We start from the raw sequence: 57,671 nt of genomic DNA on the forward strand, positions 1-57,671 counted from the left end.
GGTTAACCCCTCAAAAAGAAGCAGCACAAGCTTCTGTATTAAGGTTGCCCAAAAATAGTAAAAAACGCTCGGGCCTTGACAGTTTTGTTCATATCAGGTCCTCTATGTCCGCTGATTAGCCAACCAAACTAAATCCAGCCAAACCAAACCAAACCCGCCAAGCTTTTATTGTTAGCTACGTAAAAATATTAATTCCGCAAACCGTTTCCCTGTTGTCCAAATTTAATAAACGTTTTTTCATCTTCAATGAGACCGCAAGTACCACATTGGACCCGGTAATCTGGTCCTTTATATGGGATATGAAATGGATCAAGCTGGCCATTGGTGAATTCTTGAATAACCTCCCCTGATACTGGATCCAGTTTTACAGACTGTGGCACTTGTTGGATAAGATTAAATCGACTTCGATTTGTTTTACAATTAGGGCATCGATAAGGGGTGTTCAATTATTTTCCTCCTTCTGCAATAAAAGTCAGTATATTTTTTGCATTTTTCTGCTTGAATATGTAACAATACGTCTAGAGTATTGTTTCTGAGGAAAAATTAACCTCAGAAGAAATAAAATAGTAAAAATCGTTATTCAAAAAGAGTTTATTACTATTTTATAAGGGTATGGGTGTTATAGAAACAAGGGGGAGAAGGAACATGAAAAAACGAGTTTTTTGGTTGGCGATGTTGCTGATGGTTTTATTTTTAACGGCATGCTCGGGAGAAGAGGATGTGCCGGAAGAGGAAGAATTAAAATGGGTAGATGTAAAGGTTGACATTAATCCTGAAAAGCCGCTGCCTAATGAGCCGGTTACTTTTAAAGCAGTCGTGACCTACGGTGACGAGGTAGTAACGGATGCCAATGAGGTCACGTTTGAAATTTGGCGCTCAAAAGATGAGAAGCATGAAGAAATTGAAATAAAAAAGGCAACGGACGGAGCATATCTACTAGAAAAAACCTTTGCGATGGAAGGGACCTATTATGTTATTGCCCATGTCACTGCCGAAAGTATGCATAATATGCCGAAAAAAGAATTTGTTGTGGGTACTCCAAGTGAGCCAGAAGATAAAAATGCAAAGAGTCAATTTATGGAGGACCATGAGTAAAAAGTCTTTAACTTAATATAATCCGCCTAGAACATTTCGGTAATATCAATCTCTGAATATTGTAGTTCGACGCTTTTGGGGATACTGATCTCCAGTATCCCGTCCCGATAGTTTGCCGTTGCTCCTTTTTTCTTAACCATTGCTGGGAGGGTTAAACTGTGCTTATCATCAGGATTAGGGATATTTTCAATCATGATTAGATTAGCGGTGTGGTAGATTTTGATTTTTTTTAACCACTCTTCTGCTTTGATTGTAATTCGTACATAGACATGCTCATGTGTATCGTAGATGGTGTATTGCAATGAGGATTGCGACGAGTCCTGAAAATTTGAATCAGGGAACATATTTTTTAATAACTCCTGGGGATTCATCATTCCGCCTCTATGGTTGGACATCATTTTACCGATTATGTCTTGAGTATATTTTTCAATGTCTTCAGGGCGAAAAGAATTCATCGTTTGTTTCATATTTTGATTAAATGGGAATAAATTCCAAGGAAACATAGGCCTATCTTCCTTTCAGATTATCAATGTTATCTTGAACGGTACTCGCTAGCATTCTATGCAATATGAAGCCCAACCGTTAAAGAAAATAATCATTAACCATCAAATAGCATTAGAAAAGGGACAACAATGATTTGTTGTCCCTTTGTTGTAATAAAATTTAGTTGGGTAAAATACCCATTTTTGCGAGTACAAGTTGATAGGTAAATGACTAAAGAATATGATGAGGTGAGATTAACAAACAAAGGAGCGCGTTTTATGTATCCAAGTCACTTACCGTTATATAATAACTATCCAAATAGTGAAGAAGCTTACTTATATTCAAATCCATTCGAAGAGGAGATTTATTACGATGAAATTTATGGAGGCAGACAATTTGGTGGGTTCCCACCTCCATTTACACCTCCATTTGCACCTCCAGGTCAAGGACCTACGGGAGGCCCTCCAACTTCACCACCGCCATCTTTTGTTCCTCAACAACAAGCAGGAGCATTTGCCGTGGATCCAGGCGGAATTAGAAGATGCTTATACAGATACACCTATGTATGGCTGAGAGGTTTTGCGCAATTTTGGTTCTATCCAACATTTGTTGGCCGAAACTCTGTCTCAGGATATCGTTGGACTGGATTTAATTGGGTTTATTTCGGAATAAGCTTACGGCAAATCCAATCATTTACTTGCATTTAACAGTGTGAAGAATTCTATATTCGTAGGGCAGGAATATGCCAAAATAGCACACAATAATATTATTTTATCTTCCAAGCGATGCTTTTAACTAAGGCATCGTTTTACTTTTAATATAAAAGCCATTAACTTATATTAAAGTTTTCTTTTCTGGTTTTAATAATCGCCTATTTTGAACTGATACCAATCTTACGGAAAGGCAGATGGCGCCAATCGCTAATCCGGAAATTAAGCCGACCCAATACCCGTATGGACCCCAATTCGTAAAATTAGCCAAATAATAGCCTAAAGGGAGCCCAATCAACCAGTAAGAAACGAGTGCCATAATAAAGGTGATGTTGACATCCTTGTAGCCTCGCAATGCACCTTGAATCGGTGCCTGAAGAGCATCGGAAAGTTGGAAAAACAGTGCATAAATGAGAAAATGTGCGGTAAGCTCCTGAACAGCAGGGTCGTCTGTATAAATTCCAGCAATTTCACTGCGAAAAAATAAAAGGATAAGGCCTGAGAAAAATGCCATCAGTACCGCAATCCCTATCCCCAATAAGCTGTAGGTTCGTGCATCATCATTGCGGGAGGCACCTATCTCAAATCCAACGACAATCGTTAAAGCCATCGAGATGCTTAGCGGAATCATGTATAATAACGTGGCAAAATTAATCGCAGCCTGATGGGAAGCAATCGTAATCGTGTTAAAATCACTCATCAATAAGGTGACCGCTGAAAAAATACTCGTTTCAAAAAACATCGCAAAGCCGATAGGGACCCCGATTTTTAAAATTTCCTTCCATATTGTTATCTTTACAGGATAGAGCTGTCTAAATACTTGATAACTTTTAAAGGGTCTTTGCTTATGGATGATCCCAATTGCAATAAATGTAATGAGCCAATATGTGATCGAGGTCGCATATCCAGCCCCAACTCCGCCAAGCTCTGGAACTCCAAATTTACCAAAAATAAATAAATAATTAAAAAATACATTAATAGGCAAGGAAATAAGTGTGATCACCATTGATACTCTTGTCTTCCCTAAGGCATCAATGAATGAACGAAGCACATTAAAAACAAACAAGGGAATCATACCGTAGCTTAATGCAATTAAATAATTCTTTGCCACAATTTGAACCCCTGTATCTAAGTTCATTCCATTTAAAATCGGAGTGAGGAAAAAGGAACCTAAAAGGATTACGATGATGGCAATCACAACTGCAAGGTAGATTCCTTGTATTACAGACAACGAAACCCTTTGTGAATTGCTTGCTCCAAACAGCTGGGCAATAATAGGTGTGATGGCAACCATGATTCCACTGAGTCCTGTGAATATCGGCACCCAAAGGGAGGAGCCAATTGCGACACCTGCTAAATCAGTGGAACTATAATGACCGGACATCATAGTATCAAAAAAATTCATCATAAAAAGTCCGACTTGGGTTATTAAAATTGGAATTAAGATCACTAATAATTGCTGTAATTTCTCAGAAAGCGACAATGTTTTTTTCATAAGAGGTCCTCAGTTTCTATAATAATGATAACGGGAAAATTATATCATACTTTGCTAGAGTTCAATTATTCAGTGAAACGAACATATGAATAATGGAAAAGAATGAAAGAGCTTCTGTCTGTTAATCATAGATAATAAATGATTAAGGAGCGAACAGTATGGATTATAAATTAAATCGAATTAATCCAAACCAAACTCAAATTTTTTTCCCGGATGGAAGGTTTGAAACATTAACCAATGAGGAGCTGAGTCATTTTCTTTCGGAAGTGGGTGAAGATGAGGCAGTTTCAAGTGAAGGGGATACTGGAGAATAGTAATATAAAAAACGCTCCGATTCATTTTCGGAGCGTTACTTGTTATTGTCTAGCCTACGCTTCAAGCAATTGTGACGATTCTTGTTCTTGTGGATTGGTTCTTAGTACATGGAAAGTGTATTGATCCTTTGATATTTCATAAAGGTCATATACATTTTCTTTAGCATTTATTTGATCATACAAGGGTTTTCTGAGTTCGTTTACATTCATGACATAGGGAAGTTTTTCGGCAGCTTTAATGGACCGAATATTAGTTTTTCTAATGCGCATGAATACCCTTTCAATACCGAGCTCATAAAATAGTTCATTAAAAAATGCGTCCTTAGCAGGCTTATTATAACCTTTGCCATGATAAGGCTTGCCGAGCCAGGTTCCTAGAAAACCAGCATGATCCTGAATATCAAACAGATTAATCGTCCCAATCGGAGCGCCCCATTCATCAAGAATCGTACGTGAAATTAATTCACCGCGTTCTTCTGCTTCGATTGTCTGCTTCGTGATAAAAACAAACTCATCATAACAATTTGCCTTATGGCGCACAAAAGGGAAGACTTCTGGGTGCGTCATTAAATCATACAAAGTATGACAATCGTGAAGATCCCGCTTCTTGAGCATGCTAATCCCTCCAATTAAAGGGCAGTCCGAAACCGAACCCATGCGTAAAGAAACATCGGTCCATCCCACCCTCGAAATTTTTTGTGTTGCGAAAAAATTTCGGGGTGGGAATCGAACCCACTAGGACCAGAAAACTGGTGGCGCACCATTTGCCTTCCCTAATAACTTAGTATATTTAATTGTTTTTTGAAAAAAGTATCATACGTTACTTATATTATAAGAAATTATAAAAAAATGATATAGGTATTTTTATGAAATTTTTATGCTAATTATGACATTTGTCACTAATTTTTCACTTTTCTACATAAACAAATTCACCATTGATCATTGTCCATTTTGGTTTTGCGAAATAGCTAAAGGGATGATGACTCCAAAGGACAAGATCTGCGTCTTTTCCTGGTGAAATACTGCCTAATTGCTGGTCAATTTTCAAGTTTCTGGCCGGATTAATCGTGATTCCCTCAAGGGCTTTTTGCTCGGATAGTCCTTCACGAACCGCTAGCGCAGCACAGATGTTTAAATATTGAATCGGCGTATAGGGGTGGTCTGTCGTAATCGAGACTTCTATCCCGTGGTTAGTGAGCTCAAGGTACGTTTTCCATGTTTTATTTTTTAACTCAACTTTCGACCGCCGTGTTAAAGTAGGACCTACAGAAACTTTTAAGTTATATCCTGCTAATTCTGATGCGATCAAATGACCTTCAGTACAATGCTCAATTCGAAGGTCAAGATCAAATTCAGAAGCAAGTCTTACTGCAGACATAATATCATCCGCACGGTGAGCATGGATTCTAACAGGAATTTCACCTTTCAGAGCTTTAATAATGGGTCTCATTCTGAATGAATCTCGATTCTCCACTCTTTGTGCTTCATAAAATGCTTCTCTAAGCTTACCCATAATTCCCATCCGGGTGATGGAGTCAGCGCTGCCATGACTGTGGATTCGTTTCGGATTCTCACCAAAAGCAATTTTTAAACCAGCTGTTTCCTGAACAATCATTTTGTCAATGCTTTTTCCGGCGGTTTTAATGACAGATGTTGTACCGCCAATAATGTTAGCACTTCCAGGCATCACATGGACAGTTGTGATCCCGTACTTAACTGCATCGGAAAAGGCAGGATCGAGCGGATACACACCATCCATTGCGCGAATATGCGGGGTTAGCGGTTCAACCGTCTCGTTTGCATCATTTCCAGCCCAACCCGTTCCTTCATCATACAAACCTAAGTGAGTGTGGACATCGATAAATCCTGGAAACAAAAAATTTCCGAAACAGTCAACCTCTAGCGTGTTCTCAGTTGAGGGTAAATCAGTTCCAACCATCATTATTTTTCCGTTTTCAATTAAAACGTCGCCTTTTGGGATGGGCTGATTGGTGATCGGATAAATATGTGCATTGGTTAATAATAGTCTCATGATGTATCTATCCTTATGTGATTAATGACCTTACTGTATATTACTAATATTATGCACATAGTGAGCTTGTTCTCTTCTAATTTTGAGGTATTTCTAGAAAAATCCCATAAATTGTAATGTAAGGATAACTCCTCCAAGAATCCAAACATATACGGCAAATATTTTCAAAGACCGCTTTTTTAAAAATGAAATCATACCGACTACGGCCAAATAGCCAAAAATAGCGGAAGATAGGGTGGCAATAAATAAACTGCCAAATGAAACAGCTTCAACTGTGTTTGTAGTCATTTTAATGAATTGAAGAACAATCCCCCCAGCGATCGCAGGAATCGAGAGCAAGAATGAAAAATAGGCTGCCGTTTCACGATCAAGCTTTCTAAACAGCCCGGCAGCGATAGTAAGGCCTGAGCGGGATATCGCAGGAAAAATAGCAGCTGCTTGGAAAGTTCCGATAAAAAGGGCGTCACCATAACCAATTTCACTCGTTTTCCTGCTTCCTGATTTCACTCCATCGGCCAACCAGAGAATTCCCCCCGTTATTAAAAACTCCCAGCCAATGGTTACCCCAGTTTTCGAAATCTCATCAAATAGATCATTAAATACAAAACCAACCACTACGGCGGGAATCGTCCCTACTACTAATAATAACGATTGCTTTTGAAATGGATGTTTGATGATATCTATTAATTCCTGTTTATAAACCACTAAAACAGCTAGTAATGTTCCAATATGCAGCATCGTATCAAGAAACAGCCCCGCTTCATCAAGCTGAAAAAGGTGCCTTCCCAAATACAAGTGCCCTGTGCTTGAGATAGGTAAAAATTCAGTCAAGCCTTGAATTATTCCGAGGATAAAAGCCTCAAACATTGACATATGTTCATCATTCCTTATTTTTTACTCGGTGAGATACACCTCTTAGAAAATGTATTCATGTTGTCCTAAACAAGAACATGAATATCGTTCCCGTCTTGGCTCTTTCGGTTGCTTTCGGGCACGATCACGCCTTGATCGTTCCCGTCAAGGCACTTTTCGGGCGCTTCCGGGCACAATCACGCACTGAATGTTCCCGTCATGGCGCTTTTTTGGCGTTTTCGGGCACGATCACGCACTGAATGTTCCCGTCAAGGCGCTTTTTTGGCGTTTTCGGGCACAATCAGGCTCTGAACGTTCCCGTCAAGGCACTTTTCGGGCGCTTACGGGCACAATCATGCACTGAATGTTCCCGTCAAGGCACTTTTCGGGCGCTTACAGGCACAATCAGGCTCTGATCGTTCCCGTCAAGGCACTTTTTTGGCGTTTTGGGGCACGATCACGCACTGAATGTTCCCGTCAAGGCACTTTTCGGGCGCTTACGGGCACGATCACGCACTGAATGTTCCCGTCAAGGCACTTTTCGAGCACTTCCGGGCACGATCACGCACTGACCATTCCCGTCAAGGCACTTCTCGGTCGCTTCCGGGCACACTCACGCACTGAGCGTTCCCGTCAAGGCACTGTTCGGGCACTTCCGGGCACGATCACGCACTGACCATTCCCGTCAAGGCACTTTTCGGTCGCTTCCGGGCACAATCACGCACTGAGCGTTCCCGTCAAGGCACTTTTCGGTCGCTTCCGGGCACAATCACGCACTGAATGTTCCCGTCAAGGCACTTTTTGGTCGCTTCCGGGCACAATCACGCACTGAATGTTCCCGTTAAGGCACTTTTCGGTCGCTTCCGGGCACAATCACGCACTGAACGTTCCCGTCAAGGCACTTTTCGGTCGCTTCCGGGCACAATCACGCACTGAATGTTCCCGTCAAGGCACTTTTTGGTCGCTTCCGGGCACGTTCACAATCTGATAGAGGGGAACAACCGGCAAGAAAATTTGGGTCGGGAGAAAATTGCCTTTTGTAAATTCACACAATGTTGAAACCATTCTGAACTATTTTCGTAGAAAATGCTATAGAATAAATGTGAAAGATAAAAGGGGAGTGATTTTGCATGCCTACGAATGAGGAACGGACATTGGCTGCAGTGATTTATGTGATTAGTTTTTTTACTGTCTTTATCGGTCCCGTGATTATTTGGTTGTTGAAGAAAAATGATTCGGATTTTATTGATTATCATGGCAAGGAATATTTAAATTTCCTGATTTCCTATACAGTATATTCGGTGGTCAGCTTGCTATTAATGCTTGTTTTCATCGGGTTTGTTTTAATATGGGTTGTAGGGGTTTTAGCGTTTATTTTTACGATCGTAGCAGCGATCAAGGCCTATGAGGGTGAAGAGTACAGAATTCCGCTTATCTTTCGAATCATTAGCTAGCTAAAAAGAAGACACAAAGGTGGTGAAACAATGGAAGTCCTCGAAAATTTAAATATTGCAATTATACTACCACTCATCATTCTTCAATTAATTCTTTTAATTGTTGCATTAATTGATTTAGTCAAAAATGAAAATACTAATGGACCAAAATGGGTCTGGGTGTTAGTCATTGTTTTTATCAATATAGTCGGTCCAATTGTTTATTTTGTGATTGGAAGGAGAAATCAATAATGTCGGTTATCTCGGTTAAAGATTTGAAAAAAAAGTTCCAAGATAAAGAAGTGATAAAAGGATTGGATTTTAACCTGGAAACTGGCAAGTGTACTGCGTTAATCGGTCCGAATGGGGCGGGAAAAACAACTATATTAAGGATGCTCTCAGGGTTAATCAGGCCTTCATCGGGGAAGATTGAATTTCAGGATAAGGAAGCCAGAGGCGATATTCGTAAAATCATTGGGTATTTGCCTCAATTTCCTGTTTTTTATGAGTGGATGACGGGCTTCGAATTTCTTCTATACGTGGGTCGTTTAGGTGGATTATCTAAAATAATTGCGAAAGAACGGGCTGAGGAATTATTACAGCTCGTTGGTATTGCTGACGCCAAAAATCGCCGGATTGGAAAATATTCAGGCGGGATGAAGCAACGTTTAGGCATTGCCCAGGCTATTATTCATCAGCCTAAGCTAGTCATGTTAGATGAACCGGTTTCAGCATTAGACCCTTTTGGCAGGAGAGAGGTATTAGACCTGTTAGAGAAGCTGAAACAAAATACTACAATCCTATTTTCAACCCATATTTTAAATGATGCCCAAGAGGTTTGTGATAATATCTTATTTTTACACGACGGGAAACTAGTAGAATCCGGCACGATGGAACAATTGCAATCGCGGTACCGTCAATCGAAAATAGTGGTTGAGTTTATCGAGAACACTGAGGATATCATTAAGTCTCTAACGCTTATTCCGTATATTAGCTCAAGCTCCATAGAAGGAAACGAGGCAACATTGGTTGTAACTGATCTTGAAAGAGCTAAAGTTTCATTATTACGTGAGATAGCAGATAAAAACTTACCGATTACCAGGTTTGAGGTGGGACGGTTAACGTTAGAGGATGTTTTCCTGGAGGTGGTGAAAAAATGAGCCAGTGGCTGATCATCTTAAATAAAGAAATATTGGAAATGGGAAGAAATTTTAAATGGATCTGGTTTCCAATCTCTTTTATTTTACTCGGGGTGTCAGAACCGATAACTACATACTATATGCCTCAGATCCTTGATTCAGTTGGGGATCTCCCTGAGGGTGCTGTTATTAAGTTCCCGACGCCATCTGCTCCAGAGGTACTGTTTCAAAGCATCGCACAGTATAACACAATTGGTTTGCTAATCATTGTTTTGGCATCTATGGGATTAATCGCAGCTGAACGAAAAAGCGGAGTAGCAGAACTAATTCTCGTTAAACCGGTATCATATTTTTCCTATGTAACAGCTAAGTGGGCAGGGGCAATGTTATTATTATGGGTTGCTTATTTTCTTGGATTTCTAGCAAGTTGGTATTATGTTATTATCCTTTTTGAGCACGTATCGTTTACTGTATTTTTCATTTCGTTTGGAGTATATGGGCTATGGCTGTCGTTTGCTTTAACTGTGACGGTCTTCTTTAATACGGTTTTTAAATCACCTGGTGTCGTTGGGTTTGTCTCATTGGCAACCATTATTATTCTTAATTTAGTATCAGGGATGCTTGCTCATGTACTAGAATGGAGTCCAGCTCAAATATCAGATTATACGAGCACCATTTTGACAGGAGGGAATATGCCGGATGAAGCATGGGGTGCTATAGCTGTTACAGCAGGATGTATTGTCGGGCTGTTGGCTCTTTCCGTATCGGTTTTCCGTAAAAAGGAACATACATAATGATAAGTCAAATAAATAAACATTATTTTACAATAGTGATAAAATAACAATAAAAAGAGTCGTATTGACTGCTCATAAAATGAAGGGAAGGAACGTTGTGTTAAATAATGTTGGTTTAGTATTGGAAGGGGGAGGAATGCGCGGGGTTTACACCGCGGGTGTTCTTGAATGCTTTTTAGAAAGTAATCTCAATTTTCCATATGTAATTGGCGTATCTGCGGGTGCCTGTAATGCAGCATCCTATTTATCGAAGCAAAAAGGAAGAAATCACAAGGTTAACATCGACTATGTGACTGACCCGCGCTATCTATCCTGGCGCAATTTTTTAAAAACAAGACAGGTTTTCGGTATGGATTTTATTTTTGGTGAAATCCCTAATAAGCTGGTTCCATATGACTATGATGCATTTTATCGAAGTCCAGCTGAGTTTGTCGTTGGAACAACTGATTGTATTACAGGGAAGCCGGTTTATTTTTCTAAACAAGAATATGGACATGAGATCCTAACGGTATTGAAAGCGTCAAGTTCGTTACCTTTTGTTGCAGAAGAAGTTTCTTTTCAAGATAAAATTTTGCTTGATGGCGGAATCAGTGATCCTATTCCAATTAAAAAAGCACAACAGGACGGGTATAACAAAAATATTGTCGTCCTGACAAGAAATTATGGCTATCAAAAAAAGCCATCGCGCTTTCATTTTTTAGCCAAGGGAAAATACCCGAATTACCCAGGCTTACAAAATGCCTTAAAGCGCCGCTATCAAACATATAATGAAACGATCCGTTATTTAGAAGAAGAAGAGAACAAGGGGAATGTCCTAATCATTCGTCCTAGTGAGCCAATTGAAGTTGGTCGGATGGAACGAAAGCCAGAAAAGCTAGAAAAACTTTATGAATCAGGCTATAAAGATGCCAAAAACTATATTCAAAAAATAACTCAATGGTAGCGAATTAAAATGTATTAAGCTGAGCCCGGAACAAATGAAAACGTTGTTCCGGGTTTGTTATTTAGTTTTTACATAGGAAAAAACAATCATGTTTATTACATGGAAACAATAGAATGGTAAAAAGGTTGATTAGGACAAGGAGAAAAATAGATGAACATTCAACAATACTATCGATCCGCTGCTAATATTGCTCTAAACGAAAGTATCGCTTCATTTGTTCCAGTAATCTTAATTTTGGGTGGTGGCATATATTTCTCTGTAGACTTACCTTTATTTTTGGTCATCCTCCCCTTTATTGTATTTAGTTTTTACTGTTATCAAATATATTTAATCCAGCATCGCCGCAGTCTTGAAGCAATGACCAAAAAGCCATCTGTTGATCTTGGATTAGTCAGGACTGAACACCTTTTAATTACCTTTATGCCTGCCCCATCATTAAGAATGCTGTTGTTTGAACCGAACGGAAACCTAATCGGGGAAGTCCGGGACGAGAGGTTTTGGTGGTGGAGGTGGTTTCTTCCATATTTTATAGACAAGCGCTTCCCAAAGACATATGGGTTATATAGTCCACAAAACAAGCTAAAAGCTTATTATCGTATCAATGCCCGAACAAAAGAAGTAAAAATATATGATTCAGACCAAAATGAAATGGGTGTTTTTAATAAAAAAGCTGTGTTAAAGAACATTTTTGAATTTGACCACTCTGTTGATTGGAGTGGAAGGTGCGAGACTCCTGCGGGAGAAGGTGTCACGGGAGACCCCGCAGGCGCTATGGCGCCGAGGAGGCTCGCGGACTCCCCCGCGGAAAGTGAGCACCTGGAACAGAAATCAACAGCTAAATTTTACAGGAACAATAAAAAAATAGACCCCACATCTCAACAAAAGAGGATGGGGGTCATTCATTCTTTATTGAATAATCAAGACATTTTTGTTGAAGGTTCTTCTGTCTATCAAGCTAAAAAATTTAGAAATCAACAAGGGCATGTTATTGGAAAGTTAATAAAAGGCTGGATGCCCTTGGAGTGGGGGCATCAATTTCGAGACGCGAATACGCCAATATTAATTTTTGATGAGAAACTAAATGAAACAGAGAAAATATTAATGATTGGTGTATTAGTTGACTTTTATCATTATACAAGCCACTAAATAGCTGGGAACTCATTTAGCCAATCGCTCTCGGATTTTCCTTTTTCGATAGAGATACCTACCTGTATCAGCTATATCATGAATGGCCGAACGGTTTGTAAAGGCGCCAAACAATAGTCCGGCAATAGGAATCATTTGAAGCAGCTTCTTCCAGCCGAATTGATCCCGATAAGTGAACACAACCTCTCGCCAACCTTGTATTTCGGCAATTACTTCTCGATCACGACTGGAATTAGGTTGATCAAAGCTTGATAGCTGCTGTAAAATGGCTTTCTTACCTACGATATCAGAGGAAACAAACTGCAAGCATTTTACAATGAAAATGCGTTCCTTTTCTGAATGAGGATCGTATCCATAGCAAATTGCGATATCTTGCAATGTTTTTAACTGAAGTCCTAATAAAAGTGGGATGTCAAGGGAAATAGTAAAGATTCCCCCCACACCTGTACTGGCCCCTTGGACTGTAGCGATTTTTTTTCTGCTATTTGTCAATTTTTCGGCTGCTTGATCCATTTCGATTAACGGTAAATTGGCAGTGTCTTGAAGATTTTCAACATGTTCTAGATGTGAATAATAAGACTTAATTTTATCGGTTGAGCTTAAATAGCGGCCGCCTGTTTGGATATATTGACTTAGTTCATCGATGATTTGGCCCATTTTTTCTTGGAGAAAATTTGGAGTCCATTTATCTAGAAGCTTAAACGGGAGACGGCCTAACTTTTCCCAAAACCACAAGTCGCTCTGGTCCTTTTCCCAGGCTTCACATTTTGCCAACTCTGCTTGTAAAAATTCAACTGTTTCGTTCATGTATTATTTATTTTTCCTTTCTTATTCCTTTTATTTCCTATTAAAATCCTAATCACATTATGTTATACGAAACAGAATTTGGAAAGTTTCGAAATATACAGACTTTTCTTATAGAAAATGAAAAAAGCCTGTGAATAAGCAGGCTTTTTTGTATTATGAATGTTCATGATGTATTGTTTTGGTGATTACGCTTCGATCTGATAACTTTTCGACTGATAGTGTGCAATATATCGATCAAGCCTTTGGCTGATTTCTATTGTTTTTTCACTCGAAAGACCTTCTTTGAGACCGACTTTAATCATTTCTTTCCGAAGAGATTCAATTATCCCTAAAAGCTCAGAATTCCGATCAGCACATACTTTTGCTAGCATGAATCGTCTCCCTTAAACAGTCTATATTTGCCAATTTACCATTATTTTAGGAAATAACGCTGTGACAAAAGACACTTATCGACAAAATATTTATCGACAAATGAAATCATATTTGAATATATTATTATTTTTTAACTAAATGAATTGCAGGAATAGTGTAATTAAGGTAATATGTCAATAAATAATTAAATATGTAAAATCATATCGATTTTGATATGATGCCTTCGGGGTCGGGTGAAATTCCCAACCGGCGGTGATGAGGATTTATCCTCTTAGCCCGTGACCCGGTTTCATCCTTATGGGTGGAAGCGGTGGATTTGGTGAGATTCCAAAGCCGACAGTAAAGTCTGGATGGGAGAGGGCGTTTTAGCGTGAAAAATCTTATTTTTTAACGCTTATTTCAGTATGTATTTAGACCCCGTACATTTATTTGTACGGGGTTTGTTTATATCATTATTTAAGCTAATACTAGAAATGGTAGGAATACATGCAAATGCCCAAACAATTATCTATGAATACAGCTTTACTATTGGTTTAAAGTAAAGGGGGGATAATACATGTTTACGGGGATTATCGAAGAAATAGGAACCATCCAAAAAATACATAAACAAGGTTCCACAATGGTTTTAACCATTCAAGCTCAAAAGATCTTATCAGATGTTCATTTGGGAGATAGTATAGCGGTTAATGGTGTTTGTTTAACTGTAACGGATTTTTCCAAGACAATCTTTTCTGTTGATGTAATGCCGGAAACCTTCCACTCCTCTTCACTCTCTTTATTAAAGACAGGTTCAAAGGTTAATTTAGAAAGGGCTATGGCGGCAAACGGAAGATTTGGTGGTCACTTTGTTTCTGGTCACGTGGATGGAACGGGCACCATTACTTCCATTAAAGCGGAGGAAAATGCGGTTTATTTTGACATCTCGATTCCGGATCAAGGAGTTCCTTTCGTCATGCCGAAGGGTTCAGTCGCCATTGATGGGACATCACTAACAATATTCTTTGTTAAGGATCGGACCATAACGATCTCCTTAATTCCTCATACACGAGGTGAAACCATTTTAGGTCATAAGCGAGTTGGTGAAATCGTTAATATTGAATTTGACATGTTAGGTAAATACGTTCATTCGATGATCGAGAAAAAAGCTGAAACAGCCAACAAAGAAACGAGAATCACTGCTGATTTCCTTAAACAAACCGGTTTTATGTAAAATGGAGGGAGAAAAAACTATGTTTCATTCTGTTGAAGAAGCCTTAGAGGATTTAAGAAAAGGTAAAATGGTAATCGTTTGTGATGATGAGGATAGGGAGAATGAAGGAGACTTCCTAATGCTTGCTGAATTTGCCACTCCTGAAGCGGTAAATTTCATGGCTAAAGAAGGAAGAGGGCTTATCTGTGCTCCTATTACAGAAGAGCTTGCTCAAAAATTAGACTTAAAACCGATGACAGAGGTCAACACTGACACAAATGGGACGGCATTTACGGTAAGTATCGATCATATTAGCACTTCTACTGGAATTAGTGCATTCGAGCGATCTGACACGATTTTAAATATGCTTATTGATTCAGCAAAACCAGAGGATTTTAAACGTCCTGGTCACATTTTCCCGCTCATTGCCAAAACCGGCGGTGTGTTAAGAAGAGCTGGACATACAGAGGCAGCTATTGATCTCGCGCGTCTTGCCGGGGGAAAGCATGCGGGTGTCATTTGTGAAATAATGAATGAAGATGGAACAATGGCAAGAGTACCTCAATTAAAGGAAATTGCTCAGCGTTTCGATTTAAAACTGATCACCATCCAAAACTTAATTGAATATCGACTTACTCATGATTCGCTTGTAAAACGTGAAGCAGATATTCAACTGCCAACCGAGTATGGGAATTTCCGTGCAGTTGGCTATACAAGTATTGCTGATGGAAATGAGCATATCGCACTTGTGAAAGGTGAAATTAACGAGGAGGTTCCTACTCTCGTCCGAGTTCACTCAGAATGTTTGACTGGTGATGTCTTTGGTTCTCACCGCTGTGATTGCGGTCCTCAGCTTGAAGCAGCCTTAAAGCAAATCGAAGAGAATGGCAGTGGAATTCTCCTCTATATGCGCCAGGAGGGAAGAGGGATTGGGCTGATGAACAAGCTCAAGGCCTATAAACTTCAAGAGGAAGGCTATGATACGGTTGAGGCTAACCATAAATTAGGCTTTAAAGATGACTTGAGAGATTATGGTGTTGGGGCCCAGATTTTACGAGATTTAGGGGTTAGAAAGATGAAACTGTTAACCAATAACCCAAGAAAAATTGCCGGTCTCGGAGGCTACGGCCTGGAAATACTTGAAAGAGTTCCAATTCAAATGGCTCCAAAGGAAGAAAATAAACAATATTTGCAAACAAAACAAGAAAAGCTAGGACATTTATTAAAATTATAAATTAAGGGAGAGTTTAAATATGAAAAAAATTATTGAAGGAAATTTAATTGGCACAGGATTGCGTGTAGGGATCGTTGTTTCTCGTTTTAATGAATTTATTACAAACCGCTTATTAAGTGGTGCAGAGGATGCGTTAAATCGTCATGGTGTAAATGAGGAAGATGTTACAGTTGCCTGGGTTCCGGGTGCATTTGAAATTCCAATCACGGCAAAAAGAATGGCTGAGTCTGGTAAATTTGATGCTGTTATTGCACTTGGTACCGTTATTAGAGGTGCAACACCGCACTTTGATTATGTAAATAGTGAAGTAGCGAAAGGTGTTGCAAGTACAGCCCTTCAAAGCGGCATTCCAGTTATTTTTGGTGTATTAACCACTGATACAATCGAACAAGCGATTGAGCGCGCTGGTACAAAAGCTGGAAACAAAGGCTGGGAATCTGCAGTCGGTGCCATTGAAATGGCTAACTTATTTAAGCAATTTTAATGTTATTTTTAAAGAATTCGGTTGAATTCTTTCTGGGGGAATTACAAGTGGATATTGAAATACTAAAATGCCATGGGTCAGGAAATGACTTTTTGCTAATTGATGAAATTTCCAACCCTTATCTATTTTCAGAGAAGCAACGGGCTGATTTAGCCAAAGCTCTATGTAATCGTGAGACAGAGCTGGGTGCTGATGGAATCCTGTTTGTATTAAAAAGTGATGTAGCCGATGCGAGAATGCGTGTTTTTAATGCTGATGGTTCGGAAGCATCAATGTGTGGTAATGGCCTGCGCTGTGTAGCACGTTACGTATGCGAACTACTTGGGAAACCAAATGCGTTAATTGAAACGATGAAGGTAAACCTCCTCGTTGAAAAAGAGGAGGACTTGTTTCCGGAGATTCCAACCTACAAGGTCGAGATATCACCAGTATCGTTTCAATTAAAAGATTTACCATTAACATTACCAACCGATACATTAATTGCTGAAAAGATCCCATCCTTATCGGAGGATTTAACCTTTACTGCATTAGCAGTCCCTAATCCTCATCTTGTTGCAATTGTTGAAGCTGAACAACTCGAGTCAAATCTTCAATTACAGCTAAGTGGGTACGTGAATGGTCCGAATCCGTTGTTTCCGGACGGGGTTAATGTTAGTTTCGTTAAACCGTTAGGAAAAAGTGCTATTTTTGTCCGTACCTTTGAACGAGGGGTAGGATTTACCAATGCCTGCGGTACAGCGATGTCAGCCTCAACCTTAGTTACTTGTTTAGATGGGCTTAATCAGAAAGAAGAAGCGATTGAAGTATATAATCCTGGTGGTAAGGTTCGTTGTGTTGTCCATGAAACAAATGGTCAATACAAAATTGATTTAATTGGAAACGGCACGTATGTTTACAAGGCAGATGTCCAAGTAAATGAAGCAGATTATAATCAATTTACCGTGAATCAAACAAAAGTATTCACGGCCGAAACCGAACAATATGCTAAGCTTGAGGCTCACGCCAAGGAGTATATTGCACAATATATGTAACATCACTTTTTGAAAACCTGAGATAACCTAATGGCCCATTGCGTCCATTGGTTATCTCTTTTTTGTATGGTTGGTCAAAAAATCAAATATAGGTCCCATATCCTGCCTTGTCTTAGCAGCAAAATAATCTTGAAAAGGATCCCCAACCTTTTTAAGTCGTGCGATCATATTTTTTATCGTAAAATTTTCCATCGCTAGTTTTTCATTTACCTCATGCCAGTAAAGGGGGGTGGCAACCGTTGCAAGCGGGTTTCCTCTCAACGAATATGGAGCTATGATCGTCTTTCCCTCTCCATGCTGAACATAATCGACATATAATCGATTGCCACGATTTTTTTTCATTCTTTCAATCGTAAACGAATCAGGATCCTTTGAAATTAAATAGTGTGCGATAAATGAAGTAAAGGAGCGCGTCTCTTCATAACTTATTTGGTTTTCTGGAAGGGGCAAGTAAATTTGCAACCCTTTATTTCCTGATGTTTTGATAAAACTAATGAGATTTAACTGATCAAGCACCTCTTTAATGAGGAGCGCCGCCTTTATAGCCAAATGAAAATCATGTTTGGAGGGTGGATCCAGATCAAAAACTATTTCACTTGGTCCATTGCTATAGATTGTCTGAAATGGCAGATGAAATTCAATTGCTAGTTGATTGCCAAGCCACATTAATGTTTTAAGATGATTGCACACAATGTAATTAATACCATCTACTAAATGAGTATGAATAAACTCCGGTGCATAATCCGGACAATTTTTTTGATAAAAAGGTTCCCCAAACATACCATGGGGGTAGCGGATTACCGTTAAAGCACGATTTTTCAAAAAAGGCAGGATATAAGGCGATACATCCCGGAGATAGTGAAGATAATCTATTTTCGTAACATCTGGCTTTTCCCAGACTGGTTTTTCTGGATGGGTGATTTCAATCCCGGTCGGCAAGCTTTTTTGCCCTTCAGTAAACTTTTCAAATGTACAGTTTTCCGCTTTTAAATCAAAGCGGAATTGGTGAAAATGAGGCTCGCGTAATTGTTCCTCATAAACCTCTAAATATTTTATTTCAACGCAAATGGCAGGAGAAACATACACAAATTGCGAATCCTCCTTCATTTGATTTTGTTTTATGATCGAGGAAAGTGCCTGCTTTTCTTCAGGTTTAAGTCCAAACACAAACAAACCGATTGGATAAATTTTGGTTCCCTTAAAAACAGCTATATGAAAATAACCATTTTGTTTTTCGTATGCTGTAATAAAGCAAGAAACATACTTCCAATTCTTATACTTCAACCATGTCGACGAACGTTTTCCTTCCTCCCATAGACTCGTTTCTTTTTTTACGACGATTCCTTCTCCGTCATGAAGAACTACTTGATCCCAAATGGTTTGAAAGTCATGAAGGGCTGGTATCAATTGCAGTAACATGGGATTTTTTTCGTCAGGTTTAAGTGGCATTCTAAGCGAGGTAAACAGCTTCAATAATTCCTGTTTCCTTTTTGCGTACAGTTCCTTTGTAAGGGTACTTCCGTTTATCGCTAAAATATCAAATATTAATAAGTGGCATGGCTTTGACGCTGCTTTTTCGAGTATCTTATCATGTGAACGCATTCTTCCGCGCACCTGCAATGAACCGAAGTCCGCTTTAAATGGGTTTTCGAGGGAGACAAGTTCTCCGTCAAGCGTTAGCGGCAAGTATGGTTCAAATTGCTGTTTATGTTTTAAAAGAAAGCTTTCTATTTCAGGAAATAGTTCAAGCAAAGATTTCCCATTTCTACTCGTTAACGAAAGGGTATCTCCCCATTCCAAAATGGCCCGAAACCCATCATATTTTACCTCGTAAAACCAAACAGGCCCTTCAGGCACCTCAAAAGTAAGTGTCGGTAACATCGGTTTCATATAAAATCATCCTTCTTTACACATTTACCACTAACATTATTGTCCCAATAAATCCTTTCCCTCATCCATTACCAATTGTTTTATCGTATCGACGACCAGAAAAACTCACACAGTAAAAATAAACTGATTAGAATGGAGAAGTCTAAAATGCATACAATTTGGAAAGGTAGCATCAGCTTTGGTCTTGTCAATATTCCGATAAAATTGCATACCGCAACAGAAGATAAAGACATCAAACTAAGAACACTCCATAAAGAATGCCATTCACCGATTAAATATGAGAAAATTTGCCCGGTATGTGAAGTGGAGGTAAAACCAGAGGAAATCGTTAGGGCTTATGAATATACAAAAGGGAAATATGTCGTTCTGGAGGAAGACGAATTAGAAAAGTTAAAAAAAGAAAATGAAGAACGTGCTGTGGAAATTATCGATTTTGTCAAAATGGAGCAGATTGATCCAATATATTTTGATAAAACCTATTTTATGTCCCCAAATGAAGGTGCTACAAAGGCATATTCCTTGTTAAGAAAGGCCCTTTCGGAATCTTCAAAGGTTGGACTGGCCAAAATCTCGATCCGCTCAAAGGAACAAATGGCTTTGATTCGTGTTTATGAGAACACACTTGTCATGGAGACGATTCATTTTCCGGATGAGGTGCGAAAAGCGGGTGATGTTCCGAATGTACCAGAAGAAAGTAATGTATCAGAAAAAGAACTTGAAACCGCCATTTTACTAATCGACCAATTAACAACCGATTTCCAACCGGAAAAATACACGGATGAGTATCGCAGTGCTTTAATGGAGTTAATTGAGTCGAAACGAACCGGAAAAGAAATGGTTACCCCTCAAGCTAAGGAAACCGTTTCAAATGTTACCGACTTAATGGCCGCTCTACAGGCTTCTATTGATCGGACCAAGCCCCCAAAAGCTCCAGAAAAGAAAAAACGTACCTTAACCAAAGTAAAAAAGGAAGCATAAAGATCAGAATGACATTGTAGTACCATCTAAATTAGAATATGAATATGTCTTTAGAGGAAATTTGTGGTGCTAATAAGTGAAAACTGTTGACATATTAACCAATATCACATACGATGATATAGACGCTGTTAAGTTCGTTATATAATTTATATGGATATAAGTGGTCGTAGCTGCAATGAAATGTAGGCGATTTGTTTATCCCTACGTTAAATGTGAGCTACGATTTTTTTGAATTGATTATATGAAAAACTAATGGTGAATGAATTTTTTGGAGGTCATTACATGACTACAGGTAAAGTAAAATGGTTTAATGCAGAAAAAGGATTTGGATTTATTGAAGCAGCTAATGGTAACGATGTATTCGTTCACTTCTCTGCAATCCAAACAGAAGGTTTCAAAACGTTAGAAGAAGGTCAAGACGTAACGTTTGAAATCGTTGAAGGTAACCGTGGACCACAAGCAGCTAACGTTCAAAAAGCTTAATTGAACTTAAACCTGAGGTGATGCATATTCAAACCGCATCACCTCTTTTGTTGCAAAAGACATTTTATAAATTCTTCGTGTTCCTCATAGATAAGGCTCCTCATAAACGTCTATCATTATGATCCGAAAATCCCTTCCAGGAATTATTCCGAACAGAACCTGACTTTTTACTGTGGAGAATGCGCTGAATCCACATTATTTTTTTAGTGTTATTTGAAAAACCTGATTCACACTGGAGCGGCTAAGGAGCCGTAAGGATGAAAGAGAGGCAGGGCTTTCGTTGTTTTAGGAAATAAACGAAAATCGTGACTAAATTTTGTGCGGGAAAGTTTAGTAAAAAGATGAATCATTGCAAAAAATACAGTAGAAGAAATTAATTTTAGTAATCATTCTTTTTTTTGAAAAAAGAATTCTGTTTTTGATAATAATGAACATATGGAATTTTGTAAGGAGGAAATATATTTGACAACTTTTTCTGATTTTAATCTGAGCTCAGCGCTCGAGAAGGCTTTATCACAAATGGGATTTGAGGAGCCAAGTCCAATTCAGGCACAGGCTATTCCAGTCGCCTTAACGGGGAAGGACATTATTGGACAGGCACAAACTGGTACGGGTAAAACTACAGCCTTTGGTGTTCCGTTAATTGAACGGGCAAGGCTGGAGGAAACGGCTATCCAAGGTCTCGTTCTGGCACCTACACGCGAATTAGCGGTTCAGGTAGCTGAAGAATTGAATCGAATCGGACATGTTAAAGGGATTCGTACTTTACCGATATATGGCGGACAAGATATCAACCGCCAAATCAGAAGTCTAAAAAATAAGCCTCATATTATCGCGGCGACTCCTGGTCGTTTAATTGATCATATTGAAAGAAAAACAATTCGTCTGCAAAATATTCATACTGTAATTCTGGATGAAGCGGATGAAATGCTAAATATGGGATTTATCGAAGACATTGAAAAAATCCTTTCCGGTATTCCTAATGAGCGTCAAACACTGTTGTTTTCAGCAACCATGCCAAAACGAATCAAAGCACTTGCTGAGAAGTTTATGGACAATCCAGAGCATGTACAAGTAAAAGCAAAAGAAATGACGGTCAAAAATATTGACCAGCATTACTTGGAAGTTCAAGAAAAGCAAAAATTTGATGTGCTATGTAGTTTACTCGATATTCAATCACCAGAACTTGCCATTGTATTTGGCCGCACAAAGAAACGGGTCGATGAACTCGTTGAAGGTCTTATTAAACGTGGTTATGCAGCAGAAGGAATTCACGGTGACATTCCGCAAGCAAAACGGGATCAAGTTATTCGCCGTTTTAAAGAATCGACAATTGACATAATGGTAGCAACCGATGTGGCGGCCCGTGGCTTAGATATTAGCGGTGTTTCACATGTTTATAACTTTGATATCCCACAAGATCCTGAGAGCTATGTGCACCGGATCGGTCGAACAGGACGGGCCGGAAATAAGGGCTTGGCTGTTACATTTGTAACTCCAAGGGAGATTGATCATTTAAGAGTCATTGAAGATATTACTAAAAAGAAAATTGATAAAAAGCCTATCCCTAGTTTTAGAGATGTATTAGCAGGGAACCAGCAAGCGTCGATTAATAAAATTATGAATGTGGTGGATTCAGGGGATTTTGGTGAGTATAAACGTACTGCGGAAAATCTCTTGGAAGACACAGATTCGGTTACTTTACTAGCAGCTGCGTTAAAACTGTTAACAAAAGAACCTGATGCGACTCCAGTCACATTAACTGCTGTTGAGCCGCTTCGATCCAAAAAACCTAAATTTGATCGTGATCGAAATAGACGACACGATCGACCAAGAGGGAATGATCGTCCAAAAAATAATAATGACAGATGGTCTAGAAACGAAAAAGGAAAAAGACGTTCAAGACCTCGTCCGTAATTTATTTCATTTTTTGGTATTATTTTTGGGTGTTTGTCCCATATTATATAATGTTTAGTGGAAATTTTGCTATATGTTAACTAGGAGGATTTTTAATGGAAACTGGTAAGGTAAAATGGTTTAACAGCGAAAAAGGTTTTGGTTTTATTGAGCGTGAAAATGGGGACGATGTATTTGTTCACTTTTCTGCAATTCAAGGTGATGGCTATAAGACGTTAGAGGAAGGTCAGACCGTTTCCTTTGAAGTTGAGCAAGGAAATCGTGGACCTCAAGCCGTTAACGTTCACAAGCAATAAATTTTCGTTTTGCAAATGGAAATATATTTCCAAATTCGATTATTTGAAAAATGCCGCTAAAGGCGGTATGATAAAAGTAACTTTTGATTAATGTTTAGATGAAATTCACTGATTATAAAGAGTAACATTTGTTGTGCACTTTTTATATTCAGTGAATTTTTCATTTTGTTTATAAATAAAACATAATCGCGAAAATGACTCTGTTTAAGTACGAAATTGTTTTTGATCACTCTGTTGGAGCGGAGGGTGCGAGACTCCTGCGGGAGAAGGTGTCACGGGAGACCCCACAGGCGCTATGGCGCCGAGGAGGCTCCCGGACTCCCCCTAAGGTGCGCGAGCACCTGAAGCGGAAATCAACAGCCAAATTAAACAAAAATAATTACTGGAGGTAGATAGGATGGCTTTCGGGAGAAGAATTGTCGAAGAAATCATTACAGTTGAAACAAAGGTTTGGGAATGTGAATCAGAGAACTGCAATTGCTGGGTTCGCGATAATTTTAAAAGCTCAACTGTTCCAAAATGTCCTATCTGTAACAGTGATATGGTATCAACTACAAAGTTACTTCAATCCGTTGATAATCATAATAAGTGTTTTTAAATCTTATCTTAAAGTAATAATGTGGAAGCGCCCGTTTAACAAAAACGGGCGCTTCTCTTTTCTTATTAAGCTGTTGGAAGATGTTCTTTGCAAAAAGCAAAAACCATTTCTAATTCATCATCTTCTAATGCTAAATCAATATATTTTTCTGTTGAGTTTTCGAGAAGGCTGTAACTCATAATTTTTTCCTGTTCTTTGTCAATGACATACAATGCCTTTAACAAAAGACCATTTTCATTAAAAAGCTCATCATCCTCATCCACTTCAATATCTAAGAAAAATTCAAAGCGGTCACCACTTAAAATTCCAAACGGATCTTCCAACTTTTCAACCGCATATCCTGTAATCTTCATTTTGTTCATCCCTTATTCATTAATTAAAATTATTTCTTCCTTGTTTATTATATACATAATATAACCATAGAAAAAAGTGCTCTATTCCTAATCTGGTTAACAACTTGCGAATAATCTGTCATAAAACCCTTCGCGTGAAGATATGTTGTTATGAATATAGGGGAGGGAAGACAGCTGAAATGAGAAATTATCAACAATCTGCCAGGTTTGAACATGGGTTTTGGTTGCAAATTCTCGGTGATCATGGTCGTTTTATACATGATTCCTTAGCTCCGACAGAAATTGAAAGCATAGAGACAGCAAATGATTTCATCCGAACCTTTGATCAGCTGCTAAGTGAAGTGGAAGCAGGTGATTTAGTTCAACTCAGTATCCGTGCCTTAGCGGAAGCAAAAAGAATTCGTTTATTTAAACTTGAAATCCTCTCAAAATTGCTTCAAGGAACCATTAAAATTCATCTTCCTCCGACCTTTGTTAATCATATGGTAAATGAAGTAGAAGAGTATATTCGTGTCTTGGATTACTTACAAAGAGAGGAGGTCCCCCCTATCTTCCACGAGCTTCACCACCATAATGTTTGGCTGTTAGATGGAGCGGGTCATGCTGCTGCGATAGCGAGTAAACTGGATCCGGTTGAAAAGCATTTAAAAGAAAAGAGTGAACGATACACCAAACATTTCGAGGACTTTTATTTAAAAGCAGTGGAACTGACCGGCTACTTACGAACGAATTTAACTGAATTTCCGGCTTTGCGGAAGTTTAACTCAGACGTTTCTCTCCATATGACCCTTTTTATGAATTTTCTCAACGAATTAGAAGAGCTGGAACTAACGAATCAAGCGCTTGGAACCTTTTCAGCTTTGATGGCTGATCATATGGCGAGGGAGGAATGCTATTACTTAACAAAGGTAGCTCAATCTGCACAGAACCCAATGCCAAACTGTGACCCCACTAAGCCTAGGCAAACAAAATGATCGTATAAAATTGATAAGTTTTTTTATTGAATTGCACATTAATTGGTTGATTATTGGAAATGCTATCAGAGAAAAGATAAGAAAAATTTTGGAAAGAGGATTGACAATTTATCAGAAAGTTTATAATATTAGTTTTAACAATTAACAAATAATCTGGCGTTGACAAAGAGTAGTAACTTAAATGGATTCTTTAGAGAGCTGATGGTTGGTGTAAATCAGTGCTGAAATTTAAGTGAATGGACTTTCGAGCCTCCAAACCGAAATGATCAAGAAAAGTAGGCTTTGGCGAAGGGTCTCATCGTTACAAGAGACGGGTATTCAAGCATACGCTTTGATACTTTTTAAGTGAGCTAATATTTTTTAGCTAATGAAGGTGGCACCACGGGTCTCTCGTCCTTTTTATTGACGAGAGGCCCTTTTTGTTTTTATAAATAAATAATTGAATTCGATGATTAAGAATAGTACACAGAATTTCTTTTGTAACAGAGAGCCGGGAATGGTGGAAACCGGTACGAAGATAATGTGGAATGGACTTATGAGTGATTTCCTGAACGATAGTAGGGTTATCCGGTTTTCACCGTTATATGATGGGGAGTGAAGGTATTCCTTACTCCGAAAGTGGGTACAACAATTTCGCTTGTACCAATCGAGGTGGCACCGCGGTCAATTATCGTCCTCTATATACACATCCACTGTGTATATAGAGGATTTTTTTATTGGTGAATATTGATTTTGAATAGATTTTTGCGAAATTTGCGAGACTCCTGCGGGAACGTGAGACAGGTGAGACCCCGCAGGGAGGAACGACCGAGGAGGCTCACGGGCGAACCCGCGGAAAGGGAGCGGATTTCGCAAAAATAAAACGAAACAAGGGGGTAATGGAATTGGAAAAATTATTAAACCCATCCAATGGTTTAATTGAGCAAATTGAAGGGGATACGTTAACACCGATTTCAATCTTTCAAAAAATAAGCGGAAAGAAAAAATTCTTATTAGAGAGTTCATTGAAATACGAAAACTCAGGCAGATACTCTATCATAGGCTCCGACCCGGTTTTGGAAGTAAAAGGATTTGGGGAAGAAAATCAAATCATAACCGACGGAGGCATCCAAACCATTAAAGGGAAAACGTTAGATATTGTCAAAACGATTCTCCCGCACTACCAAATGCTTGAGGTCGGGTTTCCGTTCGTAGGCGGCGCGGTTGGGTATGTTGGGTATGATGCCATTCGTCAATACGAAAAGATTGGCGAGCAGCCATTAGACGAATTAGAAATGCCAGACATTCATTTAATGTTTTATGAACAGGTTATTATTTATGATCACCTTGAGCAAAAGGTATATTTAGCCGCTTCTCCCATTCTAGAAGAAACGAATGAAGTTAAGCTATCCGTGTTAAATCAAAAGCGAAAAGATGAACTTCAGGCAGAGTTTCATATTGAGGAGCCGGAAAAAGTATCGTTGTCTTCATTTCAAGCAACGATCAGTAAAGAAAAATTTATGCGAAATGTTGAAATTGCAAAAGAATATATATCACAGGGGGATATTTTCCAGGTAGTATTATCGCAAAGAATGCAAGCTAGCATTGAAGGCGATCCGTTTTCTTTTTACCGAAAACTTAGAATTTCGAATCCATCTCCATATATGTACTACTTGGATTTTGAAGATTATGTTGTAGCTGGATCTTCTCCGGAGAGTTTAGTAAAAGCTAATCAATCATTGGTGATCACCAATCCAATTGCAGGTACAAGACCAAGGGGTAAAAACTCAGAAGAAGATATACAGCTAGAGAAAGACTTGGTTGCTGATGAAAAGGAATTAGCTGAGCATCGGATGCTCGTTGACCTTGGCAGAAATGACCTTGGGAAGATCTGTAAGTTTGGCTCCGTCGATGTTCATAAATATATGGCAGTAGAAAAGTATAAGCATGTTATGCATCTAGTTTCCGAAGTAAGCGGACACTTAGCTGATCAACATAAGAGTGCAGATGCCCTAATATCATGTCTTCCGGCAGGAACTGTATCTGGCGCACCAAAGATTAGAGCGATGGAGATTATCAACGAACTTGAGCAAGTAAAAAGAGGAGTTTACTCGGGGGCTGTAGGATACTTTTCAGTCAACGGAAACATGGATTTTGCCTTGGCGATTCGCACGATGGTCATTAAAGATAACAAAGCATATATTCAAGCCGGTGCTGGAATTGTCTATGATTCTGTTCCGGAGAAAGAATATGAAGAAACCATTCATAAACTAAAAACATTTTTGGAGGATCCTGATGATTTTATTAATCGATAATTATGATTCTTTTACTTATAACTTATTCCAATATTTTGGGGAACTTGGTGAGGAGATTAAGGTAATTAGGAATGATCAATTAACTATTGAAGACATACAAAAATTAAATCCTGAGGCGATTATTTTGTCACCAGGTCCTGGGCGACCTGAAAATGCAGGGATTTGTGTAGAGGTTATTCGATCTTATTATCAATCAATTCCAATCTTAGGAATTTGTCTTGGCCATCAAGCAATAGGCTATGCGTTTGGTGCAACAATCGAAAGAGCAGGAAATATCATGCACGGGAAGACCTCAACGGTTGAACATTCCTGCACTGAGTTATTTGCAGAGCTGCCGCAGCATCTTGAGGTAATGAGATATCACTCTTTAGTGATCAATCCTCAAACTCTTCCAGAGGAATTAATCGTTACCGGGGTTGCTACGAGTGATGATGAGGTCATGGCGATTAAGCATAAACAATATCCGGTTTTTGGACTTCAATTTCATCCGGAATCAGTGGGTACGATTGATGGTAAACAAATGTTAGCGAATTTCCTTAAAGAAATTAGAAAGGAGACAAACTGATGAAATCATTTCTTGAACAATTATCTGAGCAACGCTCATTGACGGAAGCGGAAATGGAAAATGCAGTTAAGCACTTATTTTCAGATGAAATTTCCGATAGCGAAATGGCCGCTTTTTTAATCGGTTTAAAAATAAAGGGAGAAACAGTCGATGAAATTATCGGATTGGTCAATGTAATGCGTCAGTACGCACTGCCTTTTTCAAACCAAATCCCAAATGTAATCGATAATTGCGGAACAGGCGGAGACGGATCGAAAAGCTTTAACATCAGCACCACTTCGGCCTTTGTCATGGCCGGTGCCGGTATCACCGTTGCGAAGCACGGTAATCGCAGCATCTCCAGTAAAACGGGAAGTGCAGATGTGCTGGAGCATTTAGGGGTCAATTTAAATATCCCTTCTGAAAGCTCTGAGCAAATTTTAAATGAGGCAGGAATTACCTTTTTGTTTGCGCCATTCGTTCACCCTAAGGTAAAAAGAATTATGAAGGTGCGACGGGACCTGCGGATTCCGACGATCTTTAATTTAATCGGACCATTAACGAATCCTGTAAACTTAGATTATCAGTTACTAGGAATCTACCGTCGTGATTTACTGGAAATGTTTGCGGAAGTATTGTTAAGACTTGGTCGGAAGCGTGCTGTTGTTTTAAATGGCGCAGGATATATGGACGAAGCCTCTTTACAGGGGGAAAATCACTTGGTGATTATCGATCAAGGCACGATAACGAAGAAAATTCTTGTTCCAGAAGAAGTGGGATTACCGAATTATACGAATCAAGATATTGTCGGCGGTGATGCGAAAGTAAATGCAGAAATCCTTCGCGGGATTTTAAATGGTGAAAAAGGCGCCCGCCGTGATACGGTTTTACTTAATGCTGGTATTGGAATTTATTCGGCCCAGAAGGCTGATTCGATTGAGGAAGGAATCGCTATAGCGAAAGAAAGTATTGATTCTGGTGCAGCAAAAGGAAAATTAGAGCAATTGATTGAATTAAGTCAAAGGTATCAACAAGAGGTGATATAAATGGGAACTATTTTGGATCGGATTATTGAAGTTAAAAAAACCGAATTGGATTACTTACGAGGTTTGGAATTAGCGAATGGCGTTCCTCGTTCAAAACGATCATTTATTGAAAAATTAGCACATGCAAACGAAATGAAAATTATCGCGGAATTTAAGCGGGCTTCTCCCTCAAAAGGGGATATTAACCCTCATTTAAACCCACAAGACCAAGCGCAATTATATGCTCAATATGGTGCTGACGCAATGTCTGTATTAACGGATACATCGTTTTTTAAAGGCTCGTTTGCTGACCTGCAGGCAGTTCGGAAAGTGATTGATTTGCCGATTTTATGTAAAGATTTTATGATTGATCCAATTCAAATTGACGTCGCTTATGAGGCGGGTGCTGACCTCATTCTGTTAATCGCCGCTGCGCTCGAACAGTCCCAGCTTGTTGAGCTTTATCAATACGCTGAAGCGAAAGACTTAGAGGTTCTTGTGGAAATACACGATGAAGATGACCTAAAGAAAGCCTCTGCTGCTAAACCAAAGTTAATTGGAATTAATAATCGTAATTTAAAAACGTTTGAGGTGAATCTTTCTTGCACAGAAAATCTGGCTCCTTTAGTAAAAGAAACGGGAGCACACTTAATCAGTGAAAGCGGATTGAAATCAGTTGCCGATGTGGATCGGGTTAAAGATGCAGGGGCTCAAGGGATTTTAGTTGGCGAGACGTTCATGACAGCCCCTAATCTAAAAGAGACTTTCCGACAATTAAAACGGCCGCTGCGGACGGTGCAATAACATGAAAGTGAAAATCTGTGGAATTACCGATATTGATACAGCCGTAACGGCCGTTTCCTGTGGAGCGGATGCGATCGGTTTCGTTTTTGCAGAAAGTAAGCGAAAAATAGACCCGGCTGAAGCAAGAAAAATTGTTGACCAGCTCCCTGCTCATATCGAAAAAGTTGGCGTGTTTGTTAATGAAACAAAAGAGCGAATAGCTGAAATTATTTCTGAAGCAAAATTAACGATGGTTCAGTTACATGGCGATGAATCACCAGCATTTTGTGAATCTATTTCTGTTCCGGTAATTAAAGCGTTTAGTATAGGTTCGGAACAAGACCTCAGCAAAATAACTGGATACAAGAGCCAATGGATTTTACTCGATAGTCCTTCGGGTAAGTATCGAGGGGGAAATGGAACCTCTTTTAATTGGGAAATCTTAAGCGGATCAAAATTCCCTGACAAAAAGGTGATCCTTGCCGGTGGTTTAAACGAAGAAAATGTCGAAAGAGCCATTCGAATTGCCCGGCCGTTCATGATTGATGTTAGTTCCGGAGTGGAAACGGACGGAAAAAAAGATAAACAAAAAATAAAGAGCTTCATAGATAAAGCAAAGAGTTTAAGTTAGAGGAGGAAATAAAAAATGACAACCTATACTTTACCAGATGCAAAAGGGCATTTTGGACAATATGGTGGCAAGTATATTCCTGAAACGTTAATGAAGGCCGTTTCGGAATTAGAATCTGAATATGACAAGGCACTAAAGGATGAAGCTTTCCTTCAGGAATTTAAAGAACTGTTAACTGACTATGTTGGTCGGGAAACGCCGCTTTATTTTGCAAAAAACTTAACAAACTATGCAAATGGCGCCAAAATTTACTTAAAACGAGAAGATCTCAACCATACGGGGGCCCATAAAATTAACAATGCGATCGGGCAGGCCTTATTGGCTGTTCGAATGGGCAAGCGCAAAATTGTTGCGGAAACTGGAGCGGGTCAACATGGTGTTGCTACCGCAACTGCCTGTGCGTTATTAGATTTAGAATGTGTTATTTTCATGGGTGAAGAGGATATAAGACGACAAAAACTCAACGTGTTTCGAATGGAGCTTCTTGGAGCGAAAGTTGTAAGCGTAACGTCTGGAAGCGCAACGCTTAAGGACGCCGTAAATGAAGCGTTACGTTACTGGGTTTCTCATGTGGAAGATACACACTATATTTTAGGGTCCGTGACGGGTCCACATCCATTCCCAAGGATTGTCCGTGATTTTCAAAGTGTAATCGGAAACGAAACTAGACAGCAGCATCTTGAAAAGGAAGGGAAACTGCCGGATGCTGTAGTTGCTTGTATCGGTGGAGGCAGCAATTCAATGGGGATGTTCTATCCATTTATTAATGATGATGGTGTGAAATTATACGGAGTGGAGGCAGCTGGTCATGGAATCAATACGGACCGCCATGCCGCTTCTCTAACCAAGGGAAAACCAGGGGTTTTACACGGAGCCTGTATGTATTTGCTCCAAGACGAACACGGTCAGGTTCAAGAAGCTCATTCCATTTCGGCAGGGTTAGATTATCCTGGTGTCGGTCCAGAGCATAGCTATTTAAAAGATATTGGCCGGGTCTTCTATGATTCTATTTCCGATGATGAAGCACTCGAAGCGTTACAATTGTTATCAAAATTAGAGGGGATTATCCCAGCTTTAGAAAGTTCGCACGCGGTTGCGTATGCTCTTAAATTAGCACCAACAATGGATAAGGACGAAAGCCTTGTCATTTGCTTATCTGGTCGGGGAGATAAGGACGTTCATACTGTTAAGGCAAGATTAGGGGGAGAGGAATAATGGTCAATCGAATTGAACAGTCATTTGGTACGTTAAAGGAGAAAAAAGAAAAAGCATTTGTTCCTTATATCATGGCTGGGGATGGCGGCCTTGATGTTTTAGCAGATCGTCTAAAATTCCTTGAAAAATGCGGGGCAAGTGCTGTTGAGGTGGGCATTCCATTTTCGGATCCTGTCGCCGATGGTCCTACGATCCAACGTGCTGGACTTAGAGCGTTGGAACATGGAACAACCTTAAAGAATGTCTTGGACACCATTGCGGCTGTTCGAAGTCAGCTTCAAATCCCAATTATTATCATGACATATATGAATCCGATCATTGCCTTTGGAATTCAAAATTTTGCAGAGCAAGCTCAACAATCAGGAATTGACGGCTGTATCATCCCGGATTTACCGATTGAAGAGGAGGAAATCATCGAACCGCAGCTTGAAAAATTGGGAATTGAACTGATTCGACTCGTAACGTTAACAAGTTCGGTTGAACGTCTTGAAGCTATTTCTGCCAAAGGAAAAGGATATGTGTATGCTGTTACGGTTACTGGGATTACCGGTGCTAGAAATGGATTCGATGAAAATCTTGGTGAATTTCTGCAAAAGGTAAAATCAATCAGCTCCATCCCTGTTTTAGCAGGGTTTGGCATTTCAACTCCTGAGCATGTTAAAGAGGTAAGCCAGTATTGTGATGGGGTTATTGTAGGAAGTAAAATCGTGGACTTATTTGAACAAAACAAATTGGATGAAATTGAAGCACTAATTAAATCAGCAAAAACGGTCATTGCTTAGTATAAAGAAAAAGGGACTCCTTGAGTCTCTTTTTTTCAGAGAAAGTACATAAATGATCACAAATGTCTATTGACAAATTTTAAAATTATTTCTCGGGAAAGCGCAAAATTAGACATTTTTTTTCGAATTTGTGTCGAAAATAGTAAAATTTTATGTTTGTTGAATGGGTGATAGAACAAGTAATACCTTTATTCGATAAAATCAGGAATTTTATCTATACCAATGAAATAAATTGATACCATTCGTGCTATTTGTTACAGCGCGGTGTTGGAAAAACCGATATACTTTATTACATCAATGAATCCTTTGCTTTTTTAGTCAGCCCGATGTGACCGGAATGCTGGTATAGGGAAGGGTTAATCGTAATCACCAGAGCCGTTCTATTTGATGAATAAATTGGGGGAAATGAAGCAAATGTATATTTACGAAATGATCTTGGACATCTTAGAAAAAAAGGGCCCTACGTCAATTCCGTCCATTTGCCAGGAAATGAATCAACTAACCTGGAATGACCAGGATGAGGATAGATTGGTTCAACTCTCACAAATAAAAACTGCAATTAGAAGAAAAAAAGACTTGTTTAAAGTAGAAGATAATGTTGTGTTTATTGATCCAGAAAAGGACATTCAACTTTTAACCATAAATATCGGAGACGCTTTTGAACCGTCTATAACGGTTAAAGTTGATTTTATAAGAAATCGTTTTTCCTTCTTCGTATGGCATTTCGATTCAAAGCTAAGCTCGAAAAACAGTCTTCAGCCAGTTCAGCCTTGTGGCAATTTGGAAGATTTTAAAAAGGAACTGTATCGAATCAAACCGTGGGAATGGAGGGCTGATTATCAGCCTGAAGGTATGGTTCTTGATGGGATATTTTGGTCGATGAAACTTGTAACGAAGGGCAAAGTTTATGAAAGTGAAGGTATTCAATGTTTTCCGAAAGAATGGACTAAACTTTGCAAAAGTCTTTCAAAATTAACTGGTTTCAATTTCTATTAACAGCTACTGGGATAACCCGGTGCTGTTTTTTTCTGTAGGTATCCTTTCAAAAAAATTGAATCTTCTCCTCAACTGCGAAATAATGGAAGAAAAACAATTTGTGGATGCAAAGGAGAGACGTTCTAATATGAAATTTCAACAATTAGATACGCATGCTGATCGGCTTAAACTAATGGATCAATTGAAGTCCAAATTTTTCGAGCGTGCCGGTCAAATCGATGTGGAAGGTCTTTTTCCTTTCGAAAATATAACTGAGCTTCAGCAGAGTGGTTACACTTCATTAACTGTCCCGCATCAATATGGCGGAATGGGTATTTCCTTAGCTGAAATGCTCATGCTTCAGGAGAAGATCGCTGAAGGTGATGGAGCCACTGCTTTATCAATCGGTTGGCATATGGGAATAATCAAGAACTTAACTGAAAAAAGAACGTGGTCTGAACCTATTTTTAAAAAAATATGCGAAGATGTTTTAAACGGTTCTTTAATAAATGCAGCAGCTACTGAACCACAAACCGGCAGTCCAACGCGCGGGGGGAGACCGTTTACATCTGCGGTTGAACAAAATGGGGGCTGGACAATAACTGGTCGAAAAAGTTTTACGACAATGGCCCCAGTCCTTAACTATTTTATTGTAAGTGCCTCATTGGAAGACGGTGGGGTTGGTAATTTTCTTATTCCTAGGGAGGTCCCGGGATTATCGATTGAGGAAACATGGGATAGCATTGGGTTAAGGGGAACTGGAAGCCATGATTTAGTGTTGGAGAATGTTCGAATCGATAAAGAGTTTATGGTCGAAAAGATTCAGCCTGGTCAAAAACAAGCAAACGGATGGCTCCTTCACATTCCTGCTTGTTATTTGGGAATTGCCCAAGCAGCACGCACCTATGCGATCAATTTTGCTGCTGAATATTCGCCATCGAGTATTACGGGATCGATTGTCGAACTCCCAAATGTTCAACAAAAAATTGGTGAGATGGAATTATTGTTATTACAATCTCGTCATTTCCTCTATTCTGTTGCTAATTTATGGGATGAGAGAAGTGATTCTGAAAGAAGGGATATGCAACCAGAGCTAAGTGCGGTAAAGCATTCGGTTACAAATTCTGCACTTGCAATAGTAGATTTAGCGATGCGAATTGTCGGTGCTAAAAGCTTGTCACTAAAGTGTCCTTTGCAACGATATTATCGGGACGTACGGGCAGGACTGCATAATCCGCCAATGGATGATATGACAATAAGCTTGCTTGCTAGGAGTGCCATACAATCCATTACCAAACCGTAACTGAGGAATGAAAGATACTCGTAAATGGAAATAATAGAAAAATGGGATATTAATCCAACATTATTTCAAATGGAGTGTTTTTTATGAAAAAAAATGAACCAACTTTTTCAAAAGATCAAAAGGATCAATTTCATCATTATTTAGAAGAAGAAATCACTCGAATTAGCGTTGAAGAGGAAGAGGAGCGAACAAAGCAGGAACTAAAGTCCGATCATCAGAGCTTGGAATAAAGGCAATATTTTTAACAAATCCGTAATTGACCCGAAGTTTATAATGGTTACCTCTATAATATTTAAATTTTTTGGGATAAAATAGGGATATTGATTTTTTTGGATTATGTGGGGGTAATGACCTTGATTGATATATCAATTGAAGAATTTTTTAAAAAGAAAAATGCAGTCCCGGTAGATGTTCGCTCACCTGAGGAATTTTCAGAGGGAACGATACCGGGAGCCATAAATATCCCGTTGTTTAATGATGTGCAACGGAAGGAAGTCGGGACCATTTACAAACAGGTTGGTCAAGAGCAAGCAAAGTGGCGTGCCATGGAATTGGTTTCACCTTCGCTCCCTTCTATGCTGGCAAAAATAAAAGATCTTGCAGCAGACGGTTCAGACCCGGTTTTGTTTTGCTGGAGAGGTGGAATGCGCAGTAAATCAGTGGCAACCTTTCTTGAATTTTCGGGATATCCTGTTTATCGGATAGAAGGAGGATATAAGGCATATCGCCAAAATATTTTAGAGAAACTCCCTTCGATGGTTCCCGATAAAATGGTGGTATTGCACGGAATGACGGGAGTAGGAAAGACGGAAATTTTAGCTCAGTTATCCGAAAAGGGATATCCTGTTCTGGACTTAGAGGGGCTTGCAGCGCATAAGGGCTCGATTTTCGGTTCAATCAATCCGTCACACTTTGATGGGAATAATCAAAAAACATTTGATGGATTACTATATTCAAGATTGTCTGAGCTAAACAATGCTTCTTATCTTATCGTTGAAGCAGAAAGTAAAAGAATTGGGAAGGTAACCCAGCCCCCAGAATTGCTTGACAAAAAATATGCCGGTTTACATTTTTATCTTTATTCTTCTATACCAAACCGAGTTGAACGAATCTATCGTGAATATGTTGAACCGTTTTATAGAGAGGATTGGTTTCACCCTCAAGTGAAGGAAAAATTATCGGTAATCATTAAACGCGTAAAGAATATAACAGTTAAAGAAGCACTTGAAACAGAACTGGAGAATCAACATTATCGACCTTTCATCTCCTTGCTTCTTGAACATTACTACGATCCCCGCTATCAGCATAAGCTTGACGAGTATGGCGGAGAATTTATAAAAATTGATGCAGATCATCAAGACGAAGCAGTTTATGAAATTGCTGAAAAAATAGAAGCTGAATTTTCAAAGCAGCCGTCATAATTTTTAGCGCAAAAACCTATGAAGCCAACGGGCCCATAGGTTTTTGTGTGAGAAGCTTTATTCTTTTTCTGCAGTGTTTAAGTGAAGGGGAGGAGGAATCAACCAGCCCTTTTCTTTGTTTAAGCGCAAAAATTTGCCGCCTAACTGCATTTTTGCAGTATGAAATAGACCAAACATCATCGGAATATCCTCGCGAATGGCCTGTCCAATAATTTGACTGCAGGCAATTAAGCCTTGGGCGATATCTTTTGAAATAGAAGCGGCAATTTCAGGGTCATTAAATCTTGCACCCACCGGAATAGCTTCCAAATCAGCCACAGGGCGTTCAGGAGGAGAAGGCGGAAGTCCCACCCCATTTATTTTTAGCAATTCTTCTGTCTGATGAATTTCTTGTTTCAGCCCCTCCATAGCTTCTTCAATTAACCTTTTTAGGTCCTTATCACCTGTATGATTTGAATAGGTTTGATAGCCAGCAAGCATTCCTTTAGCAGCTAATAAATACCCCCATACGCCAAATACCTCACCATAGTGAAGCGGTTCATCCTGCGGATTCCCACTTAAAATACCCATAACGACACCCCTAAAGTTTAGTTTAGTCAATTTACTACTCCTTTGTGGATCTTCAAATCCTTTTTTACTTTTTGAAAAACCGATAAAAAATATTCTTATAATTAAATCGTGTTACACTATTTTTTTCTACTTCTTCCAGTTGCACCAATTGCTTTATCCGTATTTTCTTGACTGTTATAGTCTGAAGAATTAAAGCCACCTTTATTATCAACCTTTTCATTGCTTATATAAGCGGATTGATGTTTTTTCTGGATTTCATTAAATTTATTAAAGTTTTCATTTACCATGAATTTCACTCCTTAAAAAATGTACTCCTACATTATCATCAGATTTGAATGATGTTTTTATTCAGAACGATAAACAATCATGAAGAATGAAAGAGGAGTACTTTGGAAAACTAAGCTTATAAAAAGGCTGTGTTAAAGAACAATGTTGATCTTGAGCATTCTGTTGAATGGAGCGGAAGGTGCGAGACTCCTGCGGGAGAAGGTGTCACGGGAGACCCCACAGGCGCTTTGCGCCGAGGAGGCTCCCGGACTCCCCCTAAGGTTCGGGAGCACCTGGAGCGGAAATCAACAGCCCAATTTAAAAAGCGAATGATAAGAAAGATGACTCAAAGCATTATTTTTCCCATTTACGTTTTTGAAAGGAGTTCGAATATGCTTACATCACAGCAATTATCCAATTTCCAAACGCAATTAAATAATGAGAAAAAGGAATTATTGGAAAGGTTTGATCAAAACGACCATTTTGGGTTACAAAGAGGTCACTACCATGAGGCGATGGGAGAGTTATCGAGCTACGATAATCATCCAGCTGATGAAGGAACGGACCTTTATGAAAGAGAAAAGGACATTGCGTTAAATGAGCATGAAGAGCTCCATTTAAAAAATATAGATAAAGCACTACAAGCAATTGAACAAGGAACCTATGGGAAGTGCGAGGTGTGTGGGACTGAAATACCACTTGAACGACTTGAAGTACTTCCTACTACTACTTATTGTGTAAAACATACTCCTGATGAGGATATTTCTTATAAACGTCCACTTGAGGAAGGTGTATTGCTTCCGCCGTTTGGAAAATTTGATTTAGATGAAGAAGATGAATCTGTTGTCTATGATGCCGAGGATTCATGGCAAGAAGTAGCAGAGTGGGGCACTTCTGAAACCCCTTCAGACTTTGCGTTTCCAAATGACCGCTATGAAAACAGTTATAATGAGGCCGATGAAAACATCGGGTATGTAGAGGATTTTGAGAATTTCGTTGGAAATGATATGTATGGAAAAAATGTAACGGTTTATCCAAACGAACAGCATGATCATTATGAAGAAGCTCTCGATGAGGAAGGAATTATGACAGCCTTTGGAGATTTACCTCCCGTTGAACATGACCCTTACACAGAGGATGAAAAATAAAGAAAACTCGCCAGGGGGCGAGTTTTCTTTATTTCTTATATCCTTCGCGAGGAATTAAAATGTCCTAATAAACAAGTTGGTTAGTCATTTTTTAATACGGTAAAATATCTTGCATCTGGATGAGCAAATACCATACCTGAAACGGATGCTTCAGGTTCCATCATAAAGCCTTCAGTTAAACGTACCCCAATTTCTTCAGGCTGCAAAAGCGAGAAGAGCTTTGTTTGGTCCTCTAGCTCAGGACATGCCGGGTATCCAAAAGAGTAACGCTGACCTTGGTATTTGGCTGAAAAGCGATCCTTCATTGTAAACTCAACAGGATCCGGGAATCCCCAACGATCGCGCATCTGTCTGTGGATAAGTTCTGCGAGTCCTTCTGCACTTTCTAAAGCTAAAGCCTGAAGGGCGTGGCATTCCAAGAATCTTCCTTCTGCCTTTAATTGCTCGGCAACTTCACGAATTCCAGGACCAGCTGTAACAGTAAAGAATCCAACATAATCCATTTGGCCGCTCTCAACGGACCTAATATAATCACTCAAGCAAAGATGTGGTTCTGTGCTTTGGCGAGGGAAATCAAACTCTTGCAGCACTTTTTGCTGATCTTGCGGATCATAGATAAAGATCTTGTTCCCTGAACTTTGTGCAGGAAAGAAGTGATAGACAGCAGCTGGCTGAATCCAGTTATTCTTTTTTGCATCCTCGATCAATTGAGTAACCATTTCATTAATTTTGACGGCTTTTTCATCGCCTGATGCAAGCAGCTTTTCGATATTACCCTTAACACCTAAATGATGTCCTAAAAGCATCTGTTTATTAATATAGGGTTCAATATGGGCTAAGGTATAGCTTTTGACAACATGACGGTCAGTATCCTTTGGCAAATATACCGGAACGTCTGTCCGAACATTAGATCCTACTCTAACTGCAGTTGCAACACTGCTCGTCTTTACAACCTCAGCTTGTTGATCTAACAATGATCTCTTTGTTTCTTTTTCTAGAACTAATTTCTCAAGATCAGCAGGATTTTGCAGCTGATTGGCTAAGTCTAATCCATTCATAGCATCTTTGGCATACAAAACAATCCCGTCATATTCCTTTGAAATCTTTGTATCGGTGAATTTTCGAGATAAAGCAGCTCCACCAACTAAAATAGGAACATTAATTCCTGATTGCTTCATATCATGGGCGGTAATCACCATTTGTTGAGCTGATTTAACTAATAGTCCTGACAAGCCTACGATATCTGGTTCTTCCTTCTTAATCGCAGCAACAAGGTCAGCAGGGGTTACTTTAATTCCCAGATCAATTACATCGTAGCCATTGTTGCTTAAAATAATGTCGACAAGATTTTTACCAATGTCGTGAACATCACCTTTAACAGTAGCTAATATAATTTTCCCTTTCGAAGCGGTTGAACTGTCTTTTTCCATATGTGGTTCAAGGAACGCAACAGCCGCCTTCATAACTTCCGCACTTTGCAGGACCTCGGCAACAATTAATTGATTATCATTAAAGAGCCGCCCAACTTCCTTCATCCCAACCATTAACGGGCCGTTGATAATGTCAAGCGGGGCAGGGTACTTTGATAATGCTTCGTCTAAGTCTGGAATTAACCCTTCTTTTGTTCCCTCTACGATATAGTAGCTTAATCGTTCCTCTAATGTCATATTTGGTACGGTCTGTTTTGCTTCCTTCTTTTTGTCACGATAAAAATCGGTAAAGGTTGCGAGCGTTTCATCGGTTGTTTCAAATAAAAGCTTTTCAGCTAGTGCAACCTCCTCTTTAGAAATCGAGGCAAATCTTTCAAGCTTTTCTGTGTTTACAATCGCATAATCCAAGCCTGCCTGAGTACAGTGGTATAAGAAAACAGAGTTTAAAATTTCTCTGCCTACCCCAGGTAAACCGAAGGAAACATTACTGATACCAAGAACCGTTTGTGTTTTTGGGAATGCTTCTTTTATCATTCGAATCCCATCAACCGTTGCTTTCGCTGAGCCAATGTATTGTTCATCACCCGTTCCAACAGGGAAGACTAACGGGTCAAAAATAATATCCTGGGGCTGAATTTTATATTTGTTGACGAGTAAGTCATAAGAACGTTTGGCAATTTCCAGCTTACGCTCTGCCGTAACGCCCATGCCCTTTTCATCAATCGTTCCAACGACCACGGCAGCTCCGTAGCGGTGGATTAATGGTGTAATCGCCGCAAAGCGTTCTTCACCGTCTTCAAGGTTAATTGAGTTAATAATCGCTTTTCCTTGCGAATAGGTGAGGGCTTTTTCGATAACTGCTTCATCAGTGGAATCAATAACAAGAGGTACCTTGACTTTTTTGACCACTTCTTTAATAAAGCCCTCCATATCCTGTAATTCATCGCGGTCTGGATCGGCAAGACATAGGTCAATGACATGGGCACCGCCTTTGACTTGAGCTCTGGCAATTTCAGCAGCTTCCTCAAATTTTCCTTCGCCAATCAAACGCTTGAACTTGCGGGAACCAATGACATTTGTGCGTTCACCGACCATGATTGGACGTAGGGTAGGATCATCATAAATAAATGGCTCAATCCCGGAAACCATATGAGTTGAATTTTCTTCTGGAGTGTGGGGTTGATAATTTTTCATAACGTCAGAAATAGCCTTAATATGTGCCGGGGTTGTCCCACAGCAGCCTCCGACAATGTTTAACCAACCTTCCTTTGCAAAATCGGACAGCTTTTTAGCTAATATATCAGGTGTTTCATGATAATGACCTTCCTCATCCGGTAAACCGGCATTAGGATAGCAAATGACAGAGGTAGAAGCGAGATTGGCCAATGAGCGAATATGGTCCTGCATAAATTCAGGACCGGTTGCACAATTCAATCCAACCGCGACAGGGTTCATGTGCTGAACCGAGATGTAGAAAGCATCGATCGATTGACCGGCAAGGGTAGTACCCATTGGTTCGATTGTTCCGGATATAATTAAAGGCAATTTTTTTCCTGTTTTTTCGAAGGCGCGTTCAATTCCAGTAAAGCCAGCTTTAACATTCAGTAGGTCTTGGCTTGTTTCCAGCAAAAGCAAATCAACATCACCGTCAATTAAGCCAATTGCTTGTTCCTCATAAGTGTCAGCCAAGGCGGCAAAAGTAGTTCCACCTGTAACACTTAATGTTTTTGTGGTTGGCCCCATTGACCCAGCGACAAAGCGAGGGTGATCGGGAGTCGATACAAGATCAGCGGCCTTTCTAGCAATCAGCGCTGCTTTTTTATTTATTTCATAGGCTTTATGCCCAAGCTGGTACTCATCAAGGACAATGCTTGTAGCCCCAAAGGTATTGGTTTCAATAATGTCAGCTCCTGCAATCAGGTACTCTAAGTGAATAGCTTCGATGACATCAGGACGGGTAAGGTTTAAATTTTCATTGCAACCATCGAATTGCTCGCCACCAAAATCATCAGCCGTCAAATTAGCCTGTTGCAGCATCGTCCCCATTGCACCGTCCATTATTAGGATCCTTTTATTTAATTGATCAGTGAATGATGCTTTGGACATTGTTCTTCCCCCTTGAATTTAAAGCGATCCTCTTGTTCGTATAGTCTGCCAACTCGACGGTGAGTTCGTAGCGAAGAAATGGAGTAATCAAATAGATTCCATTAAACAGCTCTAAAGCTGCATCTATTAAAGATTTGGTGATGACTAAACCTTCCTGAGTTGCTCTCTCAGGATCATCCTTAAATTTTGTCATTTGTGCACGGATGGAGTCGGAAATCTTTATTCCCGGTACTTCATTGTGTAAAAATTCCATGTTTCTGTAGCTAGTTAATGGCATTAAACCAATATAGATTGGCGCAGTTATATGCTTGGTTGCCTCGTAAACCTCATACAGCTTTTCTTCTGAAAAAACCGGTTGAGTAATAAAGTAATCTGCTCCATGGGCAATTTTCTTTTCCATTCTGATAACAGCTTTTTCTAAAGAACGAACATTAGGATTAAATGCGGAAGCTACTGAAAAGGTTGATTTTTGACCAAGTTCCTTTCCAGAAACTGAAAGACCGTCATTTAATTTTTTAACCATTGATATTAATTCAAATGATGAAACATCATATACGGAAGAAGCACCCGGAAAATCACCGACACGGGCTGGATCGCCAGTGATGACAAGAACATCATGTAAACCAAGCGTGTGCAAGCCCATTAAATGTGATTGTAACCCAATAATATTTCGATCACGACAAGTAATATGGATTAATGGTCTTAGTCCGATCTGTGTTTTGACTAGATGTCCTATCGCTGAGTTGGATATGCGTGGTGAGGCAAGTGAATTGTCGGCAAGCGTGATCGCATCAATTCCAACTTCCTTTAACGCTTTTGCACCCTCAAAGAAACGAGTCGTATCCAATTTTCTTGGCGGGTCTAGTTCGACAAGAATCGAAGGACGCTCCTTCACAATTTCATGCAAGGGTGGGATATCCCGTTTTGCGGGCTTAGGTTCAATGACAATTTTTTCTTGTTTAGGCTTGTTTGTTTTTTCAGTAATAGGTGGAACATTGCGAAGCTCTTCAGCAAATGCGCGAATATGGTCCGGCGTCGTTCCGCAGCAGCCACCTAATAATCGAACCCCCTGGTCCCTAAATGCATGAGCCGACTTGCGAAAATATTCCGCATCCCCTTCATAATGAAATACTCCGTCTGTATAAGCCGGTAAACTTGCATTTGGGTAGGCTGATAAATAAGAATGTTTTGGAAGAGGGACATCCTCTAAAGCTTTTAACATATGGTGTGGGCCAAGGCGACAATTTAAGCCGACGACATCTGCCCCTAAATTTTCTAGCCTGTGAAGTGCGTCTGCAATCGGAGTATGATCCTGCATGAATCCAACCTCTTGCATAGAAAGTTGGGCCACAATCGGCAGTTCCGTTTCTCTTCTGGCAATTGAGAGTACGGATTCCATTTCCTCAAGATCATAATACGTTTCAAGCAAGATTCCATCAACACCCTCAACAAGTAAGGCGTATAACTGTTCATGGAAACTTGTTCTAATATCGTCCAGCTGGATGCTGTTAGGCTTTATTCCGCGATTTCCACCAATTGTTCCAAGGACATATGTTTTTCCGTTTGCTGCTTTTTTGGCAATCTGTACAGCCGAACTGTTTATTGCTTTAACGGAATCTTCCAGACCATATCGAGCTAGTTTCAAGTAATTAGCTGCGTACGTATTCGTTTGGATAATATCGGCACCAGCGTTGATATAGGCCGTATGAATCGACAGAATTTGCTCTGGGCGGGACAGGTTCAACTCTTCTAAACAGCTGTCCTTTCCATATGAATAGAGAAGGGTGCCCATTGCACCGTCCCCAATAAGAATTTGTTTTTCTAGTTTAGTAAGGAAACTCATTTTTACACCTCTACTGGGTTTTTAGCATGATCCTGTAAAGCGGATTTAAAATCAGCAATGAGATCATCAGTATTTTCTAGTCCAACAGAGAGACGAAGCAAAGTATTGCTAATTCCTCGTTGTAAACGTTCAGACTCTGGCATAGATGCATGCGACATCTTAGCTGGATAAGAAAGGATGGATTCAACCGCTCCCAAGCTAACCGCAAAAACTGGTATTTTTACCTTTGCGATAAACGACCGGAGCAGGGCTTCATCTTGTAATTCAAACGATAATACTGCTCCTGGACTTTGGGCCTGTTTATGCTGTAAATCGTACTGCGGGTGGTCGGTTAAGCCTGGGTAATACACGTTTTTAACCAATGGTTGTGTTTGTAAAAATTCTGCAATTTTCTGAGCAGATTTAACAGAATGCTCAAGCCGCACATGTAATGTTTTTAATCCTCTAAGGACGAGCCAAGCATCTTGGACACCTAATATCGCCCCAAAAGCATTTTGCAGATACCCTAGTCTTTTTCCTAATGCTTCATCTTTAACAACCGCAAGGCCTGCAACAACATCGCTATGTCCAGACAGGAATTTGGTTGCGCTATGAAGTACAACATCAGCACCTAGTTCCAGCGGCCTTTGGTGTGCTGGGGTAAGAAAGGTATTGTCGACAAAAGTTAGTGCTCCGCATTGTTTTGCTAATTGACAAATAGCGCTTATATCAGTAACCTTCAGCAATGGATTAGACGGTGTTTCAACATAAAAGAGCTTTGTGTTGGGCTTAATGGCTTGTTTCACTTTTTCAAGGTTTGTCATATCAACAAATGTATGTTCAATTCCGTACCGGGTTAGTACCTCCGTAACCATCCGGAAGGTACCACCATATACATCTTCTGTAATAATAACATGATCGTTTTGAGAAAGAAGGAGAAAGGCTGTAGAGATAGCTGCCATTCCCGATGAAAAAGCAAACCCTTTTGTACCGCCTTCTAAATCAGCAATGACTTCCTCCAATGCTTCCCGGGTAGGGTTTAAACTGCGGCTATAATCATATTTTCCAAATTGATCGATGTCAAACTGATGGAAGGTTGAGGCGTGCTGAATCGGTACACTAACAGCACCTGTTGCCGGGTCAATCTTGTGACGATTGTGAAGTAATTTTGTTTCAAATGAGAAATCGTTTTCCATTACACAGCTACCTCCTTTTTAGCATTGGTTAAAGCATGGTTTAAATCATTAATAATATCTTCTGCGTCCTCTAAGCCGACAGAAAAGCGTAACAACCGGTTACAGACACCCGTTTCTAGTCTTATCTGTTCAGGAATGTCGGCATGTGTTTGGGTTGATGGATAGGTAATAAAGCTCTCGACCCCACCTAAGCTTTCCGCGAATGATATGAGCTTCATATTTTGTAAAAATGGATTCACCCAAGTTTCGTCTTTAATCCGGAATGAAACCATTCCGCCTCTTCCCGGGTATAGAACATCGATCACATCATCATGAGCAGATAAGTACTCAACAACAGCCTTAGCATTTTTCTCATGCCGTTCCATCCGCAATGATAAGGTCTTCATACCGCGGATTAACAACCATGAATCAAACGGGCTTAATACGGCTCCGGCAGCATTATGATAAAGAGCGAGACTTTCACAAAGCTCTTTTCCTTTTGCGACGATTAATCCTGCGAGTACATCATTATGTCCGCCTAAGTATTTCGTTGCACTGTGAATCACAATATCTGCACCAAGATTAATCGGCTTTTGCAGAAGAGGAGTATAAAAGGTGTTGTCAACGATTAAAAGAACCCCGTGTTCCTTGGCAATCGCTGCAACAGCACTAATATCGGTTTGCTCCATTAACGGATTCGTAGGTGTTTCGATAAAGATTGCTTTCGTTTTTGGAGATATGTATTTGATAATCTCCTCCGGATGTGTTGTGTTCACATAATGGCTGGTTAAGCCCCATTTTTTAAAACCTTGCTCTAATATGCGGTAAGTGCCGCCATACAAATCCTTTGAAACAATCCACTCATCCCCCGATTGGAAAATAGAAAGGATGGTAAGGATGGCGGCCATACCTGAACTGCAAGCATACCCCTGGTCGCCGTTTTCTAGTTCTGCTATGGCTTGCTCAAGAATTTTTCTAGTGGGGTTTCCTGTACGGATATAATCAAAACCTGTTGATTGCCCAATCCCTTCATGCCGATATGCGGTCGAAAAGTAGACTGGAGGATTTACTGTTCCTGTTGTTGTTTCGCTTCGGTTTCCAATTTGTGCTAGTACTGTGTCAATTTTATACAAAGCCGCCACTCCTCTAGTTAAGATAATAAAAAAAGCCTTCTTATAAGAAGAAGACTTTAGTAGGTTAGGACATTTAGCCATTCTTCTTATCTTTCAAGTTTTAAAAACTTGCTGGACTTAGCACCTTATCAATGAACAAGCCACTGATGGTTGCTGAGGTGTCATAGGGCCATACCCTCGACCTCTCTGGATAAGAACTCAATAATATTCGATTTTTTTAAACTTTACTATATTACCTATTAACATGTCAATTACTTTATTAAAATATTCGGTAAATATAATAATTACTATTTTACATTAAAGCTATGTTAAAATTCGTGATTGTTTTTGATCACGATGTTGATTGGAGCGGAAGGCGTGAGACTCCTGCGGGAGAAGCGGATCACGGGAGACCCCGCAGGCGCGACAGCGCCGAGGAGGCTCCCGGATCGCCCGCGGAAAGCGAGCGCCTGTAGCGGAAATCAACATCCAGATTTAACAGAGCAATTTAAAAGAAGGGAAGGTGAAGGTTTTTTATTTGACGCGTGTTGTTTACTATTTTATGCTCAGAACATACAAAATGAGTATACAGAAATAGGAGAATAAAATATGTTAACAATTGATATAAAAAATAGATTAAAAGAGAAAATGAAAATCGTTCAGAATCAGGACCAGTCCAGTGTTTGTTTAGTTGGCCCGGTGACATTGCCAATACAATTAGAAAATAAAGTAGTTACATTTAAATGGTATACTTGGTTAAAATTAAAAGAGGATACAATAGATAAAGATTCTGTACTTGATTCAATTACAACAGCATCATTGGCGGATCTTCAACAATCATCTATCTTGGTTTATGGAGACTTCGAGAATAGCGACCATCCTTTAGTCCGCTTCCATAGTATCTGTCACACCGGCGATATTTTTGGGAGTAAACGCTGTGATTGTGGGTATCAACTGCACCAGTCCCTAAAGATGATAGTTGAAAATGGCCATGGGGCCCTATTTTACTTAGCCAACCACGAAGGTAGAGGAATCGGTCTTTTTTCCAAGTCGCTCGCTTATCTGCTTCAAGAGGAAGGGTACGATACCGTTGAAGCAAACCATGCGCTTGGCTTTGAAGATGACCTCCGTACTTACGAAGAACCTTTAATGATTTTACAAGAATTGCGATCTAAGCCCGTTATTCTAATTACAAACAATCCTAAAAAACTTTTCGCTTTAAAGGAAAAAGGTTTATCTGCTGATTCTCATCAACCGTTATGGGGAGATAGCAACCTTTATAATAAGAAGTACTTAGAAACAAAAGTAATGAAATCCGGGCACATACCAGAGCAGAAGGAAATAACTATATAAGGAGTAATCCGTATGAAAACTGACCAATATTATATGAATCTTGCTTTAGAATTAGCGGCTTCCGCAAGGGGAAAGACAAACCCTAACCCATTAGTAGGTGCTGTCATTGTAAAAAACGGGATGATTGTCGGCTCGGGTCTGCATCGCAAGGCTGGTGAACCTCATGCAGAGGTGCACGCCTTTAGAATGGCGGGGGACCATGCTAAAGATGCAACATTATATGTGACCTTAGAGCCATGTTCACACTATGGAAAGACCCCGCCATGTGCTGAATTAGTTAAAAATTCAGGTGTTAAAAAGGTTGTGATCGCCATGCAGGACCCTAACCCGCTGGTGGCAGGGCGAGGGATAAACATTCTTCAAGAAGCAGGCATTGATGTAATTGTTGGAGTAATGGAGCAGGAAGCGCATCGCTTAAATGAAAGATTTATTCATAATATGTTAACCAATACTCCTTTTGTTGTTTCAAAAGTTGCGATGACGCTTGATGGGAAAATTGCTGCCGCAAACGGGCATTCTCAATGGATCACGAGTAGTGAGGCAAGAGAATCCGTTCACCATTTACGGAACGAAGTCGATGCCATTATGGTTGGGATTGGTACAGTCCTAGCGGACAATCCCCAGCTGACGACACGACTGCCGGAGGGTGGGAAAAACCCGGTTCGAGTCATCCTTGATACCCATTTACGGCTGCCGTTAGATGCACAGGTAACAGAGACTTCAGAAGCCCAAACTTGGATCATAACCGGTGATGGGGTTGATCAAAATAAACTTGCTCTATTTAAAGAGAAGGGGGTAGAGGTCATTACTGTCCCTGTGACGAATGCTGGACTTGATTTACAGCATGCCTTAAAAATACTGTTTGAAAAAGGGATAACCGATATTTTGCTTGAAGGCGGCAGTGAGTTAAACGGAGCCTTTTTAAAGAAAAGCTTAATCAATAAATATTTAATTTATATCGCTCCAAAACTGTTAGGTGGCCGGAATTCATTAACACCATTTGCAGGAAAGGATGCAGAAAGCATGAATGAGGCATTAAATGTTGAAATACATGCTATTGAGCATTATGGTAGGGACCTTTGTATTACAGCATATCCACTTAAGGAATAGGAAAAAAACTTTGACAATTAAAGTTGGTTTCCATATACTTACCTAAGTAACTATTTCATTCACTGAAATAGTTACTTTTTTTAATAATAAATAGTTACCTAGGTAATGAATATGAGGGGATGCCATGCACGAGAATCACCAATTGTTACATCAGATCCATCAGTTGTCTAGAAAATTAACGAAAAAATTAAACGAAGTATTACAGCCATTTGGGTTATATAGTGCGCAATGGTCGGTTTTGTTTGTTCTTAAACAGAAAGGGACCTTAACACAAAGGGAGCTTTGTGACTATTTATCTGTAGAAGCACCACCAATGGCCCGGACGATTAAACGATTAACAGAACAAGGATATGTCCTACATGATTTCGGTGCTGATAAGCGCAAGAAGTATATTAAATTAACAGACAAAGCGATGATGGATTTTCCTAAATGGGAAAAAGCCGTTTTAGATTTGAATCAATCACTATTACTGTCCTTGCCTGAGGCAAAAAGACAAGAACTTTCTACCTTAATTTCGGGGTGGCTGTTCAAACTTTAGAAAAAGAGGTTTTAAAAAAATGAACAATTCTGCATTATGGACAAAGAACTTTTTACTCGTTGCGATAGGCAACTTTTTTGTTTTTTTCGCATTTTACATCCTTCTCGTTTCCCTGCCAATCTATGCGATCAATCATTTGCATTCACAAAATGCAGAAGCCGGTTTGCTGACAACCGTTTTTTTAGTTGCGGCGATAGTTATTCGTCCATTTGCTGGTTATTGGTTGGAACGGTACGGTAAAAAACGTACATTATTGAGTGCTCTCATCTTGTTTAGTTTTGCTACACTTTTTTATTTTGTACCTGATTCGATTTCTAGTCTATTAATCCTTCGCTTTATTCATGGATTAGGGTTTGGCATGAGTACGACAGCCATGGGTGCTATCGTCGCTGATATCCTCCCAGATTCAAGGAGAGGGGAAGGGATGGGATACTTTGTATTATCAACTACAATAGCAATGGTAGTGGGCCCATTCATTGGCCTAACCGCAATCAATCAATGGAATATCTCCGTACTATTTGTAGTCTGCATTTTCAGCACGCTCCTATCGCTAATTTGTGGTTTTGGAATTAAGCTGCCAAGTCAACTGAGGACAGCGGTCCCAACACAATTTAAATGGGGCGATCTTTTTGAAGGCACAGCTGTTCCTATTGCTTTGTTGGGTGGACTATTAGGCTTTGTCTATGCATCGATTCTTTCTTTTGTTTCAGTCTTTGCCAATGAAGTAGGGCTAATGAGTATTTCAAGCTGGTTCTTTGTAATTTATGCAATCGTATTATTGCTTTCAAGACCGTTTACAGGAAAATGGTTTGATTTATATGGAGAAAATTGGATTATCTATCCTTCTCTAATTTGCTTCGCCGTTGGGATGTATGTCCTCGGTATCGTGAATTCTTCAATATTATTTATTATTGCTGCGGCCTTAATCGGACTTGGATGGGGAACAGCTTCTCCTAGCTTCCAAACCATTGCTGTTCAATATGCAGCTCCAAAACGGAGAGGGATGGCGACTGCGACCTATCTTTCTATTTTTGATTTAGGAATTGGAATAGGATCCTTTGTTGTGGGATTGGTCATGAGTAAAGTGGGCTTGGACGTAATTTATCAATTAAGTTCTGTCATTATATTACTTGGAATTTTAGTATATTACCTGATTCATGGTCGAAAGGTGACGAAAATCAAGGTCGAACATTGTTTGGAAAATGGACATAACTAAAGACAGAAAATTTGGTATATAATGAATATAAAGAAGAGTTGATAAATGGAGGGAAGCAATATAATGCATGAACATAAGCACAGTTCACATCGGTTTTCAAATTACGAGGTAAATGTAGAATTTCCAAATGAGGATGGAATAGATGTTTTTCTAACTGGAGCTAGGTTTCAGCATTGCTTGTCATGCACAGAATCAGACCTTCATGTGGAAGCCAAAGAAATCATTGGTGCATACCTTTCAGAGAAACGGAAGCATCCCCAATCATTAAAGGACTTTTCCTTCATGGACTTTCCATAAACCGATTAAGTTCGGTTTTTTTTATTTGATTTATAAAAAAGAAACACCGCTGTTATATAAACAGCGGTGTTGTTAATTTAGCCTTTTTTAAATGGTCTTAAACCACGTCTTTGAATTTCATCCTTAAGAAGCTTAATCCAATCTTGATCCTTATCCGACTTTAGTGCATCACGATACGAGACGATTAACTGCTCATTACTCATAATTTTCATTTGCATGCCTCCTCGGTATTAAGGAAATATTTATTAAGTTTGAATTTATTGTAAAGGTTTTTGATGATTTTGAAAACCCTTATTTTTATTTCATTTGCGTTAAAATTGTGACAAAATTCCTAATTTTTAAAAATTTATATTTTGCTCCTTTTTGTTAAGTCCTGGTTTATATGGTTGCGGTTTAGACTTTATATTTTTATAATTGAAAAGGAATAATTTTTTAAGTACAGGAGTGGCTAAGTTGATTAATAAAACATGGCATGACAGTGAGTCTGTAAAAAAAGTAACCTGTGTTCATACAAATGCAAAGAAATATGTCGTTAACCAAGTATTAACTCCAGGGAAGACCTATGAAGTAAAAAATGAAACAGAAGAGTTTTACTTCATTATCGATAACTCTGGAAAAGTTGGCGGCTATTATAAAGAGTATTTTCAAGAAGCATAGGAAAGAGGGCTGTTAGAAGGGATTTCTAGCAGTCTTTTTTTTATGGTTTTTTTTGTTATTATTAGGGTATCTTGAGAGAGCAGGCATAAAACCTCAAAGTGGTCGTTTAGCGAGTTGATGTGACCTGAACGAAGGCTAAAATTCGCTGAAGTGGTCACATGATGGTCTCATGTGACCAAAACAGAGGTGGAAAATCACGAAAGTGGCCACATGACGGGTTCATGTGACCAAAACAGAGTGGGAAAATCACGAAAGTGGTCACATGGCTGGTTCATGTGACCAAAACAGAGGTGGGAAATCGCTGAAATGGTCACATAGCAGGTTCATGTGACCAAAACAGAGGTGGAAAATCACGAAAGTGGCCACATGACGGTTTCATGTGACCGAAACGAAGGCACGAAATCGCGAAAGTGGCCACATGACGGGTTCATGTGACCAAAACAGTGATACAAAAACACCAAAATGGTCACATAAGTCAGTTTGCCTTCAATTCACATACCTACCTTGCGAAGGGATAGCAATCTCCACAAACTGCTCACTCAACTTCTTCAAATTGACACTTAATTCTTCTCCTACCATTGGGAAGCCGTGTCCAGTGATTGCGATGCTTGGCTTAAGCTCTTCCAGCCGTTTGACGGAATCCCATGCAGCGGTCCAATCGGTTGTAAAATAGCGCGGAGGACCGCTTATCTCTTGCTCCTGAACGAGGACTCGATAAAGCGACTCTTGCTTAACGGTTACAAATGCATCGCCCACAATTAAGGTGCGGTCCGATTCGCGAAACAATGAAATATGCCCCGGTGTATGACCTGGGGTGTGGATCCATTTCCAGCCTGGCATTTCAGGGACGCTTCCATCTGTCGGCAATGGGTGGACGTGTTCGCCCAAATCAATTCCTTCATTCGGAAAAAGTGGTGATATTTTTGCAAGTAAACCACCATCGACAGTAGGGTCGGGCTCAGGGTAATCTTTCGTTCCGGTCAAAAAATCAAGCTCTAATTTATGTGCATAAACCGGGACATTCCATTCTTCTAAAAGATCAATAATTGCGCCAACATGATCAAAATGACCATGGGTAAGAATAATCGCTTGTGGCTTATGATTCTCCCCAAAACGTTCTTCGGCGGCTTCAAAAATTTTCGGGGCAGATTTAGGCATGCCGGCATCAATCAAAACCCATTTATTGGTTTCTTTTGGATTCCCAATAAAACATGTATTAACAACTTGGATGGGAAGACAAAAAACATCCGGTAATATTTCTTGGGATAAGCCGCTTGATATAGTTGTCATCGGAATAAATGTTTCAGTTGATGGGCTTCTTTCCATAAAAAAACCTCCCATGTTTTTCTCTTCTTAGCTTCACCGCCTCGTCATGAAATATTACAACAACTTCTTTGAACAAAATAAAAAGCGCCTGCCGATAAAATGGCAAGCGCTAAATGATGATTATTTTTCTAATGTAAGGCTAGTACTTGGACTTGTCTTATACATTTTTCGAGCTAGCAGGGTTTGGATTACTAAAAACAATCCACCTACTGTCCAGTATAAAGGAAGGGCAGCTGGTGCATTAAGAGACATGAACACAATCATGATAGGCGATATAAGACCCATCAGTTTCATTTGCTGCTGTTGTTCTACGGTCATGTTTGATTGCGATACTTTAAACTGAAAATAGTAGATCAGACCGGCAACGAGGGTAATCCATATATCTGAGTGACCGAGATTAAACCAAAGGAAGGAGTGACTGGCAATTTCCTTCGAACTACTAATAGCGTAATAAAGCCCCATCAGAATAGGCATTTGAATTAACACTGGCAAGCAGCCCATCCCTAATGGATTAACGCCGTGCTTTTTGTATAATCCAAACATTTCTTGCTGAAGCTTTGCTTGCTCCTGCTGGTCTTTTGTTTTCTTAATTTTTTCCTGAATTTCAGTTAATTCAGGCTTAAGAGCATCCATTTTTTCTTTCATCGCTTGTTGGCTTTTATATTGTCTTAGCATTAATGGCATTAACACTAAACGAATAATGATCGTGATGAAAATGATCGCTAATCCAAAACTGCCTTGAAAAAGATTAGCCAACCCTTGTATGGCAATCGTAAATGGTTCAACTAAAAATTGATGAAACAAACTATCATTATTTTGGGTAGTAGCTTGTGAACACCCAGTTAATAAAAGGGTTAGAACCCCAATGGTAAATAGAACAAGCGTTGATTTATTAAATTTCATGATTTCCTCCTGAAAAAATATTTTTTCTATGGGTGAAGGATAATCATACTCGCTTCTTTGTCATCACCTGTGCCTGTTTTGTTACGGATAAACTTTATGATCCAAACAAGAATATGGTTAGGTACAATTCGGCTTTTCTTTTGAATTTGAAAATCGTTTATAGTTAATGAAAATTCTATTTTTTTGGTAATTAATTCAAAATTTGCTTCCTTAAGAGACCATACGATAAACAGCTTTAATAAGAGACCGAGAACGAAGCCCGCATATATTGAATAAACAGCATATAAATCGGTAAAATCTAGGATGTATTCGAGCATTCTTCTCACCTCTTTAAAACACTAATGATATGAGTATATAGAAAGATATTCATAAGAGCAATGGTAAATAGCAGAATTTCATTTAGCATATATACGAAAAAGGGGAGCAGATAGTTTCATTTTATTTTGAATTACATATTGGGATACATGATTAGTGGTTTCCGATTTCGAGATTTGGTGTTAATCAGCGCTATTGGAAATAGTTTTGTATGAGAACACTCTGATTTTTAACACCAATCAGGGCTATTGGTTATAGTTTTATTCGAGAACACTCCAGTTTTTAATACCAATACCGGCTATTGGTTATAGTTTTGTTGGAGAACACACCGGTTTTTAACACCAATCAAGGCTATTGGTTATAATTTTATACCCAAGCACTTCAGTCTTTAACACCAATCAAGGTTATTGATTATAGTTTAATACCCGAACACACCGGTTTTTAACATCAATAACGGAAGATAGTTTTAGATTTCAAAATCTCGCGTTATTGGTAAGGCGAAAGAAAAAACCGAATTCAACCATGTTGAATCCGGTTCTAGCAATAACCTATTAAGCTTGTTTTGGTTCATTTGAGTTAGTGGTAAATAACAAACGAGCAGATACTAAACGGTTGCGTACGAGAACGCCCAACCAAGAGGCTAAAGCTGCTTTAATAAACCCTACGATAACAAACGGGACAAAGCCGCCAGAAAAGGCTGCAGTCCAGGAGAGGTTTGCGGCGAATTTTAACCATACTGTTCCGAATAATAACGTAATGATCATCCCGATTGAGTTGGCAATCACAGCTTGTGTAAAGCGGAAAGAGGTTTTCTCTAAATACCAGCCAATCAAGAATGCTGCAGGGATAAATCCTACTATATATCCGCCAGTAGGACCAAATAAAACAGAGATGCCTGCTTTCATTTCAGCAAAAACAGGAACACCGGCTGCTCCCATGAAAATATACAACAGGACGGACACAGTTCCCAATCTGGAACCGAGGATAGTTGCTGCTAAACCAATCGCCAATGTTTGTCCGGTAATAGGGACTAGTGGCAGTGGAATGGTGATTTGTGCTAAAACGCCAATAATTGCAGCGAAAAGAGCGGTTATAATCATTTTTCTCAATTTAAGTTGTTGTGGATTCACAAAAAAACTCTCCTTTTTAGGTAAACTGTTATATTTATATAGTTGACATTTAAACTTTAATATATAATGAAAATTTCGTCAACAAAAAAATATATAGGAGAAATAATAAAGGTGCTTCCCAAAAGGAAAGCACCTTGTAATTTATGTTAACTTAACAGGTTGTTCAGTTAATAATTTATATGCCTCAGCCACTTTTTCATCGCTCGGAGGATTTACATCCTTAAGCGGATATTCCAATCCAAGCGCTTCCCACTTATAAACGCCAAGCTTATGATAAGGGAGAATCTCAACCTTCTGCACATTTTTAAGGGTACTTATGAATTCACCCATTTGTCTAAGGTCTTCCTGATCATCGGTCACACCTGGAACTAAGACATGGCGAATCCAAACCGGGATTTGGTGTTTAGATAAATGTTTGGCAAAGTCTAAAATATGATCGTTCGGTAAACCTGTTAATTTCATATGTTTTTTACGATTAATGTGTTTTAAGTCTAACAACACTAGGTCGGTATAATGAAGTAGCTCTTTTAGCTGCTGTTGGAAAAGAGGTGCCGTTGAATAACAACCGCCGGAAGAATCAATCGTTGTATGAATTCCTTCCTTCTTACACTCTTTAAACAGTTCAATTAGGAACGGCAGTTGCAATAATGGTTCACCGCCACTAACTGTAATTCCACCGCCAGAGGCCTCAATAAATGGTAAATAGGAACGGAGATCATTCATGATTTCAGAAACAGACATTTGTTTACCTGTACCTATTTCCCACGTATCCGCATTGTGACAAAATTGACAGCGCAATAAACAGCCTTGCGTGAAGATAACGTATCGTATTCCTGGGCCATCGACAGTTCCAAATGTTTCAATTGAATGAATGTTTCCGAGCATAATGAGCTCTCCTTCCGTTATAAGGAAACCTTCCTCTCCATATGGAAGGGGAAGGCTTCAATCTTAGTTTGCAAATAATAAATTACATTGTTTCATGGAATGTTCTGTTAATAACGTCTAATTGTTGTTCTTTAGTTAATTTAATGAAGTTTACAGCATATCCAGATACACGAATTGTTAATTGTGGATATAACTCTGGGTGCTCCATTGCATCCATTAATGTTTCACGGTTAAATACGTTAACATTTAGGTGGTGTCCAGTCTTTAATCCATAACCATCAAGGATAGAAACTAAGTTTTGAATACGGCTTTCATCGTCCTTACCAAGAGCTTTAGGAACAATTGAGAACGTATTTGAAATTCCATCCATTGCGTAGCTATAAGGAAGCTTCGCAACTGAAGCAAGAGAAGCTAATGTACCTTTTGTATCACGACCATGCATTGGGTTTGCACCAGGTGCAAATGGTTCACCAGCACGACGGCCATCCGGTGTATTACCAGTTTTCTTACCGTAAACTACGTTTGAAGTAATCGTTAAGATGGACATTGTATGCAATGAATTACGGTATGTTGTATGCTTGCGTAATTTTTTCATGAAGCTTTCAACGATTTCAACAGCAATGCTGTCAACACGATCATCATTATTACCGTATTTAGGGAAGTCGCCTTCTGTTTCAAAATCTACTGCGATGCCATTTTCGTCACGAATGACTTTAACTTTTGCGTGTTTAATTGCACTTAGAGAATCAGCTACAACACTTAGGCCGGCAATTCCAGTCGCCATAGTACGAAGGATCTCTGTGTCATGAAGCGCCATTTCAATGCGCTCATAGCTGTATTTATCATGCATATAATGGATAATGTTAAGCGTGTTAATATATAGACCTGCTAACCATTCCATCATTTGGTCGAAGCTTTCCATTACTTCGTTGTAATCAAGATATTCTGAAGTAATTGGACGATATTTTGGAGCAGCTTGAATTTTAAGCTTTTCGTCAACGCCGCCGTTAATAGCGTAAAGAAGTGCTTTCGCTAAGTTTGCACGTGCACCGAAGAATTGCATTTGCTTTCCAATTTCCATTGCGGATACGCAGCAAGCAATACCGTAATCGTCACCATATTCTGGGCTCATGATATCATCGTTTTCATATTGAATTGAGCTTGTTTTAATAGACATGTTTGCACAGTATTTCTTAAAGTTTTCCGGTAAATTCACTGACCAAAGAACCGTTAAGTTTGGTTCTGGAGCTGGACCTAGGTTATCTAGTGTGTGAAGGAAACGGAAAGAGTTCTTTGTAACTAATGGACGACCGTCAAGAGCCATACCACCGATTGATTCTGTTACCCATGTAGGGTCACCACTAAATAAATCGTTATAATCAGGAGTTCTTGCAAATTTAACAAGACGAAGCTTCATAACAAAGTGGTCAACGATTTCTTGAGCTTCTTCTTCAGTTAATACACCATTTGCAAGGTCTCTTTCGATATAAATATCAAGGAATGTTGATACGCGTCCAAGACTCATTGCAGCACCGTTTTGTTCTTTAATCGCTGCTAAATATCCAAAGTATAACCATTGGAATGCTTCTACAGCATTTTGAGCTGGAACTGAAATATCAAAACCATAAGCTGCAGCTAATTGCTTTAATTCATTTAATGCTCTGATTTGTTCAGAGATTTCTTCACGAAGGCGAATTACCTCTTCGCTCATTACAGGTGTAGTTCCCGCTAAATCTTTTTTCTTCTCTTTAATAAGGAAGTCTACTCCGTATAAAGCAACACGGCGATAGTCACCGATGATACGACCACGACCGTAAGCATCTGGAAGACCTGTAATGATTGCTGTCTTACGAGCAAGCTTCATTTCATCAGTATATGCATCGAATACACCCGCATTATGTGTTTTACGGTAATCTGTGAAAAACTTTTCTACATCTTTATTTAATTCGTAGCCATAGCTTTGACAAGCTTGAGCTGCCATACGAATACCACCAAATGGCTGCATTGAACGTTTAAACGGTGCGTCTGTTTGAACGCCGACTACTTTTTCAACTTCTTTATTTAAATACCCTGGACCGTGAGAAGTGATCGTCGAGATAATCTCTGTGTCCATATCTAATACGCCGCCATTTTCACGCTCTTGCTTCGTTAATTCCATTACTTGATTCCATAGTCCAGTTGTTGCTTCTGTTGGACCTGCTAAGAAAGAATCGTCCCCTTGGTAAGGCTTGAAGTTCTTTAAGATAAAGTCGCGAACATTAACTTCTCTTGACCAAGTACCAGTTGTAAAACTTTT

At 39.4% G+C, this 57,671-nt stretch carries 60 protein-coding genes, 2 riboswitches and 2 other annotated features (1 of these 64 running past the window's edge); of the genes, 37 read left to right on the forward strand and 23 right to left on the reverse strand.

The window, feature by feature from the left end:
- Positions 1-188: 188 nt before the first annotated feature.
- Positions 189-446, reverse strand: a complete 258-nt coding sequence (locus tag ACI48O_RS13085) for a DNA alkylation repair protein (RefSeq protein ID WP_435562264.1) — start codon at positions 444-446, stop codon at positions 189-191.
- A gap of 199 nt (positions 447-645) precedes the next feature.
- On the opposite strand from ACI48O_RS13085, the gene ACI48O_RS13090 reads away from it, so the two are divergent.
- Complete coding sequence (locus tag ACI48O_RS13090; protein WP_435562265.1) at positions 646-1,095, forward strand: FixH family protein; 450 nt, start codon at positions 646-648, stop codon at positions 1,093-1,095.
- A gap of 26 nt (positions 1,096-1,121) precedes the next feature.
- Here the strand turns inward: ACI48O_RS13090 and ACI48O_RS13095 are convergent, their stop codons facing one another.
- A complete protein-coding gene (locus ACI48O_RS13095) occupies positions 1,122-1,598 on the reverse strand; it encodes an Hsp20/alpha crystallin family protein (protein WP_435562266.1) in 477 nt (158 codons plus the stop codon).
- Between the two features lie 258 nt (positions 1,599-1,856).
- On the opposite strand from ACI48O_RS13095, the gene ACI48O_RS13100 reads away from it, so the two are divergent.
- A complete protein-coding gene (locus ACI48O_RS13100; RefSeq protein ID WP_435562267.1) occupies positions 1,857-2,285 on the forward strand; it encodes a hypothetical protein in 429 nt (142 codons plus the stop codon).
- A 127-nt stretch (positions 2,286-2,412) separates the two neighbouring features.
- Here the strand turns inward: ACI48O_RS13100 and ACI48O_RS13105 are convergent, their stop codons facing one another.
- Positions 2,413-3,783 carry an MATE family efflux transporter gene (locus tag ACI48O_RS13105; protein ID WP_435562268.1) on the reverse strand — a complete coding sequence of 457 codons (1,371 nt, stop codon included), beginning with the start codon at positions 3,781-3,783 and terminating at the stop codon, positions 2,413-2,415.
- A gap of 158 nt (positions 3,784-3,941) precedes the next feature.
- On the opposite strand from ACI48O_RS13105, the gene ACI48O_RS13110 reads away from it, so the two are divergent.
- The gene (locus ACI48O_RS13110; protein ID WP_435562269.1) at positions 3,942-4,097 is read left to right on the forward strand and encodes a hypothetical protein; all 156 of its coding nucleotides are present in this window, start codon (positions 3,942-3,944) and stop codon (positions 4,095-4,097) included.
- A gap of 54 nt (positions 4,098-4,151) precedes the next feature.
- On the opposite strand, the gene ACI48O_RS13115 is transcribed toward ACI48O_RS13110, so the two are convergent.
- The 3 genes from ACI48O_RS13115 to ACI48O_RS13125 form a co-directional block, all read right to left on the reverse strand.
- Positions 4,152-4,712, reverse strand: a complete 561-nt coding sequence (locus ACI48O_RS13115; RefSeq protein WP_435562270.1) for a GNAT family N-acetyltransferase — start codon at positions 4,710-4,712, stop codon at positions 4,152-4,154.
- Between the two features lie 292 nt (positions 4,713-5,004).
- Positions 5,005-6,132 carry an amidohydrolase gene (locus ACI48O_RS13120; protein ID WP_435562433.1) on the reverse strand — a complete coding sequence of 376 codons (1,128 nt, stop codon included), beginning with the start codon at positions 6,130-6,132 and terminating at the stop codon, positions 5,005-5,007.
- A 90-nt stretch (positions 6,133-6,222) separates the two neighbouring features.
- Entirely contained in the window at positions 6,223-7,002 is a 780-nt protein-coding gene (locus tag ACI48O_RS13125; RefSeq protein WP_435562271.1) for an undecaprenyl-diphosphate phosphatase, read from the reverse strand.
- Between the two features lie 1,109 nt (positions 7,003-8,111).
- On the opposite strand from ACI48O_RS13125, the gene ACI48O_RS13130 reads away from it, so the two are divergent.
- The 6 genes from ACI48O_RS13130 to ACI48O_RS13155 all read left to right on the forward strand — a co-directional run bounded on the left by ACI48O_RS13130 (position 8,112) and on the right by ACI48O_RS13155 (position 12,436).
- Positions 8,112-8,435 (forward strand): DUF4870 domain-containing protein, encoded by a 324-nt coding sequence (locus ACI48O_RS13130; RefSeq protein WP_435562272.1) that lies wholly within the window; start codon positions 8,112-8,114, stop codon positions 8,433-8,435.
- Between the two features lie 30 nt (positions 8,436-8,465).
- Entirely contained in the window at positions 8,466-8,666 is a 201-nt protein-coding gene (locus ACI48O_RS13135) for a PLD nuclease N-terminal domain-containing protein (protein ID WP_435562273.1), read from the forward strand.
- Positions 8,666-9,574 (forward strand): ABC transporter ATP-binding protein, encoded by a 909-nt coding sequence (locus ACI48O_RS13140; protein ID WP_435562274.1) that lies wholly within the window; start codon positions 8,666-8,668, stop codon positions 9,572-9,574. The genes ACI48O_RS13135 and ACI48O_RS13140 overlap by 1 nt, the downstream gene beginning before the upstream one ends.
- The gene (locus tag ACI48O_RS13145; protein WP_435562275.1) at positions 9,571-10,347 is read left to right on the forward strand and encodes an ABC transporter permease subunit; all 777 of its coding nucleotides are present in this window, start codon (positions 9,571-9,573) and stop codon (positions 10,345-10,347) included. Before ACI48O_RS13140 ends, ACI48O_RS13145 begins: the two co-directional genes overlap by 4 nt.
- A gap of 97 nt (positions 10,348-10,444) precedes the next feature.
- Entirely contained in the window at positions 10,445-11,290 is an 846-nt protein-coding gene (locus tag ACI48O_RS13150; RefSeq protein ID WP_435562276.1) for a patatin-like phospholipase family protein, read from the forward strand.
- A gap of 150 nt (positions 11,291-11,440) precedes the next feature.
- Complete coding sequence (locus ACI48O_RS13155) at positions 11,441-12,436, forward strand: hypothetical protein (RefSeq protein WP_435562277.1); 996 nt, start codon at positions 11,441-11,443, stop codon at positions 12,434-12,436.
- A gap of 12 nt (positions 12,437-12,448) precedes the next feature.
- Here ACI48O_RS13155 and ACI48O_RS13160 read toward each other — a convergent pair whose 3' ends face one another.
- Both ACI48O_RS13160 and ACI48O_RS13165 read right to left on the reverse strand, forming a co-directional pair.
- Positions 12,449-13,243: an EcsC family protein gene (locus ACI48O_RS13160; RefSeq protein ID WP_435562278.1), complete on the reverse strand. Its 795-nt coding sequence runs from the start codon at positions 13,241-13,243 to the stop codon at positions 12,449-12,451.
- A gap of 185 nt (positions 13,244-13,428) precedes the next feature.
- On the reverse strand, positions 13,429-13,614 hold the full coding sequence (locus ACI48O_RS13165) for an aspartyl-phosphate phosphatase Spo0E family protein (protein ID WP_435562279.1): 186 nt from the start codon (positions 13,612-13,614) through the stop codon (positions 13,429-13,431).
- 216 nt (positions 13,615-13,830) lie between these two features.
- Positions 13,831-13,981, forward strand: a riboswitch (FMN riboswitch).
- Positions 13,982-14,171: 190 nt separating this feature from the next.
- On the opposite strand from ACI48O_RS13165, the gene ribE reads away from it, so the two are divergent.
- Genes ribE through dapF form a run of 4 tightly spaced genes read left to right on the forward strand, consistent with a single transcriptional unit; the run spans position 14,172 to position 17,553 of the window.
- Positions 14,172-14,825 (forward strand): riboflavin synthase, encoded by a 654-nt coding sequence (gene ribE, locus ACI48O_RS13170; RefSeq protein WP_435562280.1) that lies wholly within the window; start codon positions 14,172-14,174, stop codon positions 14,823-14,825.
- 19 nt (positions 14,826-14,844) lie between these two features.
- Positions 14,845-16,038 (forward strand): bifunctional 3,4-dihydroxy-2-butanone-4-phosphate synthase/GTP cyclohydrolase II, encoded by a 1,194-nt coding sequence (locus ACI48O_RS13175; RefSeq protein ID WP_435562281.1) that lies wholly within the window; start codon positions 14,845-14,847, stop codon positions 16,036-16,038.
- A gap of 19 nt (positions 16,039-16,057) precedes the next feature.
- On the forward strand, positions 16,058-16,522 hold the full coding sequence (gene ribH, locus ACI48O_RS13180; protein ID WP_435562282.1) for a 6,7-dimethyl-8-ribityllumazine synthase: 465 nt from the start codon (positions 16,058-16,060) through the stop codon (positions 16,520-16,522).
- 47 nt (positions 16,523-16,569) lie between these two features.
- Positions 16,570-17,553: a diaminopimelate epimerase gene (gene dapF, locus ACI48O_RS13185; protein ID WP_435562283.1), complete on the forward strand. Its 984-nt coding sequence runs from the start codon at positions 16,570-16,572 to the stop codon at positions 17,551-17,553.
- A gap of 51 nt (positions 17,554-17,604) precedes the next feature.
- On the opposite strand, the gene ACI48O_RS13190 is transcribed toward dapF, so the two are convergent.
- On the reverse strand, positions 17,605-19,443 hold the full coding sequence (locus ACI48O_RS13190; RefSeq protein WP_435562284.1) for a DNA ligase D: 1,839 nt from the start codon (positions 19,441-19,443) through the stop codon (positions 17,605-17,607).
- A gap of 147 nt (positions 19,444-19,590) precedes the next feature.
- On the opposite strand from ACI48O_RS13190, the gene ku reads away from it, so the two are divergent.
- From ku to ACI48O_RS13215, 5 genes are all read left to right on the forward strand, one after another.
- Positions 19,591-20,421 (forward strand): non-homologous end joining protein Ku, encoded by an 831-nt coding sequence (gene ku, locus ACI48O_RS13195; protein ID WP_435562285.1) that lies wholly within the window; start codon positions 19,591-19,593, stop codon positions 20,419-20,421.
- 282 nt (positions 20,422-20,703) lie between these two features.
- The gene (locus ACI48O_RS13200) at positions 20,704-20,904 is read left to right on the forward strand and encodes a cold-shock protein (protein ID WP_169096754.1); all 201 of its coding nucleotides are present in this window, start codon (positions 20,704-20,706) and stop codon (positions 20,902-20,904) included.
- 462 nt (positions 20,905-21,366) lie between these two features.
- Positions 21,367-22,821, forward strand: coding sequence for a degradosome RNA helicase CshA (gene cshA / locus ACI48O_RS13205; protein WP_435562286.1), 1,455 nt, complete (start codon positions 21,367-21,369; stop codon positions 22,819-22,821).
- Positions 22,822-22,916: 95 nt separating this feature from the next.
- Complete coding sequence (locus ACI48O_RS13210) at positions 22,917-23,117, forward strand: cold-shock protein (protein WP_435562287.1); 201 nt, start codon at positions 22,917-22,919, stop codon at positions 23,115-23,117.
- A 397-nt stretch (positions 23,118-23,514) separates the two neighbouring features.
- On the forward strand, positions 23,515-23,715 hold the full coding sequence (locus tag ACI48O_RS13215) for a cold-shock protein (protein ID WP_435562288.1): 201 nt from the start codon (positions 23,515-23,517) through the stop codon (positions 23,713-23,715).
- 65 nt (positions 23,716-23,780) lie between these two features.
- Here ACI48O_RS13215 and ACI48O_RS13220 read toward each other — a convergent pair whose 3' ends face one another.
- Entirely contained in the window at positions 23,781-24,068 is a 288-nt protein-coding gene (locus tag ACI48O_RS13220) for a DUF6509 family protein (protein ID WP_435562289.1), read from the reverse strand.
- Between the two features lie 179 nt (positions 24,069-24,247).
- On the opposite strand from ACI48O_RS13220, the gene ACI48O_RS13225 reads away from it, so the two are divergent.
- From ACI48O_RS13225 to mnmH, 12 genes are all read left to right on the forward strand, one after another.
- On the forward strand, positions 24,248-25,042 hold the full coding sequence (locus tag ACI48O_RS13225) for a DUF2935 domain-containing protein (protein WP_435562290.1): 795 nt from the start codon (positions 24,248-24,250) through the stop codon (positions 25,040-25,042).
- 150 nt (positions 25,043-25,192) lie between these two features.
- Positions 25,193-25,443, forward strand: a binding site (T-box leader).
- Positions 25,444-25,481: 38 nt separating this feature from the next.
- Positions 25,482-25,723 (forward strand) — a binding site (T-box leader).
- Positions 25,724-25,926: 203 nt separating this feature from the next.
- A complete protein-coding gene (gene trpE, locus ACI48O_RS13230; RefSeq protein ID WP_435562291.1) occupies positions 25,927-27,336 on the forward strand; it encodes an anthranilate synthase component I in 1,410 nt (469 codons plus the stop codon).
- Complete coding sequence (locus ACI48O_RS13235) at positions 27,317-27,901, forward strand: anthranilate synthase component II (protein ID WP_435562292.1); 585 nt, start codon at positions 27,317-27,319, stop codon at positions 27,899-27,901. The genes trpE and ACI48O_RS13235 overlap by 20 nt, the downstream gene beginning before the upstream one ends.
- Complete coding sequence (gene trpD, locus ACI48O_RS13240; protein ID WP_435562293.1) at positions 27,901-28,926, forward strand: anthranilate phosphoribosyltransferase; 1,026 nt, start codon at positions 27,901-27,903, stop codon at positions 28,924-28,926. Before ACI48O_RS13235 ends, trpD begins: the two co-directional genes overlap by 1 nt.
- On the forward strand, positions 28,927-29,709 hold the full coding sequence (trpC, locus tag ACI48O_RS13245) for an indole-3-glycerol phosphate synthase TrpC (RefSeq protein ID WP_435562294.1): 783 nt from the start codon (positions 28,927-28,929) through the stop codon (positions 29,707-29,709).
- Between the two features lies 1 nt (position 29,710).
- Positions 29,711-30,319, forward strand: a complete 609-nt coding sequence (locus ACI48O_RS13250; RefSeq protein ID WP_435562295.1) for a phosphoribosylanthranilate isomerase — start codon at positions 29,711-29,713, stop codon at positions 30,317-30,319.
- Positions 30,320-30,334: 15 nt separating this feature from the next.
- Positions 30,335-31,534 (forward strand): tryptophan synthase subunit beta, encoded by a 1,200-nt coding sequence (gene trpB / locus ACI48O_RS13255; RefSeq protein WP_435562296.1) that lies wholly within the window; start codon positions 30,335-30,337, stop codon positions 31,532-31,534.
- On the forward strand, positions 31,534-32,316 hold the full coding sequence (trpA, locus tag ACI48O_RS13260) for a tryptophan synthase subunit alpha (protein ID WP_435562297.1): 783 nt from the start codon (positions 31,534-31,536) through the stop codon (positions 32,314-32,316). The genes trpB and trpA overlap by 1 nt, the downstream gene beginning before the upstream one ends.
- A 405-nt stretch (positions 32,317-32,721) precedes the next feature.
- Positions 32,722-33,312 (forward strand): hypothetical protein, encoded by a 591-nt coding sequence (locus tag ACI48O_RS13265; protein WP_435562298.1) that lies wholly within the window; start codon positions 32,722-32,724, stop codon positions 33,310-33,312.
- Between the two features lie 127 nt (positions 33,313-33,439).
- Positions 33,440-34,594: an acyl-CoA dehydrogenase family protein gene (locus ACI48O_RS13270; protein WP_435562299.1), complete on the forward strand. Its 1,155-nt coding sequence runs from the start codon at positions 33,440-33,442 to the stop codon at positions 34,592-34,594.
- Positions 34,595-34,677: 83 nt separating this feature from the next.
- Positions 34,678-34,824, forward strand: a complete 147-nt coding sequence (locus ACI48O_RS13275; protein ID WP_435562300.1) for a hypothetical protein — start codon at positions 34,678-34,680, stop codon at positions 34,822-34,824.
- 117 nt (positions 34,825-34,941) lie between these two features.
- Positions 34,942-36,015, forward strand: coding sequence for a tRNA 2-selenouridine(34) synthase MnmH (mnmH, locus tag ACI48O_RS13280; protein WP_435562301.1), 1,074 nt, complete (start codon positions 34,942-34,944; stop codon positions 36,013-36,015).
- A 57-nt stretch (positions 36,016-36,072) separates the two neighbouring features.
- Here mnmH and ACI48O_RS13285 read toward each other — a convergent pair whose 3' ends face one another.
- A complete protein-coding gene (locus tag ACI48O_RS13285; protein WP_435562302.1) occupies positions 36,073-36,585 on the reverse strand; it encodes a DUF3231 family protein in 513 nt (170 codons plus the stop codon).
- A gap of 116 nt (positions 36,586-36,701) precedes the next feature.
- Complete coding sequence (locus tag ACI48O_RS13290) at positions 36,702-36,872, reverse strand: hypothetical protein (protein ID WP_435562303.1); 171 nt, start codon at positions 36,870-36,872, stop codon at positions 36,702-36,704.
- Between the two features lie 372 nt (positions 36,873-37,244).
- On the opposite strand from ACI48O_RS13290, the gene ACI48O_RS13295 reads away from it, so the two are divergent.
- Entirely contained in the window at positions 37,245-38,000 is a 756-nt protein-coding gene (locus tag ACI48O_RS13295; protein ID WP_435562304.1) for a TraR/DksA C4-type zinc finger protein, read from the forward strand.
- 80 nt (positions 38,001-38,080) lie between these two features.
- On the opposite strand, the gene metH is transcribed toward ACI48O_RS13295, so the two are convergent.
- From metH to ACI48O_RS13315, 4 genes are read right to left on the reverse strand one after another with little or no spacing between them, the layout of a single operon-like run.
- Positions 38,081-41,536, reverse strand: a complete 3,456-nt coding sequence (gene metH / locus ACI48O_RS13300) for a methionine synthase (protein WP_435562305.1) — start codon at positions 41,534-41,536, stop codon at positions 38,081-38,083.
- A complete protein-coding gene (locus ACI48O_RS13305) occupies positions 41,514-43,379 on the reverse strand; it encodes a bifunctional homocysteine S-methyltransferase/methylenetetrahydrofolate reductase (RefSeq protein WP_435562306.1) in 1,866 nt (621 codons plus the stop codon). The genes metH and ACI48O_RS13305 overlap by 23 nt, the downstream gene beginning before the upstream one ends.
- A gap of 2 nt (positions 43,380-43,381) precedes the next feature.
- The gene (metC, locus tag ACI48O_RS13310; protein ID WP_435562307.1) at positions 43,382-44,554 is read right to left on the reverse strand and encodes a cystathionine beta-lyase; all 1,173 of its coding nucleotides are present in this window, start codon (positions 44,552-44,554) and stop codon (positions 43,382-43,384) included.
- Complete coding sequence (locus ACI48O_RS13315; protein ID WP_435562308.1) at positions 44,554-45,666, reverse strand: methionine biosynthesis PLP-dependent protein; 1,113 nt, start codon at positions 45,664-45,666, stop codon at positions 44,554-44,556. Before ACI48O_RS13315 ends, metC begins: the two co-directional genes overlap by 1 nt.
- 83 nt (positions 45,667-45,749) lie before the next feature.
- A riboswitch (SAM riboswitch) is annotated at positions 45,750-45,863 on the reverse strand.
- A 391-nt stretch (positions 45,864-46,254) separates the two neighbouring features.
- Between ACI48O_RS13315 and ACI48O_RS13320 the strand changes: the two genes are divergently transcribed.
- The 5 genes from ACI48O_RS13320 (at position 46,255) to ACI48O_RS13340 (ending at position 50,159) form a co-directional block, all read left to right on the forward strand.
- Positions 46,255-46,998: a GTP cyclohydrolase II gene (locus ACI48O_RS13320; protein ID WP_435562309.1), complete on the forward strand. Its 744-nt coding sequence runs from the start codon at positions 46,255-46,257 to the stop codon at positions 46,996-46,998.
- Positions 46,999-47,010: 12 nt separating this feature from the next.
- Positions 47,011-48,108 (forward strand): bifunctional diaminohydroxyphosphoribosylaminopyrimidine deaminase/5-amino-6-(5-phosphoribosylamino)uracil reductase RibD, encoded by a 1,098-nt coding sequence (gene ribD / locus ACI48O_RS13325; RefSeq protein ID WP_435562310.1) that lies wholly within the window; start codon positions 47,011-47,013, stop codon positions 48,106-48,108.
- Positions 48,109-48,232: 124 nt separating this feature from the next.
- Positions 48,233-48,646 carry a MarR family winged helix-turn-helix transcriptional regulator gene (locus tag ACI48O_RS13330; protein WP_435562311.1) on the forward strand — a complete coding sequence of 138 codons (414 nt, stop codon included), beginning with the start codon at positions 48,233-48,235 and terminating at the stop codon, positions 48,644-48,646.
- Positions 48,647-48,665: 19 nt separating this feature from the next.
- On the forward strand, positions 48,666-49,862 hold the full coding sequence (locus ACI48O_RS13335) for an MFS transporter (RefSeq protein WP_435562312.1): 1,197 nt from the start codon (positions 48,666-48,668) through the stop codon (positions 49,860-49,862).
- A gap of 63 nt (positions 49,863-49,925) precedes the next feature.
- Positions 49,926-50,159, forward strand: a complete 234-nt coding sequence (locus ACI48O_RS13340; RefSeq protein WP_435562313.1) for a hypothetical protein — start codon at positions 49,926-49,928, stop codon at positions 50,157-50,159.
- A 77-nt stretch (positions 50,160-50,236) separates the two neighbouring features.
- Here ACI48O_RS13340 and sda read toward each other — a convergent pair whose 3' ends face one another.
- Positions 50,237-50,371 (reverse strand): sporulation histidine kinase inhibitor Sda, encoded by a 135-nt coding sequence (gene sda, locus ACI48O_RS13345; RefSeq protein WP_435562314.1) that lies wholly within the window; start codon positions 50,369-50,371, stop codon positions 50,237-50,239.
- Positions 50,372-50,612: 241 nt separating this feature from the next.
- On the opposite strand from sda, the gene ACI48O_RS13350 reads away from it, so the two are divergent.
- A complete protein-coding gene (locus ACI48O_RS13350) occupies positions 50,613-50,816 on the forward strand; it encodes a DUF6501 family protein (protein ID WP_435562315.1) in 204 nt (67 codons plus the stop codon).
- Positions 50,817-51,302: 486 nt separating this feature from the next.
- On the opposite strand, the gene ACI48O_RS13355 is transcribed toward ACI48O_RS13350, so the two are convergent.
- The 6 genes from ACI48O_RS13355 to pflB all read right to left on the reverse strand — a co-directional run.
- A complete protein-coding gene (locus ACI48O_RS13355; RefSeq protein ID WP_435562316.1) occupies positions 51,303-52,142 on the reverse strand; it encodes an MBL fold metallo-hydrolase in 840 nt (279 codons plus the stop codon).
- A 120-nt stretch (positions 52,143-52,262) separates the two neighbouring features.
- On the reverse strand, positions 52,263-53,045 hold the full coding sequence (gene yidC / locus ACI48O_RS13360; RefSeq protein ID WP_435562317.1) for a membrane protein insertase YidC: 783 nt from the start codon (positions 53,043-53,045) through the stop codon (positions 52,263-52,265).
- Positions 53,046-53,071: 26 nt separating this feature from the next.
- Positions 53,072-53,362 (reverse strand): hypothetical protein, encoded by a 291-nt coding sequence (locus ACI48O_RS13365; RefSeq protein WP_435562318.1) that lies wholly within the window; start codon positions 53,360-53,362, stop codon positions 53,072-53,074.
- Positions 53,363-53,911: 549 nt separating this feature from the next.
- Positions 53,912-54,460, reverse strand: a complete 549-nt coding sequence (locus ACI48O_RS13370; protein WP_435562434.1) for a biotin transporter BioY — start codon at positions 54,458-54,460, stop codon at positions 53,912-53,914.
- A 171-nt stretch (positions 54,461-54,631) separates the two neighbouring features.
- Positions 54,632-55,375: a pyruvate formate-lyase-activating protein gene (pflA, locus tag ACI48O_RS13375; RefSeq protein WP_435562319.1), complete on the reverse strand. Its 744-nt coding sequence runs from the start codon at positions 55,373-55,375 to the stop codon at positions 54,632-54,634.
- Positions 55,376-55,457: 82 nt separating this feature from the next.
- On the reverse strand, positions 55,458-57,671 hold the 3' portion of the coding sequence (gene pflB, locus ACI48O_RS13380) for a formate C-acetyltransferase (RefSeq protein WP_435562320.1). It continues 12 nt past the right edge of the window; only the last 2,214 of its 2,226 coding nucleotides appear in the window; its start codon lies off the right edge, out of view; the stop codon is at positions 55,458-55,460.

Source organism: Neobacillus terrisolis (assembly GCF_051233475.1).
GTDB lineage: Bacteria > Bacillota > Bacilli > Bacillales > Cytobacillaceae > Bacillus_BU.

Excerpts from the sequence above, each read along its gene's own strand:
- ACI48O_RS13090 (WP_435562265.1), top strand. The coding sequence starts at position 646 with ATGAAAAAACGAGTTTTTTGGTTGGCGATGTTGCTGATGGTTTTATTT.
- ACI48O_RS13095 (WP_435562266.1), bottom strand. The coding sequence starts at position 1,598 with ATGTTTCCTTGGAATTTATTCCCATTTAATCAAAATATGAAACAAACG.
- ACI48O_RS13100 (WP_435562267.1), top strand. The coding sequence starts at position 1,857 with ATGTATCCAAGTCACTTACCGTTATATAATAACTATCCAAATAGTGAA.
- ACI48O_RS13105 (WP_435562268.1), bottom strand. The coding sequence starts at position 3,783 with ATGAAAAAAACATTGTCGCTTTCTGAGAAATTACAGCAATTATTAGTG.
- ACI48O_RS13110 (WP_435562269.1), top strand. The coding sequence starts at position 3,942 with ATGGATTATAAATTAAATCGAATTAATCCAAACCAAACTCAAATTTTT.
- ACI48O_RS13115 (WP_435562270.1), bottom strand. The coding sequence starts at position 4,712 with ATGCTCAAGAAGCGGGATCTTCACGATTGTCATACTTTGTATGATTTA.
- ACI48O_RS13125 (WP_435562271.1), bottom strand. The coding sequence starts at position 7,002 with ATGTCAATGTTTGAGGCTTTTATCCTCGGAATAATTCAAGGCTTGACT.
- ACI48O_RS13130 (WP_435562272.1), top strand. The coding sequence starts at position 8,112 with ATGCCTACGAATGAGGAACGGACATTGGCTGCAGTGATTTATGTGATT.
- ACI48O_RS13135 (WP_435562273.1), top strand. The coding sequence starts at position 8,466 with ATGGAAGTCCTCGAAAATTTAAATATTGCAATTATACTACCACTCATC.
- ACI48O_RS13140 (WP_435562274.1), top strand. The coding sequence starts at position 8,666 with ATGTCGGTTATCTCGGTTAAAGATTTGAAAAAAAAGTTCCAAGATAAA.
- ACI48O_RS13145 (WP_435562275.1), top strand. The coding sequence starts at position 9,571 with ATGAGCCAGTGGCTGATCATCTTAAATAAAGAAATATTGGAAATGGGA.
- ACI48O_RS13155 (WP_435562277.1), top strand. The coding sequence starts at position 11,441 with ATGAACATTCAACAATACTATCGATCCGCTGCTAATATTGCTCTAAAC.
- ACI48O_RS13160 (WP_435562278.1), bottom strand. The coding sequence starts at position 13,243 with ATGAACGAAACAGTTGAATTTTTACAAGCAGAGTTGGCAAAATGTGAA.
- ACI48O_RS13165 (WP_435562279.1), bottom strand. The coding sequence starts at position 13,614 with ATGCTAGCAAAAGTATGTGCTGATCGGAATTCTGAGCTTTTAGGGATA.
- ribE (WP_435562280.1), top strand. The coding sequence starts at position 14,172 with ATGTTTACGGGGATTATCGAAGAAATAGGAACCATCCAAAAAATACAT.
- ACI48O_RS13175 (WP_435562281.1), top strand. The coding sequence starts at position 14,845 with ATGTTTCATTCTGTTGAAGAAGCCTTAGAGGATTTAAGAAAAGGTAAA.
- ribH (WP_435562282.1), top strand. The coding sequence starts at position 16,058 with ATGAAAAAAATTATTGAAGGAAATTTAATTGGCACAGGATTGCGTGTA.
- ACI48O_RS13190 (WP_435562284.1), bottom strand. The coding sequence starts at position 19,443 with ATGAAACCGATGTTACCGACACTTACTTTTGAGGTGCCTGAAGGGCCT.
- ku (WP_435562285.1), top strand. The coding sequence starts at position 19,591 with ATGCATACAATTTGGAAAGGTAGCATCAGCTTTGGTCTTGTCAATATT.
- ACI48O_RS13200 (WP_169096754.1), top strand. The coding sequence starts at position 20,704 with ATGACTACAGGTAAAGTAAAATGGTTTAATGCAGAAAAAGGATTTGGA.
- ACI48O_RS13210 (WP_435562287.1), top strand. The coding sequence starts at position 22,917 with ATGGAAACTGGTAAGGTAAAATGGTTTAACAGCGAAAAAGGTTTTGGT.
- ACI48O_RS13215 (WP_435562288.1), top strand. The coding sequence starts at position 23,515 with ATGGCTTTCGGGAGAAGAATTGTCGAAGAAATCATTACAGTTGAAACA.
- ACI48O_RS13220 (WP_435562289.1), bottom strand. The coding sequence starts at position 24,068 with ATGAAGATTACAGGATATGCGGTTGAAAAGTTGGAAGATCCGTTTGGA.
- ACI48O_RS13225 (WP_435562290.1), top strand. The coding sequence starts at position 24,248 with ATGAGAAATTATCAACAATCTGCCAGGTTTGAACATGGGTTTTGGTTG.
- ACI48O_RS13235 (WP_435562292.1), top strand. The coding sequence starts at position 27,317 with ATGATTTTATTAATCGATAATTATGATTCTTTTACTTATAACTTATTC.
- trpD (WP_435562293.1), top strand. The coding sequence starts at position 27,901 with ATGAAATCATTTCTTGAACAATTATCTGAGCAACGCTCATTGACGGAA.
- trpC (WP_435562294.1), top strand. The coding sequence starts at position 28,927 with ATGGGAACTATTTTGGATCGGATTATTGAAGTTAAAAAAACCGAATTG.
- ACI48O_RS13250 (WP_435562295.1), top strand. The coding sequence starts at position 29,711 with ATGAAAGTGAAAATCTGTGGAATTACCGATATTGATACAGCCGTAACG.
- trpB (WP_435562296.1), top strand. The coding sequence starts at position 30,335 with ATGACAACCTATACTTTACCAGATGCAAAAGGGCATTTTGGACAATAT.
- trpA (WP_435562297.1), top strand. The coding sequence starts at position 31,534 with ATGGTCAATCGAATTGAACAGTCATTTGGTACGTTAAAGGAGAAAAAA.
- ACI48O_RS13265 (WP_435562298.1), top strand. The coding sequence starts at position 32,722 with ATGAAGCAAATGTATATTTACGAAATGATCTTGGACATCTTAGAAAAA.
- ACI48O_RS13270 (WP_435562299.1), top strand. The coding sequence starts at position 33,440 with ATGAAATTTCAACAATTAGATACGCATGCTGATCGGCTTAAACTAATG.
- ACI48O_RS13275 (WP_435562300.1), top strand. The coding sequence starts at position 34,678 with ATGAAAAAAAATGAACCAACTTTTTCAAAAGATCAAAAGGATCAATTT.
- mnmH (WP_435562301.1), top strand. The coding sequence starts at position 34,942 with ATGACCTTGATTGATATATCAATTGAAGAATTTTTTAAAAAGAAAAAT.
- ACI48O_RS13285 (WP_435562302.1), bottom strand. The coding sequence starts at position 36,585 with ATGGGTATTTTAAGTGGGAATCCGCAGGATGAACCGCTTCACTATGGT.
- ACI48O_RS13290 (WP_435562303.1), bottom strand. The coding sequence starts at position 36,872 with ATGGTAAATGAAAACTTTAATAAATTTAATGAAATCCAGAAAAAACAT.
- ACI48O_RS13295 (WP_435562304.1), top strand. The coding sequence starts at position 37,245 with ATGCTTACATCACAGCAATTATCCAATTTCCAAACGCAATTAAATAAT.
- metH (WP_435562305.1), bottom strand. The coding sequence starts at position 41,536 with ATGTCCAAAGCATCATTCACTGATCAATTAAATAAAAGGATCCTAATA.
- ACI48O_RS13305 (WP_435562306.1), bottom strand. The coding sequence starts at position 43,379 with ATGAGTTTCCTTACTAAACTAGAAAAACAAATTCTTATTGGGGACGGT.
- metC (WP_435562307.1), bottom strand. The coding sequence starts at position 44,554 with ATGGAAAACGATTTCTCATTTGAAACAAAATTACTTCACAATCGTCAC.
- ACI48O_RS13320 (WP_435562309.1), top strand. The coding sequence starts at position 46,255 with ATGTTAACAATTGATATAAAAAATAGATTAAAAGAGAAAATGAAAATC.
- ribD (WP_435562310.1), top strand. The coding sequence starts at position 47,011 with ATGAAAACTGACCAATATTATATGAATCTTGCTTTAGAATTAGCGGCT.
- ACI48O_RS13330 (WP_435562311.1), top strand. The coding sequence starts at position 48,233 with ATGCACGAGAATCACCAATTGTTACATCAGATCCATCAGTTGTCTAGA.
- ACI48O_RS13335 (WP_435562312.1), top strand. The coding sequence starts at position 48,666 with ATGAACAATTCTGCATTATGGACAAAGAACTTTTTACTCGTTGCGATA.
- ACI48O_RS13340 (WP_435562313.1), top strand. The coding sequence starts at position 49,926 with ATGCATGAACATAAGCACAGTTCACATCGGTTTTCAAATTACGAGGTA.
- sda (WP_435562314.1), bottom strand. The coding sequence starts at position 50,371 with ATGAAAATTATGAGTAATGAGCAGTTAATCGTCTCGTATCGTGATGCA.
- ACI48O_RS13355 (WP_435562316.1), bottom strand. The coding sequence starts at position 52,142 with ATGGAAAGAAGCCCATCAACTGAAACATTTATTCCGATGACAACTATA.
- yidC (WP_435562317.1), bottom strand. The coding sequence starts at position 53,045 with ATGAAATTTAATAAATCAACGCTTGTTCTATTTACCATTGGGGTTCTA.
- ACI48O_RS13365 (WP_435562318.1), bottom strand. The coding sequence starts at position 53,362 with ATGCTCGAATACATCCTAGATTTTACCGATTTATATGCTGTTTATTCA.
- ACI48O_RS13370 (WP_435562434.1), bottom strand. The coding sequence starts at position 54,460 with ATGATTATAACCGCTCTTTTCGCTGCAATTATTGGCGTTTTAGCACAA.
- pflA (WP_435562319.1), bottom strand. The coding sequence starts at position 55,375 with ATGCTCGGAAACATTCATTCAATTGAAACATTTGGAACTGTCGATGGC.